Raw genomic sequence first — 54,031 nt, forward strand, 5'->3', positions numbered from 1 at the left:
TCTGATGTAGCTGTCGAGGTCATACCTTTTCGCCCTACCGGATGGTGTACGTACTGCATGGATCCAGCCCTTCTGTTCCCATCGCCTCAAGGTGTGGAGACACACCCCAAAATAATCCGCCGCTTCTCTCGGTTTTACATACCTAGCCATACCAAGCAGCCATACTGAACATACTGGGCATTATTTTCAGTATAGTCCAGCATATCATTGACTAGAGTCATGCTCCTACTGCCACCGAATAATCACTAGATAATTATATGAGTAGTTAAAGAAGACGTCGGGCATCCCGACAAACCTTCTGACCCCTAGGAAATGGGGTAGAGGCCTGGGGATGTGCTGCCCTAGCCTGGATAAAAGGATCCCTCACCTGTCCGGCAATGCTGATCGATGCTCCCCAACAGCGGCTATTTCTCGCCCTCCTTCCCCCACCAGACCTGCAGGAGCAAGTGACCGCCATTAAACAACAGTTTGCCGAGCAATTCGCCAGCCGCGCAGCCCTGCGCTCGCCCCCTCACATCACCCTGGTGCCTCCTTTCGAGTGGCCCACTGCCCAGCTGGCGGCCCTGACAGGATCCCTAGAAGCATTTGCTAAGGAGCAGGCGCCAGTTGCCGTTGAGCTCTGTGGCTTCGGCGCCTTCCCGCCACGGGTTATTTATATTCACGTCGAGCCCTCCCCCGAGCTGCAACAGCTTCAGGCCAAGGCCCAGCGGCACATGAGCCTCCTTCTCAAGCAAGAAGAAGCAACGGCTCCAGCCCGTCCCTTTGTGCCCCACATGACTGTGGCCTTCCGGGATCTCCAGCCGGCCCAGTTCCGCGCCGCCTGGCCGCAGTTCAAGGCTCGCCTCTTCCAGGGATCCTTTCTCGCCTCTGCCCTGACCCTCCTCCTCCATGACGGCAAGCGCTGGCAGGTTTTTGCCGAATTCTCCCTCTCCGCCTCTGAGGGATTGAGGCAGGAAACAACAGCCTACTCAACCCAGTGAGCAGCCATATATTCAGCTAGATCCAGCACCCGCTGCGAGTAGCCCCACTCGTTGTCGTACCAGGCCATCACCTTCACCAGATCCCCGTCCAGCACGCTGGTCATCTCGGCATCCACAATCGCCGAGCAGTCGTGGCCGCGGTAGTCGATGGAGACTAAGGGGATATCGGAGTAGGCAATGATCCCTTTCATCGTGGTCTCTGAAGCGTCCTTGAGAGCCGCGTTCACCTCCTCGGCAATCACGCGCCGCTCCGTTTGCACCACCAAGTCCACCAGCGACACGTTGGGCGTGGGCACCCGTACCGCCACCCCGTTCAGCTTGCCCTTCAGTTCGGGGATCACCAGCGCCACCGCCTTGGCCGCCCCGGTGGTGGTGGGCACCATGCTCAACGCCGCCGCCCGCGCCCGTCGCAGATCGCGGTGGCCGCCATCCAAAATCCGCTGGTCACCGGTGTAGCTGTGGGTGGTGGTCATCGTGGCCCGCAAGACGCCGAACTTGTCCAGCAACACTTTGAGGATGGGGGCAAGGCAGTTGGTGGTGCAACTGGCGTTGCTGACAATGTTGTGCCGCACCGGGTCATAGGTGTGTTGGTTAACGCCATATACAAACGTGGGAATGTCGCCCCCCTTGGCCGGAGCGGTGATCACTACTTTTTTGGCTCCCGCCTCAAGGTGCTTAGAGGCCCCTTGATAGTCTACGAACACCCCTGTAGCTTCAATAACAAGATCCACCTTCCACTCTTTCCAGGGCAGGTTGCTGGGGTTGCGATCGGAAACGGCGTGGATATGCTTGCCGTTAACCAGCAGGCCACCCTCGACGGCCTCCACTTCCGCCCCTTGCAGCGGCCCGAGAATGGAATCGTATTTGAGCAGATGGGCAGCCGTGCGGGCGTCTGATGTGTCGTTGATGGCAACAATATCGAGATTGGACTGGGAGCGACCCAGCCAACACCGCAAAAAGTTGCGACCGATACGACCAAATCCGTTGATGGCTACCCTGACCACTGCTCTTAACCTCGCTGCTTGAAGTGCTTTGGGGCTGCTTAGCACATAATACCGCAACCCCTGGCTATTCTGAAGATAAAATTTGGGATCCCACCGCTTGATTTCTGGCCTCTTTTTTGAGTAGTATCAACTAATATTTAACTTTAGGGATCCCGGCCTGCCTGCAGGGGTTGGCTTTCCTCAAGCGGGGTAGCGCTGCTGCAGCAAGGCCATAGCCGAGGCCACGTTTTCGGCTCCCCGCTGTTCCAGCAGATCCGCGAACATGCTGTCGAGCCAAAAGACGCGCTCGCCGATGATCTGGGTCCAGGCGCGGTAGAGCTTCAGCTGGACTTCCAGGGGCAATAGGAGCAGCCCCTCGCGGGAGAGGTGCAGGGTTTGCACTTCGGTCAGGCTCACCGCGGTAAAGGAACGTCGCCGTCCCGTCAGCAAGGAAAGTTCCCCAAACACGCGCCCGGCATGCAGCGTGGCCAGCCAATAATCGCCGGGATGGCGCATGTACTGGCGACGCAGCTCCACGATCCCGCTGAGAACTACGTATAGGTCGCTACTGGGATCCCCTTCTTGGAAGATCACCTGGCCGGGGGAAAAGCGGCTGGGCAGTAGGGCAGCCGTCAATGCCTTCCACTCAGCATCTTCCAAAGACTGAAAGAGCAAGTGCTCGCGAACGCGCTCAAACGGATAACGGCTGCTGCTCATCGGGCAAGCGGCTGGAAGTGCTTGGGGCCAGCTCTGTTTCATCCTACCGTCACCCCACGTTTTGGGTAGGAGGGATCCCTGCAAAAGGCTTGGGCGAGACCCAACTGGGCCATTTTCCAACACGTAGAATTTTTGCCGGCCATGGCGCCGGCAGAAGTTCTGTCCAGGCAGGCTGTAGGGGGTTCTCAAAAAAGCCGCAGAAGCTCGGCAGTCATTCCCGGAAAGCGGCAAAGATGTATACAAATCTCAAATGGAGAAAGCTCTCTAGGGATCCCGATCGATGCAGCCTGGCTCAATTGTTTGCTGCCGCCACCGCGAGTGGGTGGTGCTCCCCGCTGATTCCGAAGAAGGGGTAGTGCTGCGGCCCCTTACTGGTACGCCAGAGGATGCGATTCACATTCACCGACAACTGATGAACCTTGTAGGCGGCACCTTGCCCTTTGAGCGCATCGAGCCGGCCTTCTTCCCGCTGCCCTGCGCCGACCGAGTTGCCGATGCTGCAGCCGCCCATCTCCTCTGGCAGGCAGCGCGGCTTATCTTGCGCGAGGGCGCCACTCCCTTTCGCTCGCTGGGGCGCATCTCCATCCGGCCCCGAACCTACCAGTTTGTGCCGTTGCTCATGGCGCTGCGCCTTGATCCGGTGCGGCTGTTTATTGCCGACGACGTGGGAGTGGGCAAGACCATCGAAGCGCTGCTGATAGCCAGAGAACTTCTGGATCGCGGCGAGATCCGGCGCTTTTGTGTCCTTTGCCCGCCTTATTTGTGCGAGCAGTGGGCCAGGGAGCTGGCCGAGAAGTTTCACCTCGAGCCGGTAGTTATCCGCTCGGGGACGGTAGGGCAACTGGAGCGGCAAACCCCGCTGGGACAGAGCCTCTACGAATACTTCCCGGTGCAGGTGGCCAGCATTGATTTTGTCAAAACAGAGCGCAACCGCCCTCAATTTTTACAGTTTTGTCCTGAGCTGGTCATTGCCGACGAAGTGCACGGTGCGGCGGCGGCCAGTTCCGGCAGAGCTCAGCAGGAGCGGCATGCCCTTTTGAGAGCCATTGCCCAAGCGCCCAACCGCCACCTGATTCTGCTGACGGCTACTCCCCACAGCGGCATCCCAGAGGCCTTCCGTTCCTTGCTGGGGCTGCTGCGGCCTGAGTTTGAGGCGTGGGACTTTCAGGATCTCACTGAGAGCCAGCGCCTCGAGCTGGCCCGTCACTTTGTCCAGCGCACGCGGCGGGACATTAAGGAGACCTGGCAAGAAACCGCCTGCTTCCCAAGCCGAGAAGCTGAAGATGAGACCTATGACCTTTCGCCCCGCTACCGCGAGCTGTTTGAGCGCACCTATGCCTTCTGCGCGGAGCTGGTGCGCACCGGCCAGCAGATGGAACAGCGGCGGCGGCGAGTACGCTACTGGGGGGCGCTGGCTCTTTTGCGCTGTGTCATGTCCAGTCCGGCAGCGGCCTTGGCAGCGCTGGCCAATCGCGGTGCAGGCTCCCGGGAGGAAGAAGCTGAAGAGGCCGAGGAGAGCTTTAGCCGCTGGGTGTTCGAGTCAGCAGAAGAGCGTACTGACGACGAATTACCGCTGCCAGCCCTCGAAGCAGCAGATCAAACTCTGCCCGACAGCGACCGCCGCCGGCTGCGCGAGCTCGCCCGCCTGGCTGGTCAACTGCGTGGCGTAGACCAAGACACCAAGCTGGCGCGGGCCATCGAGCTAGTGAAGCGGCTCCTCAAAGAGAGCTTTCACCCCATTCTCTGGTGCCGCTATGTGGCCACGGCGGAGTATCTTGCCGACCACCTTCGACAACACCTGGGATCCGCAACTCAGGTAGCCTGCGTAACCGGCCGCATGGGCGACGAGGAGCGGGAGGCCAAGATTGCGGAAATGGCCGTTGACCAGCCACGGGTGCTGGTGGCCACCGACTGCCTCTCGGAAGGGATCAACCTGCAGGAAAAATTGACAGCCGTCATCCACTACGACCTGCCCTGGAACCCCAACCGGCTGGAGCAGCGGGAGGGGCGGGTGGATCGCTACGGCCAACGGGCCCCCCGGGTCAAGGTCATTCGTTTTTTTGGGCGAGATAACCCTGTGGACGGCGTGGTGCTAAAGGTGCTGCTGGACAAGGCGCGGGAAATTCGCCGCACCCTTGGCACCCACGTGCCTGTTCCCGAAGCGAGTGAAAGCGTTACCCAGGCGGTGCTGGAGGCGCTTTTTTTGCGCCAGGGATCCGGCTCAGGGGAGCGCCAGTTGGAGCTGGATCTGGGGATGGCAGAGGTGAGCCGGTTTCACGCCCGGTGGGATCGCTCTGCCGAGCAGGAGCGGCGCAACCGCACCCGTTTTGCCCAGCGATCCCTCAAGCCTGAAGAAGTGCAGCGGGAACTGGAGGCTACAGACGCCGTGCTGGGGGATCCGCAGGCAGTACAGCAATTTTTTCTCGCTGCCGCCCAGCGCCTGGGCCTGGCCGTGATCCCTGACCGGCAGTCTGGAGTCTTCCAGGTCAACCTCAGCCGAGAGGGCACGGCAACCCTGCCGGAGGCCATTCGTTCAGCCCTGCCCCAGCCCAAGGGTGGACACTGGCGGATTAGCTTTGTCTCCCCCACGCCAGAAGGAGCGGAGTACGTTGGCCGCAACCACCGCCTCATCGCTGCCCTGGCCCACTTTTTGCTGGAGAAGGCTCTAGATAATCCTGAAGAGGCCGTCGTCTCCCGCTGCGGGGTTGTGCGGACGCGGGCTGTGGCCGAGCTCACCACCCTCTTGTTGCTGCGCGTGCGCTACCTGGTGGAGCAGCCGCTGGCTCAGCCTCTGCTGGCGGAGGAGGTGCTGGTGCTGGGAGGGGTTGGCCTGGAAAGAGGCGCAGCCCGCTGGCTGGAAACTGGGGCAGCGCTCCAGCTTTTGGCCAAAGCCACGCCAGATGCCAACCTGCCGCTCGCGGAAAAGCAGGAGTTGGTGCAGCATGTGCTAGACAGCCTCAGCCCCTGGCCGCCGACTGCAGAAAACTGGGGCCTAGGACACCCCCTTCAGCAAGGGATCCGGGAGGCCATTTGCCGGCGGGCTGGCGAGCTGGCTGATGCCCACAGGCGCATCCGACAGGCTATCTCCCAGCGCGTGCGCGGGCTGGAGGTTAAGCCGCAGTTTCCCCCGGATCTGCTGGGAATTCTTGTCCTACAACCTCTGCTGTCCAGATGAGCCAATTTCCTGCACTACGCCTTGAAGGGGGCCTCTTGGGGCCGGACATCCTGGAGCAGCTTTTGGCCGGCGAGCTGCCGGGCCAGAAGCCGAGAGACTTTGGGCTAGACGACAAGCGCAGCCTGACCGAGGAGATGGCCAGCGTCTTTGCCGATGCCCGCACCCAGTGGGAAGTTTTCCGCCGTCGGCTGGCCCGTCTGCCAGAAGGGGATCCGGCCACGTCGGTTACCCGCGATGCCTGGGTCATTCCCTTTCTCAGCCTTCTGGGCTACGAGCTGCGCTACAACCAGCGGGCCTACGAGATTGACGGCGCCACCTTTGCCATCTCCCACCGAGCTGGCGAAGCAGAGGACGCTCCGCCGGTGCACATTGTGGGGGTGCGCCAGGAGCTGGGACGGCTGGCTCCTACTGGCAGGCCGCGTCTAGCCCCTCACTCGCTGCTGCAGGAGTATCTCAACCGCAGCGAGCACCTCTGGGGCATCGTCACCAACGGGCTGATCCTCCGCCTGTTGCGAGACAGCACCTTTGTGCGCCGGCAGGCCTATGTGGAGTTTGACCTGCAGCAGATCCTGGAGGAGCAGCGCTTTAACGACTTTGCCATCCTGTTTCGCCTGTTGCACCGCAGCCACCTGCCCCAAAGGGCGGAGCAGGCGCGGGAGTGTTGGCTGGAGAAGTACTACCAGCAAGCTCTGGAACAGGGGGGGCGAGTCCGCGAGCGGCTGCGGGATGGGGTGGAAGAATGCCTCAAGGGCTTGGCCAACGGCTTTCTTGCCCATCCCAAAAACTCCCAACTGCGGGAGCGGCTGGCCTCTTCTGGATTGAACCGCCTCACCCCGGAGGAGTTCTACCGACAACTGCTGCGGCTGGTCTATCGCTTTTTGTTTCTCTTGGTCTCGGAGGAGCGGGGGCTTATCAGCGCCAGTCCTCTCTACCGGGATCACTACGGCGTGGGTCGGCTGCGGCGGCTTTTGGAGCGGCGCAGCGCTTTTACGGAGCATGAGGATCTCTGGTGCAGCCTGCGAGTGCTCTGGCGGGTGCTCTCCCAAGAGGAGCTGGCCCAGCTTTTGGGGGCTGCCCCTCTCAATGGGGACCTCTTTGCTCCCCTGGAGCTGGATAGCTGCAGCCTCAGCAACCGGGATCTGCTGCAAGCCTTTTCGCACCTAGCCTACTACCGAGAAAACCCCACCTCTCCCCTTCGGCGGGTCAACTACGCGGCGCTGGATGTAGAAGAACTGGGATCCGTCTACGAAAGCTTGCTCGACTACCAGCCTCAGATTGTAACTGGGCAAGGGGCGCCTCGCTTTGAGTTGAGCTACGGCTCAGAGCGCAAGAGCACAGGCTCCTACTACACCCCGCCGGAGCTAGTGGCCGAACTCATCCGCTCGGCGCTGGAGCCAGTGATTGAAGAACGGCTGAAAGCCGCTCGCCCACCTGAGGAAAAAGAGCAAGCGATTTTGTCCATCCGTGTGTGTGATCCCGCCTGCGGATCCGGTCACTTCCTGCTTGCTGCCGCCCGCAGGTTGGGCAAGGAACTGGCAAAGATCCGCACCGGCGAAGAGGAACCCGCCCCCGAGCGTGTCCGCGAGGCCATCCGCGATGTGGTGGCGCACTGCATCTACGGCGTGGACAAAAACCCGCTGGCGGTGGAACTCTGCCGCGTGGCCCTGTGGCTGGAGGCCCACTGCGCCGGCAAGCCCCTCACCTTCCTGGATCACCACATCAAGTGCGGCGATTCGCTGGTGGGTGTCTTGGATTTGGCGATTTTGGAAAAGGGCATCCCCGATGAAGCCTTTACCCCGGTTAGCGCTGACTCCAAGGAGGCTGCCCGCTCGCTAAAGCAGCGCAATCGCACCGAGTGCCAGAGTTTGCAAACAGGGCAGCTTTCCCTTGCTTTTGACACTGACCAGGTGGTGGCTGAGCTTAGCCAGGAGCGACAGAAGCTAGAAGCCATTCCAGACAACTCCCCGGCAGAGGTTAGCCGCAAGCAGCAGCTCTACAGCCGCTACTGCCAAGACCCGCAACACCAAAAGCTAGTGGAAGCCTGCAACCTGTGGACAGCCGCTTTTTTCCAGCCCTTGATCCCTGACTTCTCTAGGGCCATTACCACCCAAGCCGTGGCTGATCGACTGCAGGAGAGAACCCCCTCCCAGGCCCTTGCCACTGCTCAGGCCCTCGCCGTCGAGAACCGGTTTTTCCACTGGCCGCTGGAGTTTCCAGAGGTGTTTGAAAGTGGCGGCTTCGATGTCATCCTCTCCAACCCGCCCTGGGAGCAAATCCAACTGGAGGAAGAAGAATTCTTCGCCAGCCGCGATACCGCCATTGCCCGCGCGCCCAACGCCGCCGCCCGCAAACGCCTGATTGCTGACCTGCCCCAGACCAACCCCGCCCTCTGGCACGACTACCAGCGCGCCCTGCACAACGCCGAAAGCACCAGCCGCTTTTTACGGGGCAGTGGTCAATATCCCCTCGCCGGCCGCGGCCGTATCAATACCTATTCCGTCTTTGCAGAGCGTGTGCGCAACCTGCTTAGCCCGCGCGGACGGGCAGGCATCATCGTCCCCACGGGCATTGCCACCGACGACACCAACAAGCTTTTCTTTGCCGATGTGGTGGAAAAAGGGCAACTGGTGAGTTTGTTTGATTTTGAGAACCGCGAGGGGGTGTTCCCTGAAGTGCATCGCAGCTACAAGTTCTGCCTGCTCACCCTAGCAAGGGATCCAAAGGGGGAAATGCCGCCAGCCAGCTTTGCCTTTTTTGCCACCCGTGCCGACCACCTGCGCGACCCGCGTCGCGTTTTCACCCTCACAGCGGACGACATTGCCCGCATCAACCCCAACACCCGCACCCTGCCCGTCTTCCGCACCCGGCAAGACGCCGACCTCACCCGCGCCATCTACCAGCGCGTGCCGGTTCTGGTGAACGACTCCCCTCTTCCTAAGGGAGAGGGGCTGGGGGTGAGGGTCAATCCCTGGGGCGTGCAGTTTAAGCAGGGGTTGTTCAATATGTCTTCTGACTCGCACCTCTTCCGCACCCGTGCAGAGCTGGAAAAGCAAGGTTACCGGCTGGTGGGGAATGTGTTTGTGCCCTCACCCCCTAACCCCCTCTCCCACGCTGCGGGAGAGGGGGGAAGGATCGCAGCCCCCGACCTCTCTTCTCGCGCTGCGGGAGAAGGAGGGTACGAATTACCCAAGGCCAGCCAGGAACTGATTGCCAGGGCGCGGCAGTTGCGTCGCGAGGCGACGACCGCCGAAAGCCTGCTCTGGGAATTGTTGCGTGACCGTCGGCTGCTAGGCCGAAAATTCCGACGTCAACATCCGATTGGACAATTCATCGCCGACTTCTTCTGTGACGATGCCCGCCTGATCATTGAGATAGATGGCGCTGTGCACCGCGAACCCACTCAGCAGGAACGCGACCGTTTGCGGGAGGAAATCCTGCGCGAACATGGCTTTGCCATTCTGCGCTTTACCAATGAGCAGATATTCGACCACACAGAACAAGTCCTGCGAGAGATTGCCGCCTTTGTTACTGCCCATTCCTACGAGCATCCTTCTCCCCTCTCCCAAAGCCTTGGGAGAGGGGCCGGGGGTGAGGGCCGCTACCTCCCCCTCTACGAAGCCAAAATGATCTGGCACTATGACCACCGCTACGGCACCTATGAGGGCGTGCGCGACCGCTCCAGCACCCAACTGCCCACGCCTGATGAGCACCAGCACGCCGACCCGCACTTTGTTGTCCAGCCCTGGTACTGGGTGCCCGCCGAAGAAGTGCAAGCCCGCCTGGGCGACTGGCGGCGCGGCTGGCTGCTCGGCTTCCGCGATGTGGCAAGGTCTACTGACGAGCGCACCGCCATCTTCAGCCTGCTGCCCAGGGTGGGGGCGGGACATAAAGCACCCCTTATCTTCTCTGAATCCCAATCTGCTGTGCTTGTTACAGCATGGTTGGCAAATTTCAGCAGTCTGGTCTTGGATTTTGTCACTCGCCAGAAAATTGGCGGTACTTCGCTTGGATTCTTCATCCTCCGCCAACTCCCCGTCCTGCCGCCCTCCGTCTACACCGCCGAAGATTTGCGCTTCATCGTCCCGCGCGTGCTGGAGCTGGTCTACACCTCCTGGGACATGAAGCCCTTCGCCGACGACGTATGGCGAGAGGCAGACGAAGGATTGCGGGCTGTGATTAGACCTCACCCCCCGACCCCCTCGCCCGCAGCACTGGGTGAGGGCTTCCCCTTCCCGCCGTTCACCTGGAACGAGGAACGCCGCGCCATCCTCCGCGCTGAACTGGATGCGTACTACGCCCGGCTCTACGGCCTGACGCGCAAGCAACTGCGCTACATCCTCGACCCGGCGGATTTGACCGAACGCGAACTTGCCGACATCCTCGACCCGCGGGAAGAGGTGGCAGACCCGCTCGACCCGGCTGGCTACACTACCCGCGCTGCTGCTAGCACCTTCCCCGGCGAAACCTTTCGCGTGCTGAAGGAGAAGGAGATACGTCAATACGGCGAATACCGCACCCGGCGGCTGGTGCTAGAGGCATGGGAGAAGCTGGCGCAACACTAATTTCATTATGTGTAAACAGGGGAGCTTCCCATGCGGACTAACGTTGTCTTGGATGACGAGCTGATCGAGTTGATCGAGCGGGCTCGCCAGCTAACCGGCCTCAAGACCAAGCGCGAGATAATTCACGAAGCGCTGCGCACCCTCATTCGGCTCTACGAGCAAGCCGAGATCCGCAACTTACGCGGCAAGTTGAAATGGGAGGGAGATCTGCACGAGCAACGCCTCTCCTCTCCCTAAGATCTCCCAGCCCAAGCCTCAGGGCGATCCTCTTGCAGTCGCTAGAACACCTGCTAGGCTTAACCTAGCCAAAATGGCTTTGGAGAGCCCCGATGGCCACCATTTTTGACCTGCACGAGAGGGTTCTAAAGGACTACGCCAATTTCGTCCGCTCCTTTTTTCTCATTGCCGACCCACGGGCACAGGCGTTTGTAGACCAAGCTCTGGAAGAAGGGATCCACCTCTGGCCAGAGCCGCTTGTGCAGCTTAGCCCTGCCTACGTAGCCGGCCCAACCGTTGATGAGTTGGCTGAAACGGGGCGGATTACTGAAGAAACAGCCCGCATCTTCCGCTCTGAGGACGGCAGACCCTTTCGTCTCTACCGCCACCAAGAGGAGGCCATCGCCAAAGCCTTGGCCGAGGAAAGCTTTGTGGTAACCAGCGGCACCGGTTCCGGCAAAAGCCTCTGCTATTTCCTACCCATCATCGACAACTGGATTCGCCAGGGGGGATCCCTGGGCCAGGTGACGGCCCTGGTGGTCTATCCCATGAACGCTCTGGTGAACTCCCAGTACCAGTCTTTACAAACTCTGCGCGAGCGCTACGAGCGCGCCTACCATCGCCCCTTTCCACTGCGCTTTGCCAAATACACCGGCGAAACCGAGGAAAGCGAGCGGGAAAACCTGCGGCGGGATCCACCCCAGCTCCTGCTGACTAACTACGTGATGGCCGAGCTACTGTTGGTGCGCCCCGAAGATCAGCGCTTCCTCAGCCCCAACGGCCTGCGCTTTCTGGTCTTTGACGAGCTGCACACCTACCGGGGTCGGCAGGGGGCCGACGTGGCCATGCTGGTTCGCCGCCTCAAGGGACGCTGCGCCGCCAAGAACCTGGTGCACATTGGCACCAGCGCCACCATGATCTCCCGCCCCGAGGCCAGTGCCCTGGAGCGCCGCCAGACCGTGGCCGACTTCGCCAGCCGCTTCTTTGGCCATCCCTTCACACCGGAGCAGATTATCGAGGAGACCCTGGCCCCTTTGAGCGAAGGTGGCCCGCCTTCACCTGAAGAGCTCAAACCCGCCCTCGATCCCCCCTGGCCTACTGACCTAGCCAGCTTGCGCCGCCATCCCTTGATGCGCTGGTTGGAGTACGAGCTGGGCCTGGAGTTAAGTCCTGACGGCAGCCTCAAGCGCCGCGTGCCCAGGGAGCTTTCCGAGGTGGCCGCCCAACTGGCCCAACTGACCGGCACCGCTAGCGAAAACTGTGCGGCAACGCTGCGCCAGTTCCTTGCCCACGCCAGCAGCCTCAAAGACGACCGCAGCCGAGGAGTGGCCTTCAAGCTGCACCAGTTTATCTCCCAGGGCCGCACCCTCTACGCCACCCTGGAGAGTCGGGAAAAGCGGCAATTTTCCCTAGAAGGGCAGATGCAGGCGGGGGAGGGCAAGCTCTTTTTCCCCGTCAAGTTCTGCCGCCACTGTGGCCAGGACTACTACCACGTCCTCAAGTCCAGGGATCAGTTCCTGCCCTATCCCGTGGGAGAAGAGGTAGAGCAGGACGAAGACCAGCAAGCCGGTTACCTGAGCTTGGATCCTCTTGACAACGAGTGGTCGCTGGAGCAGATCCCCGAAGACTGGTACACCCCTGAGGGCAGACTCAAGACCGACTGGGGAAAGCGCGTCCCCCAAGCCGTCTGGGTGCGCCCGGATGGCTCCTTTTCCGAGTACCCCCAGGCGGAGGCGCAGAAGATGTGGTGGCAGCCCCACCCCTTTTCCCTGTGCCTGGCCTGCGGCGAGTACTACCGTGGCCGCGAGCGGGAGTTTGTCAAGCTGGCTTCCCTCTCCAGCGAAGGCCGCTCCAGCGCCACCACCATCCTTGCCACCTCCCTACTGCGCCATGCCGAGCAAACCCAGGCCGCTTGCAGCAAGCTGCTGACTTTTACCGATAACCGCCAGGACGCCTCCCTGCAGGCCGGCCACTTCAACGATTTTGTGCATGTGGCCCTTCTGCGGGCCTCGCTCTATGCTGCCCTCCTCAAGAAAAAAGAGCTGGGCTTTGACGAGGTGGCCCAGGAAGTGGTGCGGGCTTCTGGCCTGGAGCTTGCCGACATTGCCCAAAACCCGGCTTTGGATCCCGACTCGCCCAGTGCCGAGGAAGTGTGGCAGACCTTTAGCGAGCTAACCGAATACCGGCTCTATGAAGATCTGCGGCGCGGCTGGCGGGTTACCCACCCCAACTTGGAACAGGTGGGCCTGCTGAAAATCGAGTACCGCGGCCTCGGGGAGCTCTGCCAAAATTCAGCCCTGGCTTCCCTTCACCCCTGGTTTGCCCAAGCCAGCCCTGAGGAGCAAGAGCAACTGCTGCGGGCTCTGTTGGATCGGTTTCGGCGCCAATTGGCCATCGATGTGCCCGTGCTCAAGGCAGAGCCCCAGAGAAGGCTGCGCCGGCGCGCCCAGCAATATCTCAATGAGTTTTGGGGCCTGGAAGAGCATGAGGAGTTGCGGACGGCTCGCTGCTTTGGCCAGAACCCTTCCCGGGAAAACGGGCAAATGCTCAGCCTGGGCCGCCGCAGCACCATTGGTCGCTTCCTCCGCAGGCGCCTTGATCTGAACCAAGAAGCCTACGACAGGTTTTTGGAGTCCCTGCTGTCTCTCCTGGTCAGACAGGGCCTGCTACGGCGCCACGTGGAAAATGGCCAGGTAGCCTACCAGCTAGACGCCGGCTGTCTGCGCTGGTGTCTGGGGGATGGCCTGCCGCCGCCGGATCCTCTGTATTCCCGCAGCGCCCAGCAGGAGGGCTACACCTCTGTCCGCCGTCCCATCAACCCCTTCTTTCAGGAGCTCTACCGAGCCGGGGCAGCAGGGCTAGGATCCCTGGAAGCCAGAGAGCACACCGCCCAGGTGGTCCAGCCGGGGGAGCGGGAGCGGCGAGAGAGACGCTTCCGCAATGAGCCCGGGGAGCGCCGCCTTCCCTACCTCATTTGCTCTCCCACCCTAGAGCTGGGGGTCGACATTGCCGATCTGGATCTGGTGCACCTGCGCAACGTTCCCCCAACGCCAGCCAACTACGCCCAGCGCAGCGGTCGGGCCGGTCGCCAGGGGCAGCCGGGGCTCATCCTCAGCTACTGCGGCGCCTTCAACAGCCACGACCAGTACTACTTTCGCCGCCGGGCCGAAATGGTGGCTGGACGGGTGCGACCTCCCCGCCTGGACCTGGCCAATGAGTCGCTGCTGCGGGCCCACATCCACGCCGTCTGGCTGGCCCAGGTGCGCTTGCCCTTGGGCAACTCCATCGAAACGGTCATCGACTCAGCTCGGCCAGAGCTGCCCCTGCGGGAAGAGGTGGTTGCTTCCATTCAGCTAGGGGAGGCAGCCCGCCAAGAGGTGGCGGAGCGGGTGGAGGCGCTCTTGGCTGCTGACCGGGAAGTGCTAGAGCGCAGCGGCTGGTTTAGCCGGCGCTGGATCCAGCAGGTTATTGAAGAAGCCCCCCGCGCCTTTGACCGCGCTTTTGACCGCTGGCGGGAGCTCTATCGGGCCGCCACGCAACAGTTGGAAGCCGCTAACCAGCAACTGCAGACGGCTCGCCGCCGGGAAGACCAGCAGGAAGCCAGGCGCCGCCAGCAGGAGGCTCTGCGCCAGCGGAACCTGCTGTTGCAAATCGATACCCAGCGGGAGGAAAGCGACTTCTACCCCTACCGCTACCTAGCCAGCGAAGGGTTCCTGCCCGGCTACAACTTCCCTGCCTTGCCCGTGCGCGCCTGGGTGCCCCGCGGCAGCGAAGGGGAGTTCATCGCCCGGCCCCGGTTTTTGGCCATTCGCGAGTTTGCCCCCCACAACTTCCTCTACCACGAGGGCTGCCAGTGGGAATCGGTGGCCTTTCAGGCTCCGCCCGGCGGCCTGGAGGAGCGCAAAAGCAGCCACAAGCTCTGCTTTAGCTGTGGGGCCTTTGGGGATCCCTCCTTGGATTGCTGCCCCGTCTGCGGTACCCGCTTCGATGGGCAAAATAGCCTTTTAACGCAGCTTCTGGAAATGCCTAATGTGCGCATGCGGCGCCGGGATCGCATTACTGCCGACGAAGAAGAGCGGCGGCGCCAGGGATACGAGCTGCAGACTTTCTTTCAGTTTGCTCCCGAAAGTTCAGGCTACCGCGTCCAGGAAGCCGACGTGCTAAGGGGCGAAACTCCCCTGCTGCAGTTGCGCTATGCCCCAGCCGCCACGCTGCTGCGCATCAACTGCGGCTGGCGGGGCAGTGGGGGGCGAGGTTTCCTGGTCAACTTTGACAATGGCGAAGTCCCTTCTCGAGCTCAGCTTGGGGGCAATAGGGCTAGCTCGTCTAGCCAGATGTCCTTGCAGCCCATCCGCCTGGCAGTGCGCGCTACCCAAAACCTCTTGCTGGTGCGGCTGGTTCAGCCCAGCCTGGGGAATCTGCAGGCCCTAGAAACGACCCTGCGCTATGCCCTCAAGCGGGGAATCGAAGAGACCTTTGAGCTGGAGGAGACAGAGCTGGCCGCCGAGTGCATCGGCCAGGGATCCCATCGGGCCCTGCTGTTCTACGAGACGGCAGAAGGGGGAGCCGGCGTCCTGCGGCGGCTGGTGGAGGAACCCCAGGCCCTTGCCGAAGTGGCCCAGGCGGCGCTAGAGATCTGCCACTTCCAGCTCTCAGAAGCCGGGATCCAAGACCTGCGGCCCGAGTGCCGCGCAGCCTGCTACGAGTGTCTGCTCAGCTACGCCAACCAACGGGAGGCGCTGGAGCTCGACCGATACAAGATTCGAGATCTTCTGGGGGAGCTGGCCCATAGCCGCACCGAGCTGCGTCCCCTGGGCCGCTCCCGCCAAGAGCAACTGGAGTGGCTGCGCCAGCTCATCGATCCCCGCTCGGAACTGGAGCGCCGCTTCCTGGAGCTGCTGGCCGAAGGGGGCTATCGCCTTCCCGATGAGGCCCAGAAAGCCCTCGCCGAGCCCCGCTGCGTGGCCGACTTCTTCTACGATCCCAACATCTGCATCTTCTGCGACGGCGCAGTGCACGACGATCCCGCCCAGGCTGCCCAGGATCGCCAACTGCGCTCTCAGCTTTTGGGGCACGGCTACCGAGTAATTGCCCTGCGCTACGACCAAGACCTGCGGGAGCAACTGGCTCGCTACCCAGAGGTGTTTGGCAAGGGCAACTAATCCTGCTGGTGGGAAAACAGGTAAGCTCCCACCAGGGCCAGGATGGCCGCCAACCCTGCCAGCACCGCCACGGTGTACCAAGGGAACTCCGCCAGGGGCTGGTAGGCGGCTGCCCGCATGCCGATGCTGGCGTAGGAAAGGGGCAGGCAATAGACCAAGACCTGCAGGTAACTTGGCAACTGACTGGGATCAAAAAACGTGGCCCCCAGAAAGGACATGGGCGTAATCAGAAAGTTAGTCAGCACCCCCACACTCTCCAGGCTGGGCACCTTCAAGCCGGCGATTACCCCAATGCCGGCAAAGACGGCGCAATCCAAAAGCAGCACCAGCAGCGACAGGGGATGGAGCAGGCCCCAAGCACCGGTGCCCAGCACCCCCACCGCCAACACCCCCAAAGCCGTGAGCAAGCCGCGGACAATGCCCGCCAGCACCTTGCCCAAATGCAGCGCCAGCGGGTGTACCGGCAGCAACAGCAATTCCTCAAAGCTTTTGGTAAACAGCCGCGATCCGCAAATGGAGAAGGTGGTGCCGGCAAAGCTGATGGTCATGGCCGAAAGAGCCACCATCCCCGGCAAAATGAAGCGCAAGTAAGAACCGGCTGCGGTGGTTCCGGCCACGTCGGCCAAAGCCTCGGCCCGCAGGGATCCGCCCAGCCCCACCCCAAAGGCGACGATGTAGATGAGGGGGGCCACCAGCCCCGAAGCCACCACCTGCCAGACCCGCCCGCGCAGATCCAGCCAGTCGCGCCAGAAGATGGTTAAACTGTCTTCCCAGATTTGCCGATAGGGTCGGTGCAAGGCCTGGTTCAGCATAGATCTTCCTCTTGCCAGCGCAGCTAGTAGCCGTAGTAGTTGGAGCGCCACGACCGCCACCAGGCCACCGGCAGCGCCAGCGCCTTGCTCAGGGTAGACACATAGGCGCGGGTGCGAAACACCTGGTAGTGGTTGCGCTCAATGGCGTTGAGGATCTGCCGGTAGAGCATCAGAGATGCCGCCACCGGCCAGCGGGAGTCCGGCTGCAGCGTGGGGATCCCCCGTTCCGCTTGGGCATAGAGCTCTCTAGCCCGCCGGATCTCGTAGTCCATCAGGGCCATCCAGCGCTCGTCGATGACGTAGTTAAACAGATCCCGCTCCGAGTAGTTGAAGCGGCGCAGATCCTCTAGAGGGAGGTAGATCCGCCCGCGGCGGGCATCTTCCCCCACATCGCGCAAGATGTTGGTCAGTTGCATGGCGATCCCCAGCGCCACCGCCTCCTCGCGGCCATCCCGGCCCGGCACAAACCCCATGATCTCCGAGCACATCAGGCCCACTACCCCGGCCACCCGGTAGCAGTAGACCCGCAGCTCTTCCCAAGTGGCATAGCGCCGAATGTCCAGATCCATGCTCTGCCCCCGCAGCATCTCGCGGAAGGGCTCAATCGAGAGGCGGTAGGTGCGGATGGTGTGGATGAGGGCCAGGTCGGTGGGAACTTGCGGCTCCCCCCCCTGGAACAAAGATTCCAGGTGGGATCCCCACTGCTCCAGCTTGCTGCGGGTGACCTCCACCTCAGCCTGGCTGGCCTCCAGCCCGTCCAGCAGCTCGTCCGTCTGTCGCAGCCAAGCATAGATAGCCCAGATGGCCCGCCGCTTAGGTCGGGGCAGGAGCAGGGATCCCAAATAGAACGTCTTGGCGTGCTTGGCCGTAATCTGGCGACAGAGGGCAAAAGATTGCTCCAGCGGACTCATCGGGCTTATCTCCAGGGGCGCGGGGCCAGATGGGGACAGCGAGGGCACATCTCAACACTACGGGAAAGCGGACAGGCTGGATAGCCCAGACGCTCAAGTTCCAGGAAATTGCCTTTCGGCGGCATTAAACCCCTGCTGTCGCCAAGCTCGCAGGCGAAGCAGAAGCTGGCTGAGACGGGATCCCTTTGCTGATGGCCTCAGCCGCCCACTTGCCGGAGAGGATAGCCCCCTCCATGCTGCCCAGAAAGGGCTGCAAGGTGTAGCTGCCGGCCAGGAAGAAGTTGGGAATGGGGGTGACTTGGGTGGGGCGGTATTGCTGCCGACCTGGCGTGGCTTTGTAGACCGAGCGCGGCGTTTTCACCACCACCCATTTGCGCACCCGCGCGGGGTTGGGGCCGGTGAGGTGCTGGGGGAAGAGTTTTTTCAGCTCCTCCAGCGTGGCGGCAAAGATCTCCTCATCGCTGCGCTCGATCCACTCGGCAGCCGGGGCCAGCACCAGCTCCAGCATCGAGCGCTTTGGATCCGCATAGGCGCGGCAGGTGTTGCTCATGTCGGCATACACGCTCAAGAGCGGCGAGCGGGAAAAGAGCGAGTGGTCGATGTGGGTGAGCTTGCGGTCAAACCAAATCTGCAGGCTGATCACCGGCACCCCTTCCAGCTCGCGCAGTTGCTGGAAATAGGGCATTTCCCACCACCGAGCCGGCAGCAGCTCCTTGAGCGCATCCACCGAAAGGGCCGACACGTAGGCGTCGGCAGTGACCTGCAAGGGCCCGGCAGGGGTGGCGAAGCGGAAGCCAGCCACGCTGCCATCGGGGTTGAGGTCGATGGCCTGCAATGCCGCATTCAAATGCACCTGGCCGCCGCGGGCCACGATGGAGTCCACCATCGGCTGGCAAAGCCGCTCCGGCGGGGCGCCATCCAGATAGGCAATCTTAGAGCCGTCCTTTTGCCGCAAAAAGCGGTTCAGAGCCGTCAGGGGCACCATGGCCGAGATCTCGTCCGGGTTGATGAACGCCAACGCCTTGGAGACGGCAATGAAAATATCCGTGTTGACCCGCTCATCGATGCCCTGCCGGCGCAGCCATTCTAAGAGGCTGTAGCGATCCATCTGCTCCACGTAGCGCTGGCCGCGCACCATGGCCGGCACCAGCCCCAGGGCAAATTTCACCTTTTCGCTCCAGGTGAGCATGTCGTTGTTGCGCAGGATGCCGACAATGGCGTTAAAGGGAGCGGGAATGTCCGGCAGGTCAAAGCGGGAGTAGGTGCCCGGCTTGTCCGGCTGGTTGAAGATCAAGCTGTGTTCCTTCCACTGCAGGCGGTCGGAGATGCCCAGCTCCCGGAACAGTTGCAGGGTGTTGGGGTAGGCGCCGAAAAAGTTGTGCAGCCCCGTCTCGATCCAGTCCCCGTCGGCATCTTTCCAGGCGGCCACTAGCCCCCCCAGCACCTCCCGCCGCTCAAACAGCAGCGGCTGATGCCCGGCATCACAGAGATACTTGGCACAGGCCAGCCCCGCCAGCCCTCCCCCAGCAATGGCAACACGCATGATGATGACGATCAAGCAACACTTTCATTCTATTTGCAAACCGTTACAATCGCTCAGGCCGCAGGCAGGGAGGAGAGGATTTCCAGAGCCCGGGTTTCCCGCCGGGATCCGATCCCTGGTAGGATACGGGAGAAAAACTAGAAAAAAATTCTCTTGGCTCCAGGGGGAGGGACGACGATGGCCAAACAAACACTGGGATCCCTGCTGTCATCCGGCTTTGATCTCAAGGGCAAGCGTGTGCTGGTGCGGGCCGACTTCAACGTCCCTCTGGATCCCCAGGGCAACATCACCGACGACACCCGCATTCGCGCCTCCCTGCCCACCATCCAAGCCTTGGCCCAGGCGGGCGCCAAGGTCATCCTCACCAGCCACCTGGGCCGCCCCATCCAGAAAGACAAGGCGACCGGCGCCATCCAGATCGCCCGCGAGGGCAATAGCCTCGCCCCTGTGGCCGTCCGCCTTGCCCAGCTCCTGGGCCAGCCGGTGGCCTTTGCCCCCGATTGCATTGGCCCTGAGGCCGAAGCCGTGGTCAGCTCTCTGGAAAACGGCCAGGTGGCCCTGCTGGAAAACGTCCGCTTCCACCCCGAAGAGGAAGCCAACGATCCAGAATTTGCCCGCAAGCTGGCCTCCCTGGCCGACTTGTTTGTCAACGACGCCTTTGGCAGCGCCCACCGCGCCCACGCCTCCACTGCCGGCGTCACCGCCTACCTCCAGCCCGCTGTGGCCGGCTACCTGGTGGAAAAGGAGCTGCAATTTTTATCAGGCGCCATCGAGAACCCCCAGCGACCGCTAGCGGCCATCATCGGCGGCTCCAAAGTCTCTACTAAGATTGGCGTCATCGAGCGCCTGCTGGAAAAAGTGGACAAGCTTCTGCTGGGCGGCGGCATGATCTTCACCTTCTACCAAGCCCAAGGGATCCCAACCGGCAAGTCTTTGGTGGAAACCGACAAGCTGGATCTGGCCCGCTCCCTGATGGAGAAGGCCAAAGCGCGGGGCGTGGAGCTGCTGCTGCCGGTGGACGTGGTGGTCGCCGATAGGTTTGACAAAGACGCCAACGCCCAGACGGTTTCCATCCACGCCATTCCGGAAGACTGGATGGGCCTGGACATCGGCCCCGAATCGGTCAAAGCCTTCCAGGCCGCCCTGCAAGGGTGCAAAACCGTAGTCTGGAACGGGCCGATGGGTGTGTTTGAGTTCGACCGCTTTGCCGCTGGCACAGAAGCCATTGCCCGCACCCTGGCCGACCTCACCCAGGCCGGTGCCATCACTATTATCGGCGGCGGCGACTCGGTGGCGGCTGTGGAAAAAGTGGGCCTAGCCGACAAAATGACCCACATTTCCACCGGCGGCGGCGCCAGCCTGGAGCTGCTGGAAGGCAAAGAGCTGCCCGGCATCGCCGCCCTTAGCGAAGCGTAGGGTAGCTCGGCTCATTAACCCAAAAGCAGCAAAAAGCAAAAAAGTAGGGGCTGAGTTCAGCCCCTCTTTTAATCTGCTCGGCGCAGATGGCCGCAGCAATGGCGAGACGGGATCCGGCTTAGTGCATCACCACTTTAACGTTGGCGTTGTTCAAGCCAGGGCGCTTCACCTCGGCCAAGGTCTTGTTGACGGCGTACTTCTGGTTGATGGAGTTGATCAACTCGGTTTGGTTGTGCTTCTTGGCCACGCCCCACAGATCGGCGATCAGGTCGTAGGAACCGTCGGGGTTCTTGGACCAGCCCAGATCGTAGTCGCCCTCCAACTGGGCCACGATGTCGGCACGAACACGCTGGCCGTTGTAGCCACGCACATCGGCGTTCAGCTTAACGGTGTAGCCGAGATCGCGCAGGGAGTTAACCAGGATCTGGCCATCGGTGATCTTGGTGCGCAAGGTGCTAAAATGAGACATGGTGTTTCTCTCCTTTGTGTATGTGTAGGGGTTGGAACATCAACACAAACAATGGGCAACGCCTAGCGGGGAAGGTTAAGCTTTAGCCGTCTCTGCCTCTGCCAAGGCGATTCTGGCCTTTCACCCCCCTGCTAGAACTCCAGCCGCTGGTACTCGGCTACAGAGGCTGCTGCAGGCCGAGCCCGCTGCTGGGCCCATTCCCTCAACGCTACCACTTGCTCCGTCATGGTGCGAGATAGCGGTTGAGTTGCTTTCGTTGCTGCCAAAATGTCCAGTTGGGTAAATTCGCGGTTCTGGGCAAACGCTTCGTACATGGCAGCAATCAAAACTTGTTCGATCTCCGCGCCGGAGAAGCCCTCGCAGGCGGCGGCTAGCTGGCGCAGATCAAAGCGGCTGATGTCGCGCCGCCGCTTCTTCAGGTGGATCCGGAAAATCTCCATGCGCTCGTTAATGTTGGGCAGATCCACGAAGAAAATCTCGTCAAAACGGCCTTTGCGCAGGAATTCGCCCGGCAGGCGATCCACGCGGTTGGCCGTGGCCATGACAAACACCGGCGAGCGCTTCTCCTGCATCCAAGTGAGAAAGGAGCCAAAGATACGACTGGAGGTGCCGCCGTCGGAGTCGCTGGAACCTGCCGCTCCGGCGAAGGCTTTGTCCAGCTCGTCGATAAAAAGGATGGCCGGCGCCAGCGATTCAGCAGTGCGCAGGGCGCTGCGCAGGTTGGCCTCCGACTTGCCGACCATAGAGCCATCGTAGACCCGGCCCATATCCAGGCGCAGCAGCGGCAGGCCCCAGAGGCGGGCGGTGGTCTTGGCGATCAAGGACTTACCACAGCCAGGTACGCCCAGAATCAAGAGTCCCTTGGGCTGAGGCAAGCCATAGGCGCGGGCCCGCTCGGTAAAGGCCTCAGAGCGCTGCAGCAGCCAGCGCTTTAACTCCTCTAGGCCGCCGACGGCGTCGATGGTCTCGTCTTCTTCGATGAATTCGAGGATGCCGTTGCGCCGGATCAGCTGCTTTTTCTCAGAGAGGATGATATCCACCTCTGCCTCGCTGAGGCGGCCGTGCATCACCACCGCCTTGCGGTAAACTTTTTCCGCCTCGTCTTGCGTTAGGCCAAGGGCTGCCTTGACCAGCTTTTCCCGCGCCTCAGGGCTCAGGGATCCGCCGCGGGGAAGCTGCTCCAACTGCCGGTTGAGGGTGCGCTCCAGGGTGGCCATGTCCGGCAAGGGAAAGTCCACCACGCAAATGTCTTTTTCCAGCTCGACGGGAATTACCTGCACCGGCGACATCAGCAAGATGGTTTTGTGGGATCCCTTCAAGCTGGCGATGGCATCGCGCAGCCAGCGTTTGACTTCGGTGTTGTCCAAAAAGTCGTGCAGATCTTTGAAGACGCAGATGGCGGGATCTTTTTGCTCCATCACCCACTGAATAGCCGGCTGGGGGGATTGGGTGTTGTGCTGGGTGAGGCTGCGGGGGTTGCCGTATTCAACAATGCCGTGGGTAACCGTCCAGACAAACAGGCGCCGCTGCGGCTTGAGGGTGCGAGCGATCGCCGCCAGAGCTGCCTCCGCCCGTTCTTCCTCTGGAGTGACCAGGTAGAGCAGTGGGTATTGAGCTTGGATGAGAATGCTGAGCTCTTGCATGGGAAACACCAACTGCGCGGAGGGAAATCTAAGCGAAACCGACAGAAAGGAAGGAAAACGGCGTCTGGAGTTTGCCTGTCTTCAAAGTACTTGAGATATCCTGACTTGCTCTTTACTAACCCTTGTTTTATACCCCTCCTGTCTGCTCAAGCTCACAAAGAGGCATACCTTTGAAACAGCGCAAAAAGCCTTAGCAGGGCACCAGCTCGTCTTGTCGTTGCTCTTCGGAGGCCGAGGCCGCTCCCCAGTATTCCGGCTCCACCTCTTCGAGGATGGCTTCAGAAGCGGACTGCTGGTGAAGCGAAACCACCTCCCCATTGCGGATGACAAACGGATGGCCGCACTCAGGGCAGCGGTGGACGCGGTAGGCGCTGCCTTGCACCCCTTCGATGACCTCCGGGTGAAGCAGGTAGAAGGTGAGGGCCTTCTCCGCTACTGCCGACATCGGCTCCCGCTCCACGGCAGCCCGAATCTTCAGATTCCGGTGCAACTCGGGTGGGAGATACAACGTCACCTTTTGCTTGGCCTCTGCGCCTTCCAGAACCTCTGGCCGCTGACTCATGGCTAACTGTTTCTCGTTGTATGCCGGACTTGCGGTTCATGATAGCTAGTCTGCCGCCTTGACAGCAAGTTTTTAATAATCTGTAACAATTTTCTCGGGAATTGCTCAGGCTTGCGGAGATCGCTTGCCGGCGGAGTAGGCTAAGTAGGAGACTCAAAGCGGAACGAGCAGTCCCCATGGAACGCCTGATCAACACCTTCAGCAAAAACTTCTCCACCTGGAGCCGTCGGTTTCTGGTGCAGGCCGGCGACGGTTTGGCCAGCCTGAAAGACACGGCTTTAGATAATGGCAATCTGCTCCTCTGCAAAGCCCGCATCGCGCTTGCGGATGCCAGCTTCACCACCCTGCGGGCGCTTCGGTCTCGCTTTGGTTCTGGTCGCTAGCTGCCCAAATCTTGCAGCCGGTAGAGGTGGGCGTAGAGCCCGTTGAGGGCCATGAGCTCGGCGTGGGATCCCTGTTCTTTCAGTTCCCCTCGCTGCAGCACGAGGATGCGATCCACGTGGCGGATGGTGGAGAGGCGGTGGGCGATGATCAGGGCGGTGCGATCCCGCAGCAGGGTTTCCAGGGCGGATTGGATCAGGGCCTCGGTGCCCACATCTAGGCTGGCGGTGGCCTCGTCCAAGACCAAGATTTTCGGATCCCGCCACAGGGCCCGCACAAAGCTGATGAGCTGTTTTTGGCCGCTGGAGAGGTTGCTGCCCCGCTCCCGCACGGGGGTGGCGTAGCCCTGGGGCAGATCGCGGATGAGCTCGTGCAGGTGGAGTTGACGGGCCACCCGCTCCACTTCTGCCAGCTCGCCCTCCTCTCCTAGAGTGATGTTTTGCTGGATATCTCCAGAGAACAAGAATCCATCTTGCAGGATCACGCCCAGGTGACGGTGCAGCTCGGCCTGAGGCAGGTGGCGAATGTCCACGCCGTCGATGCGGATGCAGCCGCGAGTTACTTCGTAAAGGCGGCAAAGTAGGCGAATGATGGAGCTTTTGCCAGCGCCGGTGGGCCCCACGAGGGCGACCTTTTCGCCGGGGCGGATGGTGAAGCTGAGGTCTTTGAGCACCCACTCGCCGGGGTTGTAGGCAAACCAAACATGCTCGAACTGCACCTCTCCTTTGGCGGTTGGGGGCAGGTGGCGGGGGCTGACGGGATCCCGGATGGCGACGGGCAGGCGGAGGATGTGGTCGATGCGTTCCACGGCGGTGAACCCCGCCTGCAGGGCGGTAAACTTTTCCGCCAACTGGCGCAGCGGGTTGAAAAAGCGCTGGGAAAAGAGGATGAAGGCGTAGAGGCTGCCGAAGGTGAGAGGTTCTCGGGGCAGGGATCCCAGCCACTCCCCCCTGCCGGCTGCCAGCACCTGCTGCCCGCCCACCCAGAGGAGAGCGGCCACCGCCAGCCAGGCAACCCACTCCAAAACGGCGGAAAGGGCAGCGTCGTAGAGGATGGTCTGATCCACCTCTTGGATGTAGCGGCGGTTGATGGTTTGAAAAATCTCGCTGTTGAGCCGCTCCCGCCGAAACAGTTGCACCACGGCAATGCCCAAGACGTTTTCCTGGATCCAGGCGTTGAGCTTAGAGAGCTCTTCCCGCACGCGAAAGTTGGCATCGCGAAAGCGGCGCTGCAGCTCGACCACTACAGCGCTGGCTGGCAGGACGATGAGGATCAGCAGCAGGCCCAGATCCCAGCGCTGGCTGAGCATCACCACCCCGATTACCAGCAGGGTAAAGAGGTCGCTGACGATGCCGACCGCGCCGGTGGAAAACACATCTCCCAAGGCCTCCACATCGCTGGTGATGCGGGTGATCAACTTGCCCACCGGGGTGCGATCGAAAAATTGGGCCGGCAGGGCCAGCACGTGGGCGAAGAGATCGTTGCGGATGTCGCGGGTCATCAACTGCCCCAGCTTCTGGCTGCTATACCCTTCCAGGGCCTGAAAAACCCAGCGGGCCAGCAGGGTGAGGATCAACAGGCCCGCGTAGGGCCAGAGGCCGGCGAGGATCCCACTGTCGCCTTGGGCAAGCGCTTGGGCGATGGGGCCGTCCAGGGCCCGCTGCAGGATCAACGGCTGCACCGCATCGGCTAGGGCCAGGGGCGGCAAAAAGGCCAAGGCCGCCAACAACAGCTTCAGGTGCCGACGGGCATAGGGCCAGAGCAGCCGCAGCAGCCGCCAGTCGCTGCGGGGATCCCTGGAGGAAGAGGTAGCAAGGCTCACGGACTTCTACCCAAGAACGCTGATGACACCTCGTGGAGATTGGCGCGCGCCAGCAAGGAGCTGGGGCCCAGCTAAACCCGACAAGGGTCCGCCAAGCCGTGGTTCAATGTCTCAGCCATGGGCGCAGATCCCATTGCCGCACCGCTGTCGCGAACGAAGACTAGAGGGAAGCTCCGTTCCCCAACTGGGCAGAGAACTGAGAAGGGATCATCTTGGTGCCCACACCGGCATCGGTCAGCAGCTCCAGGAGCAGGGAGTGAGGGGAGCCGCCATCCAGGATGTGGGCAGCGCGCACCCCTTGGGCCAAGGCGCGAATGCAGCACTGCACCTTGGGGATCATTCCCCCTCTGACCACCCCTGTCTGGATCAACTGGCGGGCCGTCTCGATATCCAGGAGCGTAATCAGGGAGCTGGGATCCTCAGGATCCCTGAGAATGCCTGGGGTATCGGTGAGGAGGATTAACTTCTCTGCCCCTAGAGAGGCTGCCAGCTCCCCGGCCACGGTGTCGGCGTTGATGTTGTAGGCTTGGCCGGTCTCGTCAGCGGCCACACTGGCAATGACCGGGATCTGGTTGCCCTCTAGCAGAGTGTGCAGCACCTGCGGGTTGACGCTGCTCACCTCCCCCACAAAGCCAATTTCCGCTCGACCCTGGGAGCGAGCTTTAATGAGGTTGCCATCCCGGCCACACAGCCCCACCGCCGATCCGCCAGCCAAGCTGATGAGCTGGACAATCTGTTTGTTGACTTTGCCCACCAGCACCATCTCCACCACCTCCATGGTGGCGGCATCGGTTACCCGTAGGCCGTCGACAAACTTGAAAGGGATGTCCAGCTTCTGGAGCCAACTGTTGATTTCCGGCCCCCCGCCATGCACCAGCACCGGCCGAATGCCGACACAGGCAAGAAAAACAATATCCCGCAGCACCTCAGCTCGGCGCTCCTGCTGCACCATGGCGGCGCCGCCGTATTTGATGACCATGATGCGCCCCTGGTACTGCTGGATGTAGGGCAGGGCTTCGAGGAGAATCTGCGCCCGTGTTAGGGGATCACAGGCCACAGCCTGAGAGCTGGTTGCTGCCGAAAGAGAGGCGTTGCTCTGCACGGCCAAAAGTCCCGTGTAAAACTTCCCGAAGATCGTACTAGAAACTAGCAGACGGCTAGCTGCGCAAGGTAACCGGAAAGTGCTTTTCTAGCTGGGCCCTCACCTGGTTTTGCGCAGCTTCCACTTCGGCATCGGTGAGCGTGCGATCCAGAGCGCGGTAGACCAGCCGGAAGGCCAGACTGCGCTGCCCCGGCGGTACCCCTTGGCCGCGGTACTCGTCGAAAAGCTGTACCGACTGCAGCAGAGGGCCTGCCGCCTGGCGGATTACTTTCTCGATGTCTGCCACCGACAGCTCCAGCGGCGCAAAGAAGGCAATGTCCCGGGCGGAGGCGGGGAAAGGGGAAAAGGGGGAAAATTGCACCCGGCCCCGCTTCTCCAGGCTGGCCAACAAGGGATCCAGATCCACCTCAAACCCATAGACCTCCTCCGGCAAATCCTTCTCCTGGCAAAGGCGGGGGTGCAACTGCCCAAATAGGCCAATGCGGGATCCCTCAATCCAGATGCCGGCCTGTCGACCGGGGTGCAACAGCGGCGATTGCGCCTCGGGGGGATCGGGGCGAAACTCAGAAGTAAACCCCAGCCGCTCCAGCGCCGAGACCAAGAGCCCCTTAGCCTCAAACCAGTCCATGGGCCGGCTGTGGTGCCGCCAGTCATTGGGGTTGAGGTCCCCGCCCAGGATGCCGCCCAAGTGCTCCGCCTCCTGATAGGGCTCAGGGCTGGAGGGAGGGGCATAGGCAAAGACGTGGCCAATCTCAAAAGCCTGCAGCGGGCCGTTGCCCTGATCCCAGTTGAAGCGAAAAGCCTCCACCAAGCCCGGCAACAGCGCCTTGCGCACAGCGGAGTACTCGGGGGAAAGCGGATTGGCGATTTTGACCAAGGAGCTGTCCTCCTCTGCCGGACAGAGGGAGATGTGGTACACCTCCGTCAGGCCGATGCCCCGCATCACCTCGCGAATTTGCCGGGTCAAAGTTTCCCGTGCAGAGAGGGATCCCACCTGCGGCTCCGTGGGCAGGGTTTCCGAGAAGCGGTCGTAGCCGTAGAGACGGGCAAATTCCTCAATCAAGTCGATCTCCCGTTCGACATCCCGCAGGCGGTAGGGGGGAACAGACACCTGCCAAACGCAGCCGGCCACGCCCGCTGTCTCCGTAGCAGGGAGGGGGGGAGCCTCCGGGGCAACTGCCTGACAGCGGGAAAGCTGAAAGCCCAAGGCCGGCAAGATCTCCTCCACATCCTCTGGCCGCACCTCTTCCCCCAACACGTCGATGAGGCGCGACAGCCGCAGCTTCAGCGTCCGCTCCAGCGGTGGCCGTTGGTCAAAGGTGGTGAGGCCAACCACCGATCCTCCCGCCAGCTCCAAAATCAACTGCACCGCCCGATCCCGCGCCAGGTCGAGGGTGGCAAAATTAACCCCCCGCTCATAGCGGGCCGAGGCTTCCGTGCGCAGTCCCTGCGAGCGGGCCGAGCGGCGCGTCACCACCGGGTCGAAGAGGGCGGCCTCCAAAAAAATGCTGGTGGTGGCCGAGCTCACTTCTGTCTCTTCTCCCCCCATCACACCTGCTAGGGCTACCGGCTGGCCGCCGGCCACGATGAGATGGCTTTCAGGGTGCAAGGTGCGGGTTTGGCCGTCCAGGGTTTTCAGGGTTTCTCCCGCCTGGGCAAAGCGCACCTCAATAGTGGGCTTCTTCTTGCCCATGACCTGCAGCAGGCGATCCCAATCGAAGGCGTGCAGGGGCTGGCCCCATTCCAGCAAGATCAAGTTGGTAACATCGACAACATTGTTGATGGAGCGCATGCCAGCGGCGGCCAGGCGATGCTTGAGCCAGTCGGGAGAAGGGCCGACCTTCACTCCCTCGATCAACACGCCACTGTAGGCGGGGCAGGCCTTGGCGTCGGCAATGCGCAGGTTGAAGTTGGGGATGGGCTTGGCCTGTAGGGGCTGAACCGGCGGCAGGCGCAGCGGGTTGCGGGTGAGGGCGGCCACCTCGCGGGCGATCCCCACCATGCTCAGAGCATCGGCGCGGTTGGCGGTGGAAGTGAGATCCAACACCACATCGTCCAGGCCTAGCAGCGGGCGGGCGTCAGACCCCAGCGGGTGGGCCTTGAGATCCAAATCAGGCGGAAATTCGTGGATCCCTTCCGAAGCCCTCTCCAGCCCCAGCTCGGCCAAAGAGCAGATCATGCCTTCCGAGAGCACTCCCCGTTTCTCCGCTTTGGCAATGGTCAGGTTCACAGCGGGCAGATGAGTGCCCGGCGTGGCCACAGGAACCAGCAAGCCGGCGCGGGCGTTGGCCGCTCCGCAGACGATGGTGGCCGGTTGCTCAGATCCCAAGTCCACCTGGCAAACGCGCAGCTTGTCAGCATTGGGATGGGGCTCGGCGGCTAGGATCCTGCCCAGCACCACCCCTTCTGCCCAACTGCGGCGATCTTCAATCTCCTCCACCTCAAACCCCACCAGAGTGAGGGCTTCTGCCAATTCTTCCGGGGAAAGCTCAAAGTCCACCAATTCCCGCAGCCACTTCAAGGAAATGCGCATCGCTGAGCCATCGCTGCAAACGCCGCACCCATTATCGCTCACTCCGAGTTCGGGCCAAAGGCAAGCAAGGCGCGCAAACTTCCCCTCGCAGGTAAGATGGTTACGCCGTGCCGAGGTACTGGCATCGAGGCAAGACGGCGCGTCTTTCAGGCTGTGGATGTGGGTATGGGACAACGGCAACTCTTGCGCGGGATCCTGATCGGTCTGGGCCTTCTGGCTGCCCTGGTGGTGTGGGCTATCACCTGGCTGCTCACCCAAAGCCCTCTGGCTTTGTTGCTATCTCGCCCGGCGCTGCCGCCGATTGTGGGCCTAGCTCCCCGTTCCACCCAGGCGCTGTTGCTGCTGGCCGCCCCTCTCGAGGATTTGCAGGCATTTTGGCAAGCGGCAACCCCCGCTTCCCAGCGACGCGCCACTCGTCAGCAGTGGCGGAAGTTTTTCTCCGGCGCAGGCCCGGGCTGGTTGGGAGCCATGCTGGCCGGGGGAGCCCTGGATTTCGAGCGGGAGGTGCAGCCCTGGCTGGGGAAAAGCACCCTCTTGGCCAGCTTGCCGGAGTGGGGCACCTTGGTTGCCTTGGAAACTCGCGACGCGGCGCTTGCCCAATTCGAGCTGAACCTGTTGTGGGAGCGGCAGAGCTTGGCCGGCTTGCCAGTGCAGGTGGATACCTACAAGGGCATTCAGGTGGTGTCCAGCCCGCTTCCGGAGTTGCAGGGGTTCACGGCAGCCCTTTTCGGCGAGCGCTATGTGCTGCTGGCAGAACAGGCTGCTGCCATTCGCGCCGCCATCGATGCGTGGCAGTTGCCGCAGTTGTCGTTGGTGAGCAAGCCGCAGTTTCGGCAGGTGATCCAGCCGCTACAGGAGGCGCATGTGGGTTGGGCTTTCTGGCAAAATCCGGAATCGCCCTCTCCCGACGCTCTGGCGTTGCAGGCAGTGGGGCTGGGGCTAGGGGTCAACTTTCGGGGGTTGGTGGCCGAAACTGCCGCCCTTTGGCATACGCCTGCTGAGTTCGCTTTGCCGACGGTAGAAGCTTTTCATCCGCAGGTTATTCGGCATCTGCCCGACGAGACGCTAGCGCTAATTTCCGGACAGAACTGGGCCAACCTTTGGCAGAGCTTGGGGCGGATGCAACCCCTGAGCCTCTTCGGCCTGCGGCTGGATCCCGGCCAATGGCTGCAGCAGTTGCAATTGCAGGTGGAGCTGGACTGGCAGCACTTGTTGCCGGAAAGGGGAGAGTTCGCCCTTGCCTTTTTGCCCACGGATGGGGAACTGGCCTGGCTGTGGGTTGGCAAGAGGCCGGATGCGCCAACGCTGGATGAGCGGGCAATCGCCCAGGGCTGGCAGGTGGTGTCGATTGCAACTAAGCATGGCACCGCCACTGTCTGGAGCAAGCCGGCGGCCCAGCCGCAACCCCAGCCAAGCCACTCCACGCCGCGAGAAGACATCCCCCTCTTGGCCGGTGGGCTGCTGCAGGTCAGCGGCAGGGGAGGCTCTCCCCGGGTGCAGGCGGCAGAGGCTCTTCCCCAAGCCCTGCCCGCCATCCCGGAAGCATCGCCTCTCTCGGCCCAGGTGTACCACACCGACCGGGAAGGCTACTCCTACCTGGCTTCTTCTTTGGCGGCTTTGGAAGCGGCCCTGGCGGATCCTCCCTTGAGCGCCAGCCGCGCCTGGCGCCGCCTGGTGGCCCCCCTGCCCCACCGCAACCTGGGCTATGGGTACGGATCCCTGGGGGTTCTACCGGAAACTTGGCTGCCCCAACTGCAGGGATCCCGCTGGTCGTCCACGCGCCTGGCCTTCGCCACCACTGCCCTGACGCTGTCCGAGGCTCCCTATCCGGATCGGGGGCACTGGCTCCTCCAGAGGGGCAAGCTATTTTGGCAGTGGTACTGAGTGGAGCCCGTCAAACTATCCAGGGATCCCGGCAGCCGGGGTGAATGTACTTGCCCAAGTAGAGCTGGTTGCCCGTCTCGTTCCACTGCACAAAGTCGAAAATTTGGGTGAGCAGGAGCATTCCCCGCCCTGACTCTTCCGTTTCCAGGATGCCGCAGCGGCAGCGGTTTAGCTCCTCCTGGGGACGAAAGCCGGATCCCTGATCCCGCACCAGCCACTGATAAAACGGCTCGGAGCTGGCGTATTCGACGATCACCCTCTTGTTGGGATCCAGGCCATTGCCGTGGCGAACGGCATTGATGATCGCCTCTTGCAGGCCCAAACGCACCTCCGCCCTCCAGGGGGGGGGAACTTTGGCAATCAACAAATCCAGAACCGGCTGGGTATAGAGGGTGGAGGGAAAGCTGATAACGCTCCAGGAGCAGTGGGCTGGCTTGAGGGAGAGGGCAATCACAGGGGCAGTCGGGGGCACAACGCTCTTTTTCCATCCTAGCCAATCCCCGTTGGCCTCAGCCCGGTCGGGCCAGATTCCGGCAGGGATCCTTTTTGGCGTACCATCTTGAGTGGTAAAGCTCTTCGCGGTTACCCTGATCGACTATGGTGATCAAAGTTGGGGATAAGGTTAGGGTGCGCTCTATTCAGGATCGCGGACAAGAAGAGGTGAGCGCGCTGGTGGGCAAGGAGGCTGTGGTGCTGGCACGGCGGGTGGTCGATGGCAGTGGCATCGGCTACATTTTGGAATTTCCCGATCGCTCCCGGCACTGGTTTTTCGAGAGCGAGCTGGAAGTGGTCGATTCCGGCCACGCCAAGGATGAGCCGAGTTGAGCAGTCTGGCTACCGGCTAGACAGTGGATTAGTGGCAGTTGCGGTGTCGGATCCTCTCTGCGTGTAAGTTGCCGCAAGGTGGCCGCCCCAGCTCTCAGTTTCCTCAAGCCTACATTTCAGCTTCAGGTAGCCGGCCTGGGAGATGCCGTTCTCTTTTCCGATGGAGTTCTCGCCATATCAGGTTGGGAGCATCAAGCTCAGGGCCGCTGTTGTCCCGTTGCCATTGTCTGGATAAGTGGTCGTGGCTTCTCTTCCCCATTTGAATCGTCGTTTGCTGGCCCGCCAGATGGCCGCCCAGGTGGATGGCCTGACCGTCAAAATGGCTGCCGCTGCCCTAGAGGCCATGCTAGACAGCATCAGCCAATGTCTGGCGGAAGGAGGATCGGTGCGGCTGGCGCGCTTTGGCACCTTCTCGTTGCGCTACCGCCCGGCCCGGCAAACCTATCACCCGCGCACCAAGGCCCCCATCCACATCCCCGCTGCCCAGGTGCCCCATTTCGTCCCCAGCCCGGAACTGGGGCGACCCAGGAGGGATCCCCAAGAAGAAGCGGAAGCGCTGGCATCCGTCTAGAATGGCCGTTTTGCTCTGGTTTCGCACCGATTTGCGCCTGCTGGATCACCAGCCGCTGACGCGGGCTTGCCAGCAGGGATCTCTCCTCATTCCCCTCTATTGCCTAGATCCGCGCCACTTTGGACAGACGGCCTTTGGCTTTCCCAAGACCGGCTCTTTCCGCGCCCAGTTCCTGCTGGAGAGCCTGGCCGACCTGCGGCAGCAGCTCCGGGCCCGCGGCTCTGACCTAGTCATTCGCCAAGGCCAGCCGGAGCAGGTGATCCCGGCCCTGGCGCGGGAGTGGGGGGTGGAGGCCGTCTATGCCCACGAAGAGGTGGGCACCGAGGAGGAGGCGGTTGCTGAGGCCCTGCAGCAAGCGCTGCAGCCCTTGGGGATCCGGCTCCATCTGGACTGGGGTCACACCCTCTACCACCCCGAAGATCTCCCCTTTGCCCTGGCAGACCTGCCGGAGGTGTTCACCCGCTTCCGCCAGCAGGTGGAAGCCAAGGCCGCCATTCGCGCTCCCCTGCCCATCCCCTCCCTGCCGCCCCTGCCGCCAGGGCTGGACCCTGGCCCTCTGCCCACTCTGGCGGAGCTGGGGTTGAGCTTGCCGCCGCCGGATCCCCGCGCCCGCTTTGTCTATGCCGGCGGCAGCACCGCCGCCCAGGCCCGCCTGCAGACCTATATCTGGGATCTGGACCGGCTGCGCGTCTACAAAGAAACCCGCAACGGCATGCTGGATCCCAACGACAGCTCGCGCCTTTCTGCCTGGTTGGCGTTGGGCTGCATCTCCCCTCGCGTTGTCTACGCCGAAGTCAAGCGCTACGAGGAGGAGCGGGTGCGCAACGAATCCACCTACTGGCTGGTGTTTGAGCTGCTGTGGCGGGACTACTTTCGCTTCATCTTGGCCAAGCATGGGGCCAAGCTGTTTCGCCCCGCAGGGATCCAAGGGATCCCCATCCCCTGGCAGCAGGACTGGGACCGCTTTCAGGCTTGGTGCCGCGGCGAGACCGGCTACCCTCTGGTGGATGCCAACATGCGGGAGCTGGCCGCCACTGGCTTTATGTCCAACCGCGGGCGGCAGAATGTGGCCAGCTTCCTCACCAAGAACCTGGGGATCGACTGGCGCTTGGGGGCGGAATGGTTTGAATCGCTGCTGATTGACTACGACGTGGCCAGCAACTACGGCAACTGGAACTACACCGCCGGCGTGGGCAACGATGCCCGCGGCTTTCGCTACTTCCACATTCCCAAGCAATCCCGCGACTACGATCCCCAGGGCCACTACCTGCGCCACTGGCTGCCGGAGCTGGCCGGAATCCCGGGGGACAAGATCCACGAGCCCTACCGCCTCAGCGCTGCTGAGCAAAAGCAGTTTGGCGTGCGGCTGGGGGTAGACTATCCCCGCCCCGTGGTGGATTTGGGAAAGTCCCTGCAGGCCAGTCGGCGGGCTTACGAAGCGGCCCTGGCCCGTCACCGTCGCACCTAGGGGGATCCCCTCGAAACGGGAGTGGCGGGCTGGGGGACGACGCGGCTAAGACGCCGCAAGCCAGGCAGGCCAGCATCCACCACCACCAAGCTGCCGTCTGGCAAGGCAAGTAGAGAGCCAGGCCGCTGGAAGCGAGCTGAGACCACCGGGCCATCCTGCCAGCCCGGCTCATCCCCCCCGGCCAGGGTAGAGACCTGCCCGCTGGGCTGAAGACGGCGAATGCGGCGGTTGTCTTGGTCAGTCAGCCAGAGGACCCCCGCACTGTCGAAAGCCAGCCCCGCAAGGGTTTGAAAACGGGCCTCCGCCAGAGGGCCATCGCGGTAGCCTGCTTCCGCCTGGGAGAGGGTGGTCAGGTGTCCGTCGGCAGAGAGCCGGCGCAGGCGATGCCTATCGGCAATCCAGAGGCTACCCGCCTTGTCCACTGCCAGAGCTGTCGGCTCCAGAAGCTGGGCTTGGTCTGCCGGCCCATCCGCGGATCCCGGCTGGCCGGTGCCAGCGGCCGTCGTCACCTTGCCCGTGGGAGTGATGCGGCGGATGCGACGATTGGCGCGATCGGCCACGTAAAGGCTGCCGTCTAGACCCAAGGCCAGGCCAAAGGGCTCGCGAAACTGCGCCTCGTCGCGCTCTCCATCTCGGTGGCCGGCTGAACAGGTGCCGGCAAAGGTGCTCACCCGCCGCTGTCGGCTGATGTAGCGCAGGCAATGGTTGCCGCTGTCGGCCACCCACAACCCCCCCTTGGGATCCCAGAGCAGCCCCTGGGGAGAGTCGAACTGCGCCTGATCCGCTGCTCCGTCTCGATGGCCGGCCTTGCCACTGCCCGCCCACACCTCCAGTTCCCCTTCGGGAGAAAGCCGAAAAATCCGGTGCTGGGCCGGGTCAGCTAAGTAAAAGAATCCTTCCGGGTCGACGGCAATGCCGCCGATCTGTCCGAGGGAGAGTCTGGACTCGCCGCCGCTATCGGAGGCGCTGTTCCCGGGGTTAACTGCCGAGGAGGTGCGGCCATGCAGCAAGGTCTCCACCCGCCAGGCTGAGGCTGCTGCCGCAGTAGGGGTGGGTGAGGGGGTAGGGGCCGGCCACTCGTAAACCAGGGTTCCCAACCCCTGCCCTGCAGCATCGGCAACGGCCACCCAAACAGTGCCGGCAAGGGAGGCCGGCGGCATCACCGTTAGGCGGTCGTTGCTGCGGGAGCGGATCTCCCCTCTCCAGCTGCGCTCGGGATTGGCGGCTGAAGCGAAGAGAACCGTTTCTGCCCGCTCCAGATTTTCCCCCGACAGCAGCAACGGCTGGCCGGGCGCCGGCACCCCCGATCCCGTGTGCAGCAGCGGCACCTCTACCCCGGAGAGCACCAACATAGAAAGGCGGCGATTGGCACCGCCAGAGCCCCCAGAACGGGCAGAAAGGGTCAGGGATCCCTTCCCTTGTGCCAAGGTGGTGGATCCCCGGTAGGCAATGGCGCTGAGCTCCGCTTCCCCGGCAGGTGGGTTGGTAAAAGTGAAGGTGGCCGGCTGCCCTAGGCGCAGGGGCGCGTTGGCGGTCTGGCGATAGCTGCCCAGGGTAATGCTGAGATCGATCCCCTCCACCCCCGGCCAGGTGGGGGTACGAGCCAGCCAGCGATCCACCTCGGAGGCAGGGAGCTGGGCCACCAGATCGGATCCTTGTTCCTGGAGGAGCAGGACGATGCGGTTGTTGGGCACCGCCAAACCCGATTGGCGGGCCTGTTCGAGTGTGAGAGCGGCGGGGGCGAGGGGAGTTGGGGTGGAAACCGGCTGCAGGGCAGAAGGGGAAACGACGCTGGGAGACAAATTAGAGGAAGAGAGCTCGCCGCAGGCCGAGAGGGCCAGCACCAGAGCACTCAGCGCCGGCAAAGATAGCGGTGCAGGGGAAGCCCGTCGTGGCATGATGCAGCTCATCCTCTCCCACAAACTGGGAAGCGGCGGGAACCCAAACCTCCATGTCGATAGCAACTCACGTAAAAGCCGGCAGAAATTGCCCCGCTACTTTTTCTGCGGACAGCCGCGCCCCACCGCCTGCTCGGCATAGGGAAACCCCTCAGCCAGCCTCGCAGGCCTTGAACCCTAACCCTATCCATGCTTAAGCCGTCTCACCCAAGGGTGAGTTGCACTCCTCACTTCTTATTAATATCCTTACTCAAATCCCCGTCGAAAAGCCAGATGGCAATCGGATGCTCGCCAAGCCATGTTCGTTTTTGTCCGCTCGATATCCCAGCCTCTTCGAGCAGAAGCCTCCAGCCCGGTGGAAGGCCGGGGCTAACCTATGGGTCCGGAATTGGCCACCCTCGCGGATAGATCAAATAGACGGTACCCCCGGAGTGGGCCAACCACAAAGGCTCTAGCTGGTCGCGGCGGTAGGTGCGGCGAACTTCTTCGTTGGTCTTGGCCGCCGGATCGTGGAGGATGGGATCCCCTTGGCGGTCGAACCCCACCAGCACCGCCAGATGGCCGTTGCTTTTGGGGATCGGCGCCCCCTCCAGCTCGCCCTCGCCCCAGGCATAGCTGAGGATAGCCGGCACGCCGGCCGCGATCCAGGCTTCTGCCTGGGCCAGGCTCTGCAGCCGCGCCACCACGCCGGCCAAACCCCGCTCGGCGGCATGAGCCACGTTGAAGGCCCAGTTGCCGTGGCCCTGGTAAACCCGGTCGTACACCCCGGCCGCCGCGGCGCGCACCAACGGCTCACAGGGGGGGGGGATCCCGCTGCCAGTAGGCCATCACCATCGCCAAGGCAGTGGGGCTGCACCAAGCTGCTCCCCCGTCGGCATAGACCATTTGGGAACACAAGGGCAGCTCCAAGACCTGGCCCCAGCGGCTGGGATCCCCAGGGGAGAGGCGGTCGGGCTGGGCCGGCTGGTTGGAAAAGGCAACCGCCACCTGATCCACCAGGGGAGAGCGGCCCGCCTCTTGCGTGAACAGGCGCACCCTGACTTGGAAAGCCTCTGCCCCGTTGTGGGTATCCTTGAGCACCAACAAGTCCGTGTGCAGGTTGCCATCTGCGTCTTCCTGCCCGCGCACGGAGTGGCTGGCCAGGGTGGGCGGATCGGCAGCCCACACGCCGGCGTGATACCACTTCGTCCAGCGCCCCGCAAGCTTGGCCCGGATCTCCACTTCTAGCCAGGTGCCGGGAGGGGTGGTGGCATTCCAGGAGACGATTGCTTCCACCAGAGGAAAGCTGGCGGGAACTTCCGGGCTGATGGCTTCTCCCACCCAATAGCTGCCGGGGGGATGAAAAGGACGTCCGCGCAATGGCGACTGCGGCTCCTCAAGGCTGACTTCTTGCCGCCAGCTCTCTGGATCTAAGACCAATTGCCCTTGGGCGTTCAGCCGGATCCCGCGGGCTGACCAGCCCTGAAAACCTTGGGGGGCATGCCAGCGCTGCAACCTGGTGCGATAGGGGGAGTGGCGCTGGGCTTGCATTGTCAAGAGTCCTGGAGAAGTTGCAACCGGCTGGGCCAACGCGGGCAGGAGCAGCACAACGCCGCTGACCAGCCCAGACAGCCTTTGCCAGGAGTCTTTGCCTTGCGGCAGCATTGTCGGCTTGCCCCCACTAATAGTGCGACACCGCCGGATGCCCCTTAATGTACCAGCGCCACGGGAGCTCCGCACCGCGGGTAATGCCGATGCGGGTAGTTTGGACAATGGGGAACTGTGCCTCCCAAGCAGGGGATCCCTCTAGCCAAATGCCTTCCTGGCCGGCTGCCACCGGTTCCAGCCGCCAGCCATTGTGGGATCCGTCGATGCGCAGCGCTTGGCAGAGCAGGCCCGGCCCCGCCGCCACCCGCGCCGGTTTCATGCGCTTATTGGCCGGGATCCACTCCGGCAGGCGATCCAACTGGGCTGCCCGGATCAAAACCGCTGACGCGATCCCTTCCGCCTCGGTGACGATGTTGAGACAGTGGTAGAGGCCGTAGATGCGATAGACGTAGAGATGGCCGGGCGGCCCGAACATCACCTGGTTGCGGCGGGTCTTGCGGCGATAGGCGTGGCATGCCGGATCGCCGGCGGTGTAGGCTTCCGTTTCCACAATCTGCGCCCGCACCTGCAGCCCATCGGCAAATTGCCGCACCAGCACCATGCCCAGCAACGTAGGCGCCACCAGCGGCGCCGGCTTGCTCAACCACTCCCAAGCAGCCACAGCCGGCTCGGCAACTTTCATCCCCCGGCAACAGCAGGGACGATGCTCACCTCATCCCCATCCTGTAGAGGCGTGTCCGATCCCTGGAGGAAGCGAATGTCTTCGCTGTTGACATAGAGATTGACAAAGCGGCGCAATTCCCCCTTTTCATCGCACAGCCGCGCCTTGATGCCCGGATAGGTCTGCTCCAAGGCCTCCAGCAATTCCCGAACGGTGGATCCCTCGCAACTTACCACCTCCTGATCCCGGGTGAGCACCCGCAGCGTGGTGGGAATTAACACCTTGACTGCCATAAGCCAATGCTTCGTCCAGCGACCAACCTTAGAAGACTAGGGTAGCAGCACCCCGTCAATGCCGTGAATCACCCCGTTGGAAACCGGAATATCCGCCAAGTTCACATTGGCCCCGTTGACCCGGATGCTGCCATCGGCTCCCACCTGCACCCGCAGCGGCAGCCCCGCCAAGGTGGTCAGAGTGGCCGATTGGCCAGGCCGCAGGTCAAACGAGGTAATCCGCCCCGGCACCACATGATAGGTGAGGATGCGGGTGAGCTGATCCCGATTGGCCGGCTGCAACAACGTCTCCACGGTGCCCGGCGGCAGTTGCCCAAAGGCCACATCGGAAGGGGCAAAGACCGTGAACGGCCCCGGCCCCGCCAACGCCGTGTTCAGCCCCGCCGCCCGCAAAGCCGTCGCCAACGTCGAGTAGCTGCTGGGCAAAGTTTCCAGCTCAACGGCAATGGTGTTCAGCCCCTGAGGCCGAGCCGTGGGAGCCAAAGCAAGGGGGGTCAACACCGCCACTGCCACCGGCAAGCAGCGACGCGCAAAGTGACGGACAGAACGGAGGATAGGCATGGTGCAGAGCTCCTGAGCGAGTGGGTCTGTGCCAGGGATCGTAACAGTTCTTCACTAAGACGCCGTTAAGAGCCCAGGGGGATCCCTCTCGCTTCAAACCGAAGCCTCCTGCCAGTCCAGCCGCTCCAGAGTGCGGGCGCGCTCCAATGCCTGTTCAAAGCTCTCCAGCTTGGGCGAAATTACCAGCGGGTGGCCCACATGCGCCTGCACCGCCTCCTGAGTTTTCAAGCCATTACCGGTAATATAGGCTACCGTAATCGCCTCGGGATCGAGCTGGCCCGATTCGGCCAGGCGTTTGAGCACGGCAATGGTGGTGCCGCCAGCCGTCTCGGTGAAGATGCCCTCAGTCTCGGCCAGGAGCTTGATGCCGGCAATGATCTCGGGATCCGTGGCCGTCGCGATCTGGCCGCCGGTTTTGCGGGCAATCTCCAGGGCGTAGATGCCGTCGGCAGGGTTGCCGATGGCAATAGACTTGGCGATGGTGTTCGGCTTAACGGGAGTAACAAAATCCCGCCCCTCGCGGAAGGCCTGGGCGATGGGCGCACAGCCCCGGGCCTGGGCGCCGTGGAAAATAACCGGCTTTTCTGCCACCAGGCCCACCTTCACGAACTCCTGAAAACCTTTGTAAACCTTAGTGTACAGGGATCCCGACGCTAGCGGGATCACTACCTGATCCGGCAGTTGCCACCCCAGTTGCTCCGCCACCTCGTAGGCTAAGGTTTTCGAGCCTTCTGCGTAGTAGGGGCGCAGGTTGATGTTGACAAAGCCCCAGCCGTAGCGATCCGCCACCTCGGCGCAGAGGCGGTTGACCTGGTCGTAGTTGCCCTCCACGGCCATGACGGTGGGATTGTAGATGAGGGATCCCAGCACCTTGCCCGCCTCCAGATCCGCCGGGATGAAGATGGTGCAGTCCAGGCCGGCGTGGGCGGCGATGGCAGCCGTGGAGTTGGCCAAGTTGCCCGTGCTGGCGCAGGAAACGGTGGTAAAGCCCAGCTCCTTGGCGCGGGTCAGGGCCACCGACACCACCCGATCCTTAAAGCTGAGGGTGGGCATGTTGACGGCGTCGTTCTTGAGGTAGAGGTTTTTTAACCCCAGCCGCCGGCCCAGCCGCTCCGCCTTCACCAGCGGCGTCATGCCGGTGCCCACATCGATGGGCCGCTCCGAAAGGACCGGCAGGAAAGGTCGGTAGCGCCAGATGGAGAGCGGCCCGGCCTGGATGCTCTGCCGGCTGACAACGCTCTTGAGCCAGTCGTAGTCATAGACCACTTCCAGGGGGCCAAAACACAGGTCGCACACGTGCTTGGCCACCGGCTCATACTCGGCCCCACATTCCCGACAGCGCAAGCGCCTAAAGCCCACCTGGAGGGTGCGCAAGGCCGAGCTGGGCGGCAAATCGGCAGGGCTGAGCGGGCGGTGGGAAAGGGTTTGGGTCATAGGAAGCCTCAGACAGGAGAAAGGGCTGGATCTTGTTTACCCGTCGTCGAGGGCAATCTTATCACCCGCGATCGACCCCGTCAACTAAACCCGACTAAAATAGTCTGAATTAGATCCGGCTGGGGAGAGCGGGATCGTAGCCGGTTTGGGCAACCTCGGAGCGGCAGACTGGTGGAGGTCTGGCTTTCTCTTGCCGAGATTTGGGGATAGCCCTCTATCCGTCGCTAGACTGGAGAAACAAGCTGTAACAACCTAATTGGGATAGGGGATCCCGGTATTCCGCGGAGGCGATCCTATGCTCAAAGTTGGACGGGACAACGTGGACTTTCTCGACCACTACGACGTGATCGTCGTGGGTGGGGGACACGCTGGCTGTGAAGCGGCCCTGGCGGCAGCGCGGCTGGGCTGTAATACCTTGATGCTGACGTTGAACCTGGACAAGATCGCCTGGCAGCCCTGTAACCCCGCTGTGGGGGGCCCGGCCAAGTCGCAACTGGTGCACGAAATCGACGCCCTTGGCGGCGAGATGGGCAAAGTTACCGACCGCACCTATTTGCAAAAGCGGGTGCTCAACCGCTCGCGGGGGCCGGCGGTATGGGCCTTGCGGGCGCAAACCGACAAACGCGAGTACGCGCGGGTAATGCGCTCGGTGGTGGAAAACCAGCCCAATCTGAGCATCCGCGAGGGCACTGTCACCGACCTGGTGCTGGGGCGCAACGATGAGGTGGTGGGCGTGGTTACCCATTTTGGCAGCGTCTTCGGCTGTGGGGCGGTGATCCTGACCACGGGCACCTTTCTGGGAGGGCGCATCTGGATTGGCCGCCACTGGCAGCCTGCTGGCAGAGCGGGGGAATTTGCCGTCGAAGGCCTGACCGACACCCTGCGCCAACTGGGCTTTGAGACAGGTCGGCTGAAGACGGGCACCCCTGCCCGTGTGGATCGCCGCAGCGTCGATTTTTCCGTGATGGAGCGGCAGCCAGGGGATCCCGACCTGCGCTGGTTTAGCTTTGACCCGGAGGTGTGGGTGCCGCGGGAGCAGATGGACTGCTATCTCACCCGCACCACGCCGGAGACCCACCGCATCATCCGCGAAAACCTCCACGAGACGCCGGTCTACGGCGGCTGGGTGGAGGCCAAGGGGCCCCGCTACTGCCCCAGCATCGAAGACAAGATCGTCCGCTTTGCCGACAAGGAAAGCCATCAAATTTTTATTGAGCCAGAGGGGCGGGATCTGCCGGAGCTCTACATCCAGGGGTTCTCGACGGGGATGCCAGAAAAGATCCAGATCCAGATGCTGCGCTCCCTGCCCGGCCTGGAGCGGTGCGTCATGCTGCGGCCTGCCTACGCCGTGGAATACGACTATCTGCCGGCCACCCAGCTCTACCCCACCCTGATGACCAAGAAGGTGCAGGGGCTGTTCTGTGCCGGCCAAATTAACGGCACCACCGGCTACGAAGAGGCAGCAGCCCAGGGTCTGATCGCCGGGATCAACGCCGCCCGCCTGGTGCAGGGGAAGCCGCTGGTAACCCTGCCGCGGGAGTCCAGCTACATCGGCACCCTCATCGACGACCTTTGTACCAAAGAGCTGCGGGAGCCCTACCGCATGCTCACCAGCCGCTCCGAATACCGCCTTATCCTACGCGCCGACAACGCCGACCAACGCCTCACCCCCCTGGGGCGGGAATGGGGCCTCATCGACGACCGCCGCTGGGCCCTCTTCCAGGCCAAGCAGGCCCGCATTGCCGCCGAGATCGAGCGCCTAGAAACCCAGCGGGTCAAGGCCCACGACCCCGCCGGGATCCACCTCAGCCAACTGACCGGCCAGGGGATCAAAGGATCCGCCACCTTGGCCGAGCTCCTGCGCCGCAACCCGATCCACTACGCCGACCTGCTAGAGCTGGGGTTGGGAAATGAGGAGCTGGATCCCTTTGAGCAGGAGGCAGCAGAAATTGCTGTCAAATACAGCGGCTACATCCAGCGGCAACAAGCCCAGATCGAGCAGGTGAGCAAGCAGTACCACCGCCCCCTGCCCCCCGATCTGGACTACCACTCCATCCCCACCCTCTCCAAAGAGTCGCGGGAGAAACTGGCGGCAGTCCGGCCTCTGACCGTGGGCCAGGCGGCCCGCATTGGCGGCGTCAACCCCGCCGACATCAACGCCTTGCTCATCTACCTCGAGGTGAGACAGCGTCAGAGAGCGACGGCAGAACCTGTTGGCAGCTCGCGGTAATCTTTGCGCCCAGCCGTGTAGAGAGCAGGGATCTCCTCCAGCGCCATGCGCGAAGCCACGCCCAAATCCAAGGGGGAGACCTCCCCGCGCAGCCAGTGACAGAGGCCGGCTGCCCCAATCATGGCGGCGTTGTCGGTACAGAGGTTTGGGGGCGGGATCACCACCCGCAGGCCCTTTTGCTGGCCCGCTTCCAGAAGGCGAGCGCGCAGCTCCCGGTTGGCAGCTACCCCGCCAGTCAGCAGCAGGGTTGAGAGGCCAAGAGCTTCGGCGCAGGCCACGGCTTTTTCCGTGAGGACGCGCGTTAGGCAGGCCTGAAAGCTGGCGGCAATGTCGGCAATGGGCAGCTCCTGGCCTTCCTGCTGCAAGTGCTGGACGAGGCGCAGCACAGCCGTCTTCAGGCCACTGAAGCTGGTGTCGTAGGGGTGGTCCAGCTTGCCTTCCGGCAGGGGAAAGCGATGGGGATCCCCTTGTTGCGCCCAGCGGTCGATCTGGGGCCCGCCCGGATAGCCCAGCCCCAACAGCCGCGCCACCTTATCAAAGGCTTCGCCGGCAGCATCGTCGCGGGTGCGGCCCATTGTCTGGTACTCCCCGTAGTCCTTCATCCAGATCAAGCTGGTGTGGCCTCCCGAAACCAAAAGGCACAGGCAGGGAGGTTGCAAGTCGGCTGTGGCCAAAAAGCCGCTGAAGAGATGGCCCTCCAGGTGATGTACCCCAATCAAGGGCTTATCGTAGAGCAGCGCCAAGGTCTTGGCCGCCATCAGCCCCACCAGCAGGGATCCCACCAGGCCCGGCGCACAAGTTACGGCAATGGCATCCACCTCGGCTACGCCTAGCCCGGCCTGCTGCAGCGCTGACTCGAGCACAAAGGGCAGAGTTTCCACATGGCGGCGGGCAGCCACCTCCGGCACCACGCCCCCGTAGGCTGCATGGAGGTCGATCTGGCTAGCCACCACAGAGCTGAGCTGCCGTGGGGCAAAGGTCGGCCAGGTTGGCTCCGCCTCCACCACCGCCACAGCCGTTTCGTCGCAACTGGTTTCAATGGCAAGGACACAGGCCATGGGAAAAAGGGGTGGGAATGCCTCAGGATCCTTAAGAATTGTGTGAGCTAAAACCCGAGATCCCTCCGGATAAGGCGCTCAGGAGTATGATACTAACCGTTTGGTGCTCGTTTCTGCACTGAGCATTCCTCCCCATTGAGTCCCTAGCTCAAGGACACATCCTGCCATGCGAACCCTTTTGAGTCTCCTTTTGGCCCTTTGCCTAGCGCTTGGTTTTACCCAGGCAGTGCAGGCAGAGCCTTTGATTGGCTTGAAGCCTTGTAGCGAAGTTCCTGCTTTCCAGGCTCTACGAGATCAGCGCCTGAGCAGCCTTGAAGAGAAAATCCGCAACGCTAGCCCTGAGTTGGCTCCCCTTTACCAGCAAAAGTTGGTCCAAACCGAAAAGCGTTTTGAGCGCTACAGCAAGCTGCTCTGTGGCGAAGAAGGCTTGCCCCACCTGGTTACCGATGGCCGCTGGAGCCATGCAGGCGAGTTTCTCATCCCTGGCCTGCTTTTCCTCTACATCGCCGGCTGGCTGGGCTGGGCTGGGCGCTCCTATCTGATTGCTGTCCGGAATAGCGACGAGCCGGAGATGAAAGAAAGCATCATCGACGTCCCCTTGGCGCTGCGCTGTTTCCTCACGGCTTTGGCCTGGCCTGCCGCTGCTTTCAAGGAAATTGCCAGCGGCGAAATTCAGGAGCCGGAAGAGGCCGTGCCCATCTCTCCTCGCTGAAGAAGGGGCTTCTCCTCGGCTTTTGGCTTAGCTTCACCCATCCAACTTGAGAGGTATGTATGTCTGATTTCACCAAGTTTCTCACCACGGCTCCAGTGGCCTTTATCTTGTTTTCCAGCTTCGTTTTTGCGCTGTTCATCGAGATCAACCGCTTCTTCCCCGACATTTTGACGTTCTGAACTCGCAAGCCAGGGATCCCCAGCCGCGCCAGCAACACCCACAGGGATCCCTGGTCTTTTAAGCCAGACTTTTTGGAATTTGAGGTTTTTCTAACCCTTTTTGCACTGGAACCAGAGTTGCCGACATGGTTGAACCCACTGCCGATACCGTTTCTCCTAATAGGGGATATATCGCCGTCCCGGAAGGGGATCCGCAGATTGGCGATTTCTGGACGCCGATCAACCACGCGCCTGTTGTCCGTCTGTTGATAGACTGGTTGCCCATCAACCGGCCGGGATTGAGCTCCATTTGGCGGGGTTTGGAAATTGGCATGGCCCACGGCTATTGGTTGGTGGGGCCTTTTGCCAAGCTAGGGCCGCTGCGCAGCGAGCCCATCGGCCTGCTGAGCGGTTTCCTGGGAGCCTGTGGCCTGATCTTAATCATGACGGCAGCTCTCTCTCTCTACGGCACCGTCTCCCCGCAGCGCAACGACGGGCCGGTGCAGGGATCCCAATCTTGGAGCGAACTGGCCGCCGGCTTTTTGGTAGGGGGCATGGGCGGGGCAATCGTCGCCTACCTGCTTCTGCTCAATGGAGATCTGTTGTTTCCCAATTTTGGTTAAGCGGCTTCCCCTCTCCATCCATCCCCTTGTCTTGGACGGCCTTGCGAGTCTCTCCATCCTCTGCTGAGCGGCGGCTTGGCCAGATGGGCTCTGCTTTCCAGCTTTTCGCGTTGATGCCGGCCCGCTTGCCCACAGCTTCCCTGGATTTTGCTCTCCAGCTTCTTGACGGGGTTTCAGCTGGCTTTTCAAGGCTTGCAGCGTCTTTGTGATCCAATAACCTGAGCAGGCGAGGGAAAAGTTCAGGGCAGCAGTGAGACTGGCAGAAGGCAGGAAGCTTGCCCTAGCATAGACTGAGCCAGCCAGTGGAGTCTCGAATTTGCTATGAACCGACGGCAGCGGTTCTAGGCATTTTTCCAAATAGCCAAATAGTTTTTGTAAGCTGTCGTGAGCGATCTCCTGTCCGATCCCACTTCTGCAAGCTTCTCTTTGGCTGAGATCGGTCGCCTGTCGCCTGCAGCCCTGGCCTACCTGGGAGATGCCATTTACGAACTGCACGTGCGACGGCAGCAGTTGTTTCCTCCCACTCGGCCAGAGCTTTACCATCGGCAGGTGGTAAGGCGGGTACGCGGATCTGCTCAGGCCAGATTGTTGTTGGCGCTTTTGCCCTATCTCAGCCCTGAAGAGCGGGAGATCGTCCGCTGGGGCCGCAACGGCTGCGGTCGTCCACCCCGCCACTTGCCCTTGGCCGACTACCAGAATGCCAGTGGCCTGGAAACCATCTTGGGCTACCTTTACCTCACCGATCCCGAGCGGCTACGCCACATTCTCGCTCTCACCGATGTTTTGGCCAAGACGATAGGCGAGGGGGAAGGTTAAGATCGGCTTTTACTCTGCACCGTTCTCTGCCCATGCCCAAGCCTTCCCAATGCAAACCTCCCTTACGGCTGTCTCGCCGGAGCAAGCTGCAGCGGCAAGGGGCGGGGCAACCCTTCAACAAGCCCAAGCAGACCAAACGGCGCGAGGGGGGCTCCCCGCTCCATCTCCAGCCGGCGGCGCAAGAGCCGCCCGTAAAGCCGCTTCGTCGCAAGGCTGAGCAGGAGCGCCCCCAGCCAAATCCCAGCCCTCCCGTTGCCAGTCCAGAAGACGGGGAGCTGCAGGTTAACCGGGATCCCGAAGCCGAACCTGAACAAGAGATCATCTACGGTCGCCAAACCGTGTTGGCTGCGCTGAGAAGCCAGGCCACCCTTAACCGAGTGTGGGTGCTGCCGCGGTTGCGCTACAGCCCCCAATTTTGGTCTTTGTTGGAAGAAGCCAAAGCACGGGGTACCGTCATCGATGAGGTGTCTCTCCAGCGGCTAAACCTTCTCACCGCTGGAGCCAACCACCAGGGGATCGCCGCCCAGGCCACCCCTTACCGCTATGTGGATCTGGAAGAGCTGGTGGAACAGAGCCGCCAGTCCGGCCCCCATCCGGTGCTGGTGGTGCTGGACGGGATCCAGGATCCCCACAACCTGGGGGCTATTGCCCGCAGCGTGGAGGCGTTTGGCATGCAGGGGATGGTGATCCCACAGCGGCGGGCGGCAGGCGTCACTGCGACGGTGATGAAGGTGGCAGCGGGGGCCCTCTCTACTTTGCCGGTGGCGCGGGTGGTGAACTTAAATCGCGCCCTGGAATATCTTAAAGGGCAGGGGTTTTGGGTCTATGGCACCACCAGCCAGGGGGCTGCCCCTATCTACAGCGCCGACTTTCGCCGACCTATTGCCTTGGTGGTGGGATCCGAAGGGGAAGGCATCAGCTTGCTCACCCAGCGCCACTGCGACCAACTGCTGTCGATCCCCTTGGCGGGCCGCACGGAAAGTTTGAATGCTTCGGTGGCGGCGGGCATCGCCCTCTACGAGATCCACCGGCAGCGCTCCCCCCACCGAGGTCGAAACATTTCTCAACAAATCCTCAACGAAGGCAGTAGAATCTAGGTGATTGCAAAAGATCCTGAGTCATCCTTTGCGCTTAATAGGGGGGATGGATCCCGTGGGCAACCCTTTGGTCTGGCTGTTGGATAGGCTGCGGGGCCTAGCAGTCTGGGTTGAGATCACCACCGACGACTGCACCTATTACTACGGCCCCTTCGCCAGCGAGAAAGAAGCAGAGGCGCATAAAGGTCGCTACATCGCCGACCTGAAGGCGGAGGGGGCTGAGAAGATCGAGGTTCAGATAAAGAAAATGCGCCAGCCGCAGTCGCTGACGGTGGTCTGCACTCCTTCGCGGGTTCGTTCCTGATGACGGCTATGGTTTACCAGGTAACCGTTCATCACCGGGGCCAAACCTACCGGTTTACCGCGGCGGCAGATCAGACAGTTTTACAGGCGGCTCTCGAACACGGCCTAGAGCTGCCCTCTTCCTGCCAGGCGGGAGTCTGTACCACCTGTGCAGGGAGGCTGAAGTCGGGATCCGTGGCCCAGCCTGACGCCATGGGGATCGGGCCGGAACTCAAGGCTCAGGGCTTTGTGCTGCTGTGTGTAGCCTATCCTACTTCCGATCTAGAGGTGGAGACGGACCAAGAGGAGGAGGTCTATCGTCTCCAGTTTGGCTCCTAGCCCTGCTTGGATATCCACCCCCGTTGAGGGCAATTCTGTGCGGGTTACTCAAAGGAGTTCTAACGGCCTGTGAAGCTGCACTTTCTCCGCCTTTCCCTGCCCCTAAGCCTGCCGGTTTCTGCTGCTCGACTGGAGGGATCCCTTACCGAGCAGGTGGCCCAGGAGCTAGGACAGCCAGCTCAGCTTCTGCGCTGGAGCCTGACGGCGGTGGAGGGGGATAGGGCTTGGGTGGAGGTAGTAGCTACTACCGACGATGGCCATTCCGATTGAAGACAGCCCACCCCTCTCCTTAGGAAGAGGGGAGTTGGGGATAGCGCCCGCGCCGCCGGCGCGTTCGCAACTGCGTTGCCTATCGGGTCTGAAAGAGTTTTCCCAAGACCTCAGAGGCTAGCGGGAATCATTTCGTTGCTACGCTGAAGGACAGAAATGGCTAGCGGTACCCTCGGCAGTTTTTGTCCTTTGGCCAATGTCTGTCCCCACATCTGAACCAATGTCGGCTCCAATGTTGGCCGAGCAGCATCCCCCTGTTGCCCTCACCATTGCCGGATCCGATAGCGGCGGCGGAGCGGGCATTCAAGCGGATCTGCGCACCTTTGCCTTCCAGCGCGTCCACGGCACTTCCGCCCTCACCTGCGTAACTGCCCAAAACACCCTCGGGGTCAACCGCGTGGATGCCCTGCCGCCGGAGGCGGTGGCCGCCCAGATTGAGGCGGTGGTGCAGGATATCGGGGTGCAAGGGATCAAAACCGGCATGTTGCTCAATGTCGAGATCGTGCGGGAGGTGGCCCGCCAAGTGGAGCGGTGGGCCCTGCAGCCGCTGGTGGTGGATCCGGTGATGGTCTCCCGCACCGGGGCCAAGCTGCTGGCAGAAGACGCCATCCAGGCCATCCGCGAGCGGCTGATCCCGCTGGCCCAGGTCGTTACCCCCAACCGCTACGAGGCCCAGATTTTGGCAGGGATGGAGCTGCAGTCATTGGCGGATATGGAGGAGGCGGGCCGCCGCATCTACGCCCTGGGCTGTAAGGCGGTTTTGGTCAAGGGGGGAGGTATGCCAGGGGAACTGCAGGGGGTGGATGTGTGGTTTGACGGCGAGCGGCTGGAGATCCTCAAAAGCGAGCGCATCCCCACCCGCCACACCCACGGCACCGGCTGTACCCTCTCGGCAGCCATTGCGGCGCAACTGGCTTGGGGCAAGGATCCCTTGGCGGCGACGCTAGCAGCCAAGGCCTATGTTACCGAAGCCCTGCGGCATCCTCTGGCCATCGGCGCAGGACAAGGGCCGGTGGGGCACTTCTACCCGCTTCTCCAGTCTTAGCCCCCTTCTTCGCAGCCGGCAGCCGCTCAGGCTGCCGGGGGAGGTTGAACGGCCCCGCTGGCTAGAGCAGTTCCCGCACGTCCACCACTTTGCCGCTCACGGCCGCCGCCGCCACCATGGCCGGGCTCATGAGCAGGGTGCGCCCACTGGGGGATCCCTGGCGACCCTTAAAGTTGCGGTTGGAAGAAGAGGCGCTAATCTGCCGGCCTACGAGGCGGTCTGGGTTCATGGCCAAACACATGGAGCAGCCGGGATCCCGCCACTCAAACCCTGCCGCCTCAAAGATCTCGCGCAGGCCCTCGCGTTCCGCCTCCTGCTTGACCCGCTCCGAGCCGGGCACGACAAACGCCTTCACTCCAGGCGCTACTCGCCGTCCTTTGGCAATCTTGGCCGCCTCCCGCAAATCGCTCAAGCGGCCGTTGGTGCAACTGCCAATGAAGCAGACATCCACTGGCGTGCCCACGATGGGATCCCCCGGCCGCAAGCCCATGTAGGCATAGGCTTCCTTGGCCAGCTCCCGCTCGCTTTCCGGCAGCTCTTCCGGTGCCGGGATCCGCTCGTCCACCCCAATGCTCTGACCAGGGGTGATTCCCCAGGTTACGGTGGGGGCGATCTCTGCGGCCTGAAACACCACCACGTCGTCGTAGACGGCGTCGGGGCCGCTGGCCAGGCTTTGCCACCAGGCCACTGCCTCCTCCCAGTCGGATCCCTGAGGAGCAAACTCCCGTCCCTTTAGATACTCAAAGGTTACCGCGTCGGGATTGACGTAGCCGCAGCGGGCTCCCCCCTCGATGGACATGTTGCAGAGGGTCATGCGCTCCTCCATGCTCATGGCCTCGATGGTGCTGCCGCCGTATTCGTAGGCGTAGCCCACCCCGCCTTTGACCCCCAGCTTGCGGATGATGTGGAGGATCACATCCTTGGCGTAAACCCCCGGCCCCAACCTGCCGTGCACCTCGATGCGGCGCACTTTGAGCTTGGACAAGGCCAGAGTTTGGGTGGCCAGCACGTCCCGCACCTGGCTGGTGCCGATGCCGAAGGCAATGGCCCCAAAGGCCCCATGGGTAGACGTGTGGCTATCGCCGCAGGCAATGGTCATCCCCGGCTGCGTCAGCCCCTGCTCCGGCGCAATCACATGCACGATCCCCTGCTGGCCGGAGCCGCTGTTGTAGAAGCGGATGCCATATTGGCGACAGTTGCGCTCCAGCTCCTGGATCATCTCCTCCGCCAAGGGATCCGCAAAAGGTCGCGTCCGGTTGTCTGTAGGGATAATGTGATCTACCGTCGCCACCGTCCGCTCTGGAAAAAGAACTGGCAGATTGCGCTCCCGCAGCATGGCAAAAGCCTGGGGACTGGTGACCTCGTGGATGAGGTGTAGCCCAATGAACAACTGCGTCTGCCCTGAGGGCAAGATCCGCACCGTATGGGCGTCCCAGACTTTGTCGAACAACGTCCTCTCGCTCATCTTCCTCTCCGGCCTGCGGCCAAGCCAGTTTTGAGCTGCTTTCCGTAGAGCTTCAATGTCCTACTTGTTACCAAAGCTTGTCAAGTCAGAGGTCGGGGCGGGCAAAGCACCTTTCCCAAGGCCGGGCTAGCCCAGTTGAGCTGACCGGCCCTAGGGGAGACGGAGGGCCTGGGGATCCGGCTCCAGCAGAATACCGGTGGGAGCAAACTGGGTTACCCAGAAATCCACCTCTGGAAAGTGGTGGCACAGACTGTCACGGGCTTGGGCGGCCCTCTCCAGGCTGGCCATGATCCCAAACACCGTCGGCCCTGAGCCCGACATCAGGGATCCCAGCGCTCCTGCCTCGAGCAAGGCCTGGCGCAATTTTCCCACGATAGCGTGCTCGGCCAAAACTGGTTGCTCCAGATCGTTGCGCAAACTGCGGGCCAAGCCCAGCAGATCCCGACGCTCCAGAGCAGCCAGCACCTGAGGCAAGGTGGGCCGGGAGGGCGCGCCAGAAGGCGAGGCAGCGGCGTGGCGAGCCCGAAAGGCCTGATAGGCCCAGGCGGTGGAAACCCCTAGATGCCGGGGCTTGGCCAACAGCAGCGGGATCCCTTCCCAGTCGGCCAGCGGCTGTAAAACTTCTCCCCGTCCCGTAGCCAACTGCGTCCCCCCCTGCACACAAAAGGGAATATCGGATCCCAAACGGGCCGCCAAGCTCTGCAGTTCTCCTACCGTCAGGCCCAGGCCCCAAAGCTGGTTCAGACCCACCAAAACTGCCGCCGCATCCGCTGAGCCGCCCGCCAAGCCCGCTGCTACTGGGATCTGTTTTTCCAGCTGGATCTCCACTCCCAGCTCAGCCCGACATTCCCTTTGCAGCAGCTCAGCCGCGCGGTAGGCCAGGTTGCGGGCATCTGCCGGCACTTCCGGGTGATCGCAAATCAAGAGGATCCCGTGGGGACGGCGCTGGAGATGCACGCGATCCGCCAAAGTGATGCTCTGTAGGATCATGGCCACCTCGGAATAGCCATCGGGGCGGGAGCCGAGGATTTCTAGGTAGAGATTGATCTTGGCGCGGGCAATCAGGGTACAGGCTTGCATGGGGAAAGGAGCGAGGTTGACAGCAACTCCCCTCAGCCTGTCCAAACCAAGGGGAAACCAGACCTTGCTGGGGAGGCCTTCCAGCCTGATTCTAAGGCAAGGGATCCCTGGGCGGAGGAAACAGCATGGGATTGGCTATGGCCATCGGGCCGGCCACCGTTTGCTGCAAAAGCGCCCGCAAAGCGGGATCCGCTGCCCAGCCCAAGGGCGAAGCTGGAGGCGAGCCCAGGGCACCCCGGAACGGAAGCTAGGTTTACTTCACCAAAACCCGAGACCGCTGCCGTCCTGGTTGCAGAAGGGATCCCAGAGCCGATCCAGAACTGATAGAGTTTTGGCACCCTCTGCCTCACCACTGCCCCATGAGCAAGCCCAAAGCCGGGATCCTCTACAACGACGCCAAGCCCGCCGCCAAGCGCAGCAGCGAAACCCTGTCCCGCTGGTTTCAGGAACAGGGTTGGGAAGTCTGTGTCGCACCCAACTGGGGCGGCATCCTTGGCTACGCCAAGCCCGACAGTCCCGTCTGCTTGACCAAGGTGGACAGCCTGGCCCCCGCCGGCTTTGACGAGAGCATGAAGTTTGCCGTGGTGCTGGGGGGAGACGGCACCGTTTTGGCAGCAGCCCGGCAACTGGCCCCCAAAGGGATCCCCTTGCTGGCCGTGAACACGGGCCACCTGGGCTTTCTGACAGAGACCTACCTAACCCACCTGGAGGAGGCGGCCAAGGCAGCCATTGCTGGCGAGTACATTCTCGATCGCCGCAGCATGTTGCTGGTGCAGGCCTACCGCGGCAACGAATTGCGCTGGGAGGTGCTCAGCCTCAACGAGATGGTGCTCCACCGCGAGCCCTTGACCAGCATGTGCCACTTTGAAGTAACCATTGGGGATCACTCACCGCTGGATGTGGCTGCCGACGGCATTATTTTAGCCACCCCCACCGGTTCCACCGCCTATGCCCTTTCTGCGGGAGGGCCGGTCATCACTCCCGGCCTGCCGGTGTTGCAGTTGATCCCTATCTGTCCCCACTCGATGGCCTCACGGGCTCTGGTCTTTCCCGATTCGGAAGAGGTATGGATCAGCCCCGCCAGCCCTCAGCCGCTGGTTTTGGTAGCGGACGGCAATGCCGGCTGCTACATCCTGCCAGAAGACCAAATTCGCGTTGTCCGCGCCCCCTACTGCACAGATTTGATTCGCCTACGCCGACCGGAGTTTTTCCGCGTCATGCGGGAGAAATTGGGCTGGGGCCTAACCTACGCCTCCAAGCCCACCTCGGTAGAGCTGCCTTAGTTAGAAAACTTAAATGAGGAGGGGCTGTCGACTTCGATGGGGCCCAGCCCTCTTTTTTGCACCAGGGTTTGCAGCTCGTGCACAAGGTGTTGATCTCGGGAGGCCGTTCGGGCCCCGGACTCGGCAGCCCACGCTTTCAAGTCTTGAATCTGGTCGCGGGCGATGGCGGCCAGGGGAACGGTTTGGCGAATGGCGCCGAGAATATCCTCCTGGGTAAACTCGCGGGGCGGATCCTGGTTGAAGGCCATGTGCATGGCATCGTAGATGGTCTGCTCAATTTCTGCGCCGCTGAAGTTTTCGCTGGCCATGGCCAGCTCAGGGTAGGCAAAATCCCGCACGCGGTTGGGCCGCAGCCGCTGGATGTGGACTTGGAAGATCTCCTCCCGCTCCCGTTGGTTGGGCAAATTGACGAAGAAAATTTCGTCAAACCGGCCTTTGCGCAGCAGCTCGGCCGGCAAGATGCGGACATTGTTGGCGGTGGCAACAATAAAAACGGGTTTGGTCTTTTCCTGCATCCAGGTAATGAGGCTGCCGAAGACCCGCTTGCTGGTGCCCGAATCCCCTGAAAACTCGCTGTTGACGCCGCCAAAGGCTTTATCCAACTCATCAATCCACAACACACAAGGGGCCATGGCTTCGGCAATTTGGATCATCTGGCGCACGCGGCTTTCGCTTTCGCCGACGATCCCGCCGAAGAGTCGCCCCACATCCAGCCTGAGCAAGGGCATGCGCCACTCGCGGGCTATGGTTTTGGCACATAGAGACTTGCCGGTGCCCTGGATCCCGGCCAGCAAAATGCCCTTAGGACTGGGCAAGCCATAGGCACGGGCCTGGGCACTAAAACTGTTGCGGCGCTGCCGAATCCAGGCTTTGAGGTTTTCCAGGCCGCCGACATTTTGCAAGGTCTCGGAGGGGTTGTAAAACTCCAGGATTTCCGTCTGGCGGATGTATTGTTTTTTCTCTTCCAAAACGAGATCAATATCCCCTTCGCTGACCTTGCCCTTGGCGGCTAGGGCGCGGGCCAGGATGCGCTCAATGCGCTGCCGGGTCAGTCCTTGGCAGGCTCGAACCAGTTGTTCCCGCGCCGGGCCGCTTAGCTCCAGTTGACGGGCAGGGATCGCGCGGGTAATGATCCGCTCAATTTCGGCGATGCTGGGCAGGGGAAAATCATAGACCACAATTTCCTCGCGCAGCTCGGCAGGGACAACGGCTTCTTGGCCCAAGAGGATGATGGACTTGCGGCTGTGGCGGCTCTCTCTGGCCAGGGTTTTCAGGTAGCGGATGACGGGGTAATTGTCCGAGCGTTCCGGATTTCTCAGGGTGGGGTTTAGGTCTTTGAGAACACAAATAACCGCCTCGTCCTCTTTGATGGCGCCGATGCGGCCCAGAGCAGGCATCAATT

Annotated in this window: 46 protein-coding genes; 22 read left to right on the forward strand and 24 right to left on the reverse strand. The window is 62.2% G+C overall.

The window, feature by feature from the left end; genetic code table 11:
* A partial coding sequence (locus SYN65AY6A5_RS09595) for a helix-turn-helix domain-containing protein (RefSeq protein ID WP_143597158.1) occupies window positions 1–150 on the reverse strand: 150 nt, incomplete at its 3' end.
* Window positions 151–377: 227 nt separating this feature from the next.
* Between SYN65AY6A5_RS09595 and SYN65AY6A5_RS09600 the strand changes: the two genes are divergently transcribed.
* Window positions 378–980: a 2'-5' RNA ligase family protein gene (locus SYN65AY6A5_RS09600; protein WP_011429235.1), complete on the forward strand. Its 603-nt coding sequence runs from the start codon at window positions 378–380 to the stop codon at window positions 978–980.
* Here SYN65AY6A5_RS09600 and gap read toward each other — a convergent pair.
* Window positions 965–1,984 carry a type I glyceraldehyde-3-phosphate dehydrogenase gene (gene gap, locus SYN65AY6A5_RS09605; protein WP_011429234.1) on the reverse strand — a complete coding sequence of 340 codons (1,020 nt, stop codon included), beginning with the start codon at window positions 1,982–1,984 and terminating at the stop codon, window positions 965–967. The two genes, SYN65AY6A5_RS09600 and gap, sit on opposite strands and share 16 nt — an antisense overlap.
* Window positions 1,985–2,164: 180 nt before the next feature.
* Entirely contained in the window at window positions 2,165–2,680 is a 516-nt protein-coding gene (locus tag SYN65AY6A5_RS09610) for a cyclic nucleotide-binding domain-containing protein (RefSeq protein ID WP_168174249.1), read from the reverse strand.
* Window positions 2,681–2,960: 280 nt separating this feature from the next.
* Here SYN65AY6A5_RS09610 and SYN65AY6A5_RS09615 point away from each other — a divergent pair, with 280 nt between their 5' ends.
* The 4 genes from SYN65AY6A5_RS09615 (at window position 2,961) to SYN65AY6A5_RS09630 (ending at window position 15,795) form a co-directional block, all read left to right on the forward strand.
* Entirely contained in the window at window positions 2,961–5,855 is a 2,895-nt protein-coding gene (locus tag SYN65AY6A5_RS09615; protein ID WP_099812524.1) for a helicase-related protein, read from the forward strand.
* Window positions 5,852–10,417, forward strand: a complete 4,566-nt coding sequence (locus SYN65AY6A5_RS09620) for an endonuclease domain-containing protein (protein WP_099884301.1) — start codon at window positions 5,852–5,854, stop codon at window positions 10,415–10,417. Before SYN65AY6A5_RS09615 ends, SYN65AY6A5_RS09620 begins: the two co-directional genes overlap by 4 nt.
* A gap of 30 nt (window positions 10,418–10,447) precedes the next feature.
* Window positions 10,448–10,654 (forward strand): type II toxin-antitoxin system VapB family antitoxin, encoded by a 207-nt coding sequence (locus SYN65AY6A5_RS09625; protein WP_011429230.1) that lies wholly within the window; start codon window positions 10,448–10,450, stop codon window positions 10,652–10,654.
* Window positions 10,655–10,746: 92 nt separating this feature from the next.
* Window positions 10,747–15,795: a DEAD/DEAH box helicase gene (locus SYN65AY6A5_RS09630; RefSeq protein WP_099884303.1), complete on the forward strand. Its 5,049-nt coding sequence runs from the start codon at window positions 10,747–10,749 to the stop codon at window positions 15,793–15,795.
* Here SYN65AY6A5_RS09630 and SYN65AY6A5_RS09635 read toward each other — a convergent pair.
* From SYN65AY6A5_RS09635 to pds, 3 genes are all read right to left on the reverse strand, one after another.
* Window positions 15,792–16,607 (reverse strand): ABC transporter permease, encoded by an 816-nt coding sequence (locus SYN65AY6A5_RS09635; protein ID WP_011429228.1) that lies wholly within the window; start codon window positions 16,605–16,607, stop codon window positions 15,792–15,794. The genes SYN65AY6A5_RS09630 and SYN65AY6A5_RS09635 overlap by 4 nt on opposite strands.
* Before the next feature lie 23 nt (window positions 16,608–16,630).
* Window positions 16,631–17,518, reverse strand: a complete 888-nt coding sequence (locus SYN65AY6A5_RS09640) for a phytoene synthase (RefSeq protein WP_041438059.1) — start codon at window positions 17,516–17,518, stop codon at window positions 16,631–16,633.
* A gap of 124 nt (window positions 17,519–17,642) precedes the next feature.
* Window positions 17,643–19,061, reverse strand: a complete 1,419-nt coding sequence (pds, locus tag SYN65AY6A5_RS09645) for a 15-cis-phytoene desaturase (RefSeq protein ID WP_011429226.1) — start codon at window positions 19,059–19,061, stop codon at window positions 17,643–17,645.
* Between the two features lie 177 nt (window positions 19,062–19,238).
* On the opposite strand from pds, the gene SYN65AY6A5_RS09650 reads away from it, so the two are divergent.
* Window positions 19,239–20,477, forward strand: a complete 1,239-nt coding sequence (locus tag SYN65AY6A5_RS09650; RefSeq protein ID WP_011429225.1) for a phosphoglycerate kinase — start codon at window positions 19,239–19,241, stop codon at window positions 20,475–20,477.
* Window positions 20,478–20,595: 118 nt separating this feature from the next.
* Here SYN65AY6A5_RS09650 and SYN65AY6A5_RS09655 read toward each other — a convergent pair whose 3' ends face one another.
* From SYN65AY6A5_RS09655 to SYN65AY6A5_RS09665, 3 genes are all read right to left on the reverse strand, one after another.
* On the reverse strand, window positions 20,596–20,946 hold the full coding sequence (locus SYN65AY6A5_RS09655; RefSeq protein WP_011429224.1) for a DUF1257 domain-containing protein: 351 nt from the start codon (window positions 20,944–20,946) through the stop codon (window positions 20,596–20,598).
* Window positions 20,947–21,077: 131 nt separating this feature from the next.
* Window positions 21,078–22,589 (reverse strand): AAA family ATPase, encoded by a 1,512-nt coding sequence (locus tag SYN65AY6A5_RS09660; RefSeq protein ID WP_011429223.1) that lies wholly within the window; start codon window positions 22,587–22,589, stop codon window positions 21,078–21,080.
* A 190-nt stretch (window positions 22,590–22,779) separates the two neighbouring features.
* Window positions 22,780–23,151: a hypothetical protein gene (locus SYN65AY6A5_RS09665; RefSeq protein ID WP_011429222.1), complete on the reverse strand. Its 372-nt coding sequence runs from the start codon at window positions 23,149–23,151 to the stop codon at window positions 22,780–22,782.
* 176 nt (window positions 23,152–23,327) lie between these two features.
* Between SYN65AY6A5_RS09665 and SYN65AY6A5_RS09670 the strand changes: the two genes are divergently transcribed.
* Window positions 23,328–23,534: a hypothetical protein gene (locus tag SYN65AY6A5_RS09670; protein WP_041438058.1), complete on the forward strand. Its 207-nt coding sequence runs from the start codon at window positions 23,328–23,330 to the stop codon at window positions 23,532–23,534.
* Here SYN65AY6A5_RS09670 and SYN65AY6A5_RS09675 read toward each other — a convergent pair.
* The 3 genes from SYN65AY6A5_RS09675 to pheT form a co-directional block, all read right to left on the reverse strand.
* Window positions 23,531–25,354: an ABC transporter ATP-binding protein gene (locus tag SYN65AY6A5_RS09675; protein ID WP_099812530.1), complete on the reverse strand. Its 1,824-nt coding sequence runs from the start codon at window positions 25,352–25,354 to the stop codon at window positions 23,531–23,533. The two genes, SYN65AY6A5_RS09670 and SYN65AY6A5_RS09675, sit on opposite strands and share 4 nt — an antisense overlap.
* A gap of 160 nt (window positions 25,355–25,514) precedes the next feature.
* The gene (gene argB, locus SYN65AY6A5_RS09680; protein ID WP_099884609.1) at window positions 25,515–26,411 is read right to left on the reverse strand and encodes an acetylglutamate kinase; all 897 of its coding nucleotides are present in this window, start codon (window positions 26,409–26,411) and stop codon (window positions 25,515–25,517) included.
* A gap of 100 nt (window positions 26,412–26,511) precedes the next feature.
* A complete protein-coding gene (gene pheT, locus SYN65AY6A5_RS09685; RefSeq protein WP_099884305.1) occupies window positions 26,512–28,989 on the reverse strand; it encodes a phenylalanine--tRNA ligase subunit beta in 2,478 nt (825 codons plus the stop codon).
* 96 nt (window positions 28,990–29,085) lie between these two features.
* Here pheT and SYN65AY6A5_RS09690 point away from each other — a divergent pair, with 96 nt between their 5' ends.
* On the forward strand, window positions 29,086–30,873 hold the full coding sequence (locus SYN65AY6A5_RS09690) for a DUF3352 domain-containing protein (protein WP_228375402.1): 1,788 nt from the start codon (window positions 29,086–29,088) through the stop codon (window positions 30,871–30,873).
* A 10-nt stretch (window positions 30,874–30,883) separates the two neighbouring features.
* On the opposite strand, the gene SYN65AY6A5_RS09695 is transcribed toward SYN65AY6A5_RS09690, so the two are convergent.
* The gene (locus SYN65AY6A5_RS09695) at window positions 30,884–31,345 is read right to left on the reverse strand and encodes an ATP-binding protein (RefSeq protein ID WP_276307391.1); all 462 of its coding nucleotides are present in this window, start codon (window positions 31,343–31,345) and stop codon (window positions 30,884–30,886) included.
* Between the two features lie 125 nt (window positions 31,346–31,470).
* On the opposite strand from SYN65AY6A5_RS09695, the gene SYN65AY6A5_RS09700 reads away from it, so the two are divergent.
* The 3 genes from SYN65AY6A5_RS09700 to SYN65AY6A5_RS09710 all read left to right on the forward strand — a co-directional run bounded on the left by SYN65AY6A5_RS09700 (window position 31,471) and on the right by SYN65AY6A5_RS09710 (window position 33,737).
* Window positions 31,471–31,698: a cytochrome b6f subunit family protein gene (locus tag SYN65AY6A5_RS09700; RefSeq protein ID WP_240527287.1), complete on the forward strand. Its 228-nt coding sequence runs from the start codon at window positions 31,471–31,473 to the stop codon at window positions 31,696–31,698.
* 241 nt (window positions 31,699–31,939) lie between these two features.
* Window positions 31,940–32,269, forward strand: coding sequence for an HU family DNA-binding protein (locus SYN65AY6A5_RS09705; RefSeq protein WP_240527754.1), 330 nt, complete (start codon window positions 31,940–31,942; stop codon window positions 32,267–32,269).
* Window position 32,270: 1 nt separating this feature from the next.
* Entirely contained in the window at window positions 32,271–33,737 is a 1,467-nt protein-coding gene (locus SYN65AY6A5_RS09710; RefSeq protein ID WP_099884307.1) for a DASH family cryptochrome, read from the forward strand.
* On the opposite strand, the gene SYN65AY6A5_RS09715 is transcribed toward SYN65AY6A5_RS09710, so the two are convergent.
* The 7 genes from SYN65AY6A5_RS09715 to thrC form a co-directional block, all read right to left on the reverse strand.
* A complete protein-coding gene (locus SYN65AY6A5_RS09715; protein WP_240530501.1) occupies window positions 33,734–35,635 on the reverse strand; it encodes a hypothetical protein in 1,902 nt (633 codons plus the stop codon). The two genes, SYN65AY6A5_RS09710 and SYN65AY6A5_RS09715, sit on opposite strands and share 4 nt — an antisense overlap.
* A 374-nt stretch (window positions 35,636–36,009) precedes the next feature.
* Entirely contained in the window at window positions 36,010–36,420 is a 411-nt protein-coding gene (locus tag SYN65AY6A5_RS14460; RefSeq protein WP_240531025.1) for a C39 family peptidase, read from the reverse strand.
* A 7-nt stretch (window positions 36,421–36,427) separates the two neighbouring features.
* Complete coding sequence (locus SYN65AY6A5_RS09720) at window positions 36,428–37,279, reverse strand: C39 family peptidase (protein ID WP_240531026.1); 852 nt, start codon at window positions 37,277–37,279, stop codon at window positions 36,428–36,430.
* Window positions 37,280–37,295: 16 nt separating this feature from the next.
* Window positions 37,296–37,904, reverse strand: coding sequence for a DNA-3-methyladenine glycosylase (locus SYN65AY6A5_RS09725; RefSeq protein ID WP_168174250.1), 609 nt, complete (start codon window positions 37,902–37,904; stop codon window positions 37,296–37,298).
* A complete protein-coding gene (locus SYN65AY6A5_RS09730; RefSeq protein WP_011429210.1) occupies window positions 37,901–38,176 on the reverse strand; it encodes a ubiquitin-like small modifier protein 1 in 276 nt (91 codons plus the stop codon). The genes SYN65AY6A5_RS09725 and SYN65AY6A5_RS09730 overlap by 4 nt, the downstream gene beginning before the upstream one ends.
* 36 nt (window positions 38,177–38,212) lie before the next feature.
* A complete protein-coding gene (locus SYN65AY6A5_RS09735) occupies window positions 38,213–38,737 on the reverse strand; it encodes a fasciclin domain-containing protein (RefSeq protein ID WP_099812536.1) in 525 nt (174 codons plus the stop codon).
* Between the two features lie 93 nt (window positions 38,738–38,830).
* Window positions 38,831–40,171 (reverse strand): threonine synthase, encoded by a 1,341-nt coding sequence (thrC, locus tag SYN65AY6A5_RS09740; protein WP_240531027.1) that lies wholly within the window; start codon window positions 40,169–40,171, stop codon window positions 38,831–38,833.
* A 295-nt stretch (window positions 40,172–40,466) separates the two neighbouring features.
* Here thrC and mnmG point away from each other — a divergent pair, with 295 nt between their 5' ends.
* Complete coding sequence (gene mnmG / locus SYN65AY6A5_RS09745) at window positions 40,467–42,401, forward strand: tRNA uridine-5-carboxymethylaminomethyl(34) synthesis enzyme MnmG (RefSeq protein WP_099812537.1); 1,935 nt, start codon at window positions 40,467–40,469, stop codon at window positions 42,399–42,401.
* Here mnmG and tsaD read toward each other — a convergent pair.
* Window positions 42,362–43,459 carry a tRNA (adenosine(37)-N6)-threonylcarbamoyltransferase complex transferase subunit TsaD gene (tsaD, locus tag SYN65AY6A5_RS09750; protein ID WP_099835670.1) on the reverse strand — a complete coding sequence of 366 codons (1,098 nt, stop codon included), beginning with the start codon at window positions 43,457–43,459 and terminating at the stop codon, window positions 42,362–42,364. The two genes, mnmG and tsaD, sit on opposite strands and share 40 nt — an antisense overlap.
* A gap of 166 nt (window positions 43,460–43,625) precedes the next feature.
* Between tsaD and SYN65AY6A5_RS09755 the strand changes: the two genes are divergently transcribed.
* From SYN65AY6A5_RS09755 to thiD, 9 genes are all read left to right on the forward strand, one after another.
* The gene (locus tag SYN65AY6A5_RS09755) at window positions 43,626–44,171 is read left to right on the forward strand and encodes a Photosystem I reaction center subunit III (RefSeq protein ID WP_099884311.1); all 546 of its coding nucleotides are present in this window, start codon (window positions 43,626–43,628) and stop codon (window positions 44,169–44,171) included.
* 59 nt (window positions 44,172–44,230) lie between these two features.
* Window positions 44,231–44,350, forward strand: a complete 120-nt coding sequence (locus SYN65AY6A5_RS09760) for a photosystem I reaction center subunit IX (RefSeq protein WP_011429204.1) — start codon at window positions 44,231–44,233, stop codon at window positions 44,348–44,350.
* 125 nt (window positions 44,351–44,475) lie between these two features.
* The gene (locus SYN65AY6A5_RS09765; RefSeq protein ID WP_011429203.1) at window positions 44,476–44,952 is read left to right on the forward strand and encodes a photosystem I reaction center protein subunit XI; all 477 of its coding nucleotides are present in this window, start codon (window positions 44,476–44,478) and stop codon (window positions 44,950–44,952) included.
* A gap of 384 nt (window positions 44,953–45,336) precedes the next feature.
* The gene (locus tag SYN65AY6A5_RS09770) at window positions 45,337–45,768 is read left to right on the forward strand and encodes a ribonuclease III domain-containing protein (RefSeq protein ID WP_011429202.1); all 432 of its coding nucleotides are present in this window, start codon (window positions 45,337–45,339) and stop codon (window positions 45,766–45,768) included.
* Between the two features lie 32 nt (window positions 45,769–45,800).
* Window positions 45,801–46,865: a 23S rRNA (guanosine(2251)-2'-O)-methyltransferase RlmB gene (gene rlmB, locus SYN65AY6A5_RS09775; protein ID WP_011429201.1), complete on the forward strand. Its 1,065-nt coding sequence runs from the start codon at window positions 45,801–45,803 to the stop codon at window positions 46,863–46,865.
* Between the two features lie 46 nt (window positions 46,866–46,911).
* A complete protein-coding gene (locus SYN65AY6A5_RS09780; protein WP_099884313.1) occupies window positions 46,912–47,169 on the forward strand; it encodes a DUF1816 domain-containing protein in 258 nt (85 codons plus the stop codon).
* Window positions 47,169–47,486 (forward strand): 2Fe-2S iron-sulfur cluster-binding protein, encoded by a 318-nt coding sequence (locus SYN65AY6A5_RS09785; RefSeq protein WP_168173317.1) that lies wholly within the window; start codon window positions 47,169–47,171, stop codon window positions 47,484–47,486. Before SYN65AY6A5_RS09780 ends, SYN65AY6A5_RS09785 begins: the two co-directional genes overlap by 1 nt.
* 69 nt (window positions 47,487–47,555) lie before the next feature.
* The gene (locus tag SYN65AY6A5_RS09790; protein WP_011429198.1) at window positions 47,556–47,756 is read left to right on the forward strand and encodes a hypothetical protein; all 201 of its coding nucleotides are present in this window, start codon (window positions 47,556–47,558) and stop codon (window positions 47,754–47,756) included.
* 220 nt (window positions 47,757–47,976) lie between these two features.
* Window positions 47,977–48,801 (forward strand): bifunctional hydroxymethylpyrimidine kinase/phosphomethylpyrimidine kinase, encoded by an 825-nt coding sequence (gene thiD, locus SYN65AY6A5_RS09795; RefSeq protein ID WP_228375400.1) that lies wholly within the window; start codon window positions 47,977–47,979, stop codon window positions 48,799–48,801.
* A 61-nt stretch (window positions 48,802–48,862) separates the two neighbouring features.
* Here thiD and leuC read toward each other — a convergent pair whose 3' ends face one another.
* Together leuC and ispE are read right to left on the reverse strand one after the other, a co-directional pair.
* On the reverse strand, window positions 48,863–50,266 hold the full coding sequence (gene leuC, locus SYN65AY6A5_RS09800; RefSeq protein WP_099884315.1) for a 3-isopropylmalate dehydratase large subunit: 1,404 nt from the start codon (window positions 50,264–50,266) through the stop codon (window positions 48,863–48,865).
* A gap of 150 nt (window positions 50,267–50,416) precedes the next feature.
* A complete protein-coding gene (ispE, locus tag SYN65AY6A5_RS09805; protein WP_099812544.1) occupies window positions 50,417–51,346 on the reverse strand; it encodes a 4-(cytidine 5'-diphospho)-2-C-methyl-D-erythritol kinase in 930 nt (309 codons plus the stop codon).
* Window positions 51,347–51,705: 359 nt separating this feature from the next.
* Between ispE and SYN65AY6A5_RS09810 the strand changes: the two genes are divergently transcribed.
* Window positions 51,706–52,629, forward strand: a complete 924-nt coding sequence (locus SYN65AY6A5_RS09810) for an NAD(+) kinase (RefSeq protein ID WP_011429193.1) — start codon at window positions 51,706–51,708, stop codon at window positions 52,627–52,629.
* Here the strand turns inward: SYN65AY6A5_RS09810 and SYN65AY6A5_RS09815 are convergent.
* Window positions 52,626–54,031, reverse strand: a 1,406-nt coding sequence (locus SYN65AY6A5_RS09815; RefSeq protein WP_240531028.1) for an AAA family ATPase, incomplete at its 5' end; no start/stop codon positions are given. The two genes, SYN65AY6A5_RS09810 and SYN65AY6A5_RS09815, sit on opposite strands and share 4 nt — an antisense overlap.

The organism is Synechococcus sp. 65AY6A5 (genome assembly GCF_002760415.1).
Classification (GTDB): Bacteria; Cyanobacteriota; Cyanobacteriia; order Thermostichales; family Thermostichaceae; genus Thermostichus.

What these genes read in the sequence shown, in the direction of transcription:
- SYN65AY6A5_RS09600 (WP_011429235.1), top strand. Translation starts at nt 378, where the DNA reads ATGCTGATCGATGCTCCCCAACAGCGGCTATTTCTCGCCCTCCTTCCC.
- SYN65AY6A5_RS09610 (WP_168174249.1), bottom strand. Translation starts at nt 2,680, where the DNA reads ATGAGCAGCAGCCGTTATCCGTTTGAGCGCGTTCGCGAGCACTTGCTC.
- SYN65AY6A5_RS09615 (WP_099812524.1), top strand. Translation starts at nt 2,961, where the DNA reads ATGCAGCCTGGCTCAATTGTTTGCTGCCGCCACCGCGAGTGGGTGGTG.
- SYN65AY6A5_RS09620 (WP_099884301.1), top strand. Translation starts at nt 5,852, where the DNA reads ATGAGCCAATTTCCTGCACTACGCCTTGAAGGGGGCCTCTTGGGGCCG.
- SYN65AY6A5_RS09625 (WP_011429230.1), top strand. Translation starts at nt 10,448, where the DNA reads ATGCGGACTAACGTTGTCTTGGATGACGAGCTGATCGAGTTGATCGAG.
- SYN65AY6A5_RS09630 (WP_099884303.1), top strand. Translation starts at nt 10,747, where the DNA reads ATGGCCACCATTTTTGACCTGCACGAGAGGGTTCTAAAGGACTACGCC.
- SYN65AY6A5_RS09635 (WP_011429228.1), bottom strand. Translation starts at nt 16,607, where the DNA reads ATGCTGAACCAGGCCTTGCACCGACCCTATCGGCAAATCTGGGAAGAC.
- SYN65AY6A5_RS09640 (WP_041438059.1), bottom strand. Translation starts at nt 17,518, where the DNA reads ATGAGTCCGCTGGAGCAATCTTTTGCCCTCTGTCGCCAGATTACGGCC.
- pds (WP_011429226.1), bottom strand. Translation starts at nt 19,061, where the DNA reads ATGCGTGTTGCCATTGCTGGGGGAGGGCTGGCGGGGCTGGCCTGTGCC.
- SYN65AY6A5_RS09650 (WP_011429225.1), top strand. Translation starts at nt 19,239, where the DNA reads ATGGCCAAACAAACACTGGGATCCCTGCTGTCATCCGGCTTTGATCTC.
- SYN65AY6A5_RS09655 (WP_011429224.1), bottom strand. Translation starts at nt 20,946, where the DNA reads ATGTCTCATTTTAGCACCTTGCGCACCAAGATCACCGATGGCCAGATC.
- SYN65AY6A5_RS09660 (WP_011429223.1), bottom strand. Translation starts at nt 22,589, where the DNA reads ATGCAAGAGCTCAGCATTCTCATCCAAGCTCAATACCCACTGCTCTAC.
- SYN65AY6A5_RS09665 (WP_011429222.1), bottom strand. Translation starts at nt 23,151, where the DNA reads ATGAGTCAGCGGCCAGAGGTTCTGGAAGGCGCAGAGGCCAAGCAAAAG.
- SYN65AY6A5_RS09670 (WP_041438058.1), top strand. Translation starts at nt 23,328, where the DNA reads ATGGAACGCCTGATCAACACCTTCAGCAAAAACTTCTCCACCTGGAGC.
- pheT (WP_099884305.1), bottom strand. Translation starts at nt 28,989, where the DNA reads ATGCGCATTTCCTTGAAGTGGCTGCGGGAATTGGTGGACTTTGAGCTT.
- SYN65AY6A5_RS09690 (WP_228375402.1), top strand. Translation starts at nt 29,086, where the DNA reads ATGGTTACGCCGTGCCGAGGTACTGGCATCGAGGCAAGACGGCGCGTC.
- SYN65AY6A5_RS09700 (WP_240527287.1), top strand. Translation starts at nt 31,471, where the DNA reads ATGGTGATCAAAGTTGGGGATAAGGTTAGGGTGCGCTCTATTCAGGAT.
- SYN65AY6A5_RS09710 (WP_099884307.1), top strand. Translation starts at nt 32,271, where the DNA reads ATGGCCGTTTTGCTCTGGTTTCGCACCGATTTGCGCCTGCTGGATCAC.
- SYN65AY6A5_RS09715 (WP_240530501.1), bottom strand. Translation starts at nt 35,635, where the DNA reads ATGCCACGACGGGCTTCCCCTGCACCGCTATCTTTGCCGGCGCTGAGT.
- SYN65AY6A5_RS09720 (WP_240531026.1), bottom strand. Translation starts at nt 37,279, where the DNA reads ATGCTGCCGCAAGGCAAAGACTCCTGGCAAAGGCTGTCTGGGCTGGTC.
- SYN65AY6A5_RS09725 (WP_168174250.1), bottom strand. Translation starts at nt 37,904, where the DNA reads ATGAAAGTTGCCGAGCCGGCTGTGGCTGCTTGGGAGTGGTTGAGCAAG.
- SYN65AY6A5_RS09730 (WP_011429210.1), bottom strand. Translation starts at nt 38,176, where the DNA reads ATGGCAGTCAAGGTGTTAATTCCCACCACGCTGCGGGTGCTCACCCGG.
- SYN65AY6A5_RS09735 (WP_099812536.1), bottom strand. Translation starts at nt 38,737, where the DNA reads ATGCCTATCCTCCGTTCTGTCCGTCACTTTGCGCGTCGCTGCTTGCCG.
- thrC (WP_240531027.1), bottom strand. Translation starts at nt 40,171, where the DNA reads ATGACCCAAACCCTTTCCCACCGCCCGCTCAGCCCTGCCGATTTGCCG.
- mnmG (WP_099812537.1), top strand. Translation starts at nt 40,467, where the DNA reads ATGCTCAAAGTTGGACGGGACAACGTGGACTTTCTCGACCACTACGAC.
- tsaD (WP_099835670.1), bottom strand. Translation starts at nt 43,459, where the DNA reads ATGGCCTGTGTCCTTGCCATTGAAACCAGTTGCGACGAAACGGCTGTG.
- SYN65AY6A5_RS09755 (WP_099884311.1), top strand. Translation starts at nt 43,626, where the DNA reads ATGCGAACCCTTTTGAGTCTCCTTTTGGCCCTTTGCCTAGCGCTTGGT.
- SYN65AY6A5_RS09760 (WP_011429204.1), top strand. Translation starts at nt 44,231, where the DNA reads ATGTCTGATTTCACCAAGTTTCTCACCACGGCTCCAGTGGCCTTTATC.
- SYN65AY6A5_RS09765 (WP_011429203.1), top strand. Translation starts at nt 44,476, where the DNA reads ATGGTTGAACCCACTGCCGATACCGTTTCTCCTAATAGGGGATATATC.
- rlmB (WP_011429201.1), top strand. Translation starts at nt 45,801, where the DNA reads ATGCCCAAGCCTTCCCAATGCAAACCTCCCTTACGGCTGTCTCGCCGG.
- SYN65AY6A5_RS09780 (WP_099884313.1), top strand. Translation starts at nt 46,912, where the DNA reads ATGGATCCCGTGGGCAACCCTTTGGTCTGGCTGTTGGATAGGCTGCGG.
- SYN65AY6A5_RS09785 (WP_168173317.1), top strand. Translation starts at nt 47,169, where the DNA reads ATGACGGCTATGGTTTACCAGGTAACCGTTCATCACCGGGGCCAAACC.
- thiD (WP_228375400.1), top strand. Translation starts at nt 47,977, where the DNA reads ATGTCGGCTCCAATGTTGGCCGAGCAGCATCCCCCTGTTGCCCTCACC.
- leuC (WP_099884315.1), bottom strand. Translation starts at nt 50,266, where the DNA reads ATGAGCGAGAGGACGTTGTTCGACAAAGTCTGGGACGCCCATACGGTG.
- ispE (WP_099812544.1), bottom strand. Translation starts at nt 51,346, where the DNA reads ATGCAAGCCTGTACCCTGATTGCCCGCGCCAAGATCAATCTCTACCTA.
- SYN65AY6A5_RS09810 (WP_011429193.1), top strand. Translation starts at nt 51,706, where the DNA reads ATGAGCAAGCCCAAAGCCGGGATCCTCTACAACGACGCCAAGCCCGCC.